Below are 52,199 nucleotides of genomic sequence, written 5' to 3'. Positions count from 1 at the left end.
GCAGCAGCGCGGCCACCAGCAGGAACGGCAAGATGGGCATGCCCGGGATGAAAGCCATGGCGGCCGCGGCCAGCCCGGCGATCATCATGGCCGTGGGCGACTGCATCAGCTGGGAGGACGCGGTGCGGCCCATGTCCTCCTCGGCGTTGGACCGGGTGACGATCATGCCGGTGGACACGGCCATGAGCAGCGCGGGGATCTGCGTGACCAGGCCATCGCCCATGGTCAGCAGCCCGAAGGTGCCCAGCGCATCCCCCACGTCCATGCCGCGCTGCAGCACCCCGATGGCAATGCCGCCGATGAAGTTGATGATGATAATGATGATGCCCGCGATCGCATCGCCCTTGACGAACTTGGACGCACCATCCATGGCGCCGTAGAAGTCCGCCTCTGCCGAGACCTCCGCGCGCCGGCTGCGGGCCTGCGCGTCCGTGATGAGGCCGGCGTTCAGGTCCGCGTCGATGGCCATCTGCTTGCCGGGCATGGCGTCCAGGGTGAACCTGGCACCCACCTCCGCCACGCGCTCGGCGCCCTTGGTGACCACCACGAACTGGATGACCACCAGGATCAGGAACACCACCGCGCCAATGATCATGGACCCGCCCACCGTGACATGGCCGAACGCCTCGATCACCTGCCCCGCGTACCCCTGTCCCAGCACCAGCCGGGTGGAGGCCACGTTGATGCCCAGCCGGAACAGGGTGGCCACCAGCAGCAGCGAGGGGAACACCGAGAAGTCCAGCGGCTTCTTGACGAACATGCTGGTCAGCAGCACCAGCAGCGCCAGCAGGATGTTGCAGACAATCAGGACGTCCAGCAGCGGCGCCGGAACGGGGACCACGAGCAGCAGCACGATGCCCACGATCCCCACCGGAACGGCCAACGGGCCAAGCGGCTTCTTCATGCGGAGGTCCTTTCACGGTGGTCAGGTTCAAGCAGCGCGGCGGTCATGGAACTTCCGCCATCCGGTGCATCCCGCGGGCGGCGCCGCGGGCTTTGAGGGACATCACGAACGCCAGCACCCCGGCCACCGCCCGGTACAGCTCCACCGGGATCTCCTGGCCGAGTCCGCACGCCGAATGCAGCGCCCGGGCCAGCGGGATGTCCTGCACCATGGGCACCTCCTTGGCCTCCGCCTCGGCCCTGATCCGGGCGGCGATGACCCCCGCCCCCTTGGCCACCACCCGCGGAGCCGACGTGCCGGCGTCGTACTTCAACGCCACGGCCACGTGCGTGGGGTTGACCAGCACCACGTCGGCGTCGGCGATGGCGGCGATCATGCGGTTCCGGCTCATGGCCAGCTGCCGGGAACGCCGGTGCGAGCGGATCAGGGGGTCGCCCTCGGTGTTCTTGTTCTCGTCCGTGACTTCCTTCTTGGACATCCGCGTCTTCTTGCGGTTGCGGCGCATCACCACCAGCACGTCAGCGGCCGCCAGCACCAGGCCCGCCGCCACGGCGAACTGCACCAGGGAGCCGATGCCGTCCGTGGCCGCGGCGATCACCCCGGACACCGGCAGCCCGCCGGCGGTGAGCAGCACCGGGATGAGGCGCTGGACCACGAAATAGAGGACGATGCCGACGACGGCCGCCTTCAGGAGCGCCTTCAGCCCACCCCACACGGCCTGCATCCCGAAGAGCCGCTTGAGCCCGCTGAGCAGGTTGAAATGGCCGAACTCGGGGCGGAACTTCTTGAAATGCACCCCGCCCTGCACGGCGGATCCGGCCAGCACCACCAGGAACACCACCAGCAGCAGGGGCCCCAGGATGCCGGCCAGCGAGCCCAGCCCCAGTTCCAGGGCGTGCAGGGCCTTGCCGGGGTCCGGGCTTTCCATCACGGAACGGATGCTGAACACGTGGTCCACGGCGGCGTTGGCGGCCCGGTCGATGGTGGCCGGCAGCATCACGGCGCCGGCACCGACACCCAGCCAGGCGGTGAGGTCCTGCGAGCGGCTGAGCTGGCCCTTGGACCGGACCTCGCGCATCCGCTTGTCCGTGGCCTGCTCCGTGCGCTCCTGCGAGTCCGCCATTCAGCCCACCCCCATCAGCGAGTTGACGGCCTGCCCCGCCAGGACGGCCACGATCCGCGGCAGCCCCAAGAACAGGAAACCCGCCAGGGCCAGGGTGAGCAGGATCTTCAGCGGGAAACCGAGCGCGAACGCGTTCAGGGCCGGCGCCACGCGGGTCAGCAGGCCCAGGCCGACGTCGGCCAGCAGCAGGACCACCATCAGCGGCCCGGCGATCTGCACCGCGCACAGGAACATCCCGGTGACGGCCTGGACCATTGCCTGGGCGGGCCGGGCGAGGTCGATTCCGCCGGCCAGGGGGAACGCCGTGAAGCTGCCGGTGAGGCCGCCGATCACCAGCTGGTAGCCGTCCGAGGCGAACAGCATGGCCAGCGCCGCCATCTGCAGGAGCCGGGTGAACTGGGCGCCGTTGACCATCATCTGGGGATCGAACGCCTGGGCCATCTGGAACCCGCTGGAGAGGTCGATCAGGCTGCCCGCGGACTGGACGGCGGCGAACACCAGGTATACCAGGAACCCCAGGGCCAGGCCGGTGGCCAGCTCCAGGACGATCGCGGTGAGGAACCCCGCCGTGTCCAGGGGCACGTACCCGGCCGCCAGGCGCCCGGACACGGCAAGGCCCAGCCCGATGCCCAGCATGGCCTTGACCTGCGCCGGGATGGCCTGGTGCGCGAACGGCGGCGCCACCACCAGGAACGCGACCATCCGGACGGAGGCCAGCAGCATCACTTCCAGCCAGCCCTGGTCGATGGGGATGTTCACGCTCCCCCGATCAACCCGGGCAGCCGGGCGAAAAGCTCGTTGGTGAACGAGACCATCTCGGTGATCATCCAGTGCGCGCACACCACCAGGGCGATGGCCACGGCCACGGCCTTGGGCACGAAGGACAAGGTGGCTTCCTGCAGCTGGGTGATGGACTGCAATAGCGAGATGGCCAGGCCCACCACCAGCGCGGTGACCAGCACGGGTGCGGAAAGCTTGGCCGCCACGATCATGGCCTGGAGGCAGATGTCCAGGACGGCGTTGGTATCCATCAGCCGTAGCTCTGGATCAGGGAGGTGATGACCAGTCCCCAGCCGTCCACCAGGATGAACAGCAGGATCTTGAACGGCAGCGAGATCATCACCGGCGGCAGCATCATCATGCCCATGGACATCAGGGCGGCGGAGACCACCAGGTCGATCACCAGGAACGGGATGAAGATGACGAACCCGATGATGAACGCCGCCCGCAGCTCGGAGATCATGAACGCCGGGATGAGGGTCTGCAGCGGCACCGATTCCGAGTTGGCCGGGTTGGCCATCTTGGCTGCCCGCGTCATGAGGGCGATGTCCTCCTGCCGGGTGTGGCCCAGCATGAACCGCTGCAGCGGCGCGGCGCCGGCGGACACGGCCCCGCCGAAGTCGATGCTGCCGTTCAGGTACGGCTGCACCGCGGCGGTGTTGATGTCCTGGATCACCGGCCACATGATGAACAGGGACAGGAACAGGGCCAGCCCGGCAAGCACCTGGTTGGGCGGGATGGACGGCAGCGACAGGGCGTTCCGGGTCATGGCCAGCACCACGAAGATCTTGGTGAAGGACGTCATCATCAGCAGCAGCGCCGGCGCCACGGACAGCAGGGTGATGCCGATCAGGGTGACCACGGCGGTGGAGGGCTGGCCGTCCAGGCCGTTGATGTTGATGCTCACGTTGCCGTTGCCCGGTTCGGCGGGGGCCGCGGGCCGGGTGGGCGTGGGCACCGGGACGGGGGCGGCGTGCGCGGGGGTTCCGGCCAGGGCGGCGCCCAGCCAGAGGACGACGACGGCGAGCAGCACCGCCGCGACGGCGGCCGCCAGTAGCCGGGTTGCCGTGGCGGCCTGGCGGGGCCGCGGGCGGGCGGCCGCGGTTCCGGTCAACTCCGGCGTCCGCGGAGCGCTTCGGCGGCCTGCCGCCAGGTGGAACCGGCCAGGAGGGAGCCGTGCAGCTTCGACGCCGGCACACCGGGACCGGACAGCCTGGATCCGGGCAGGGCCGCCGGGCCCACGCGGCGGTGCAGCTCGGCCCGGCGGGGCATGCCCGCCGCCTCCTGGAACACGGCCGCGAAACTCTCCGACGGCGCCGCCGCCACCCGCCCGGGTGCCGGGAGCGCGGCCCGCTGCTCCGGCGTCGTGATGTCCACTGCTTCCACCGGGATCTCCCCGGCATGCAGGACGTTGATGCTGTGTTCGGTGACGCCGAGCAGGAAGCGCTTGTCCCCGGCGTCGATCACCACCACGGAGGCCTTCTGGCCCACGCCCTGGCGGCTGACCACGCTCAGGGTGCGGTTGGCGCGGCGGCGGCCGTGGCCTTTCGCCTTGCCCAGGCGGCGCTGCAGGTACCACATCAGGCCCAGCACCGCACCAAGGGCCACGAGCACGCGCAGCCCCAGGATGACTGAATCCATCTACCCCAGTCCCTCGGCGGTATCCAGGATGCGGGTGATGCGGACGGCGTAGTCCTGGTCCACCACCACCACTTCCCCGTGGGCGATCAGGCGGCCGTTGAGCAGGACGTCGGCGGGGGCACCGGCGGAGCGATCCAGTTCAATGACCTTGCCCGGTTCCAGTGCCAAGGCGTCCCGGACGGACATCCTGGTGCGGCCGATCTCCACGGTCAGGGACATTTCCACGTTGCTGATCAGGCTGAGCCGGGCCGGAACGCCGGAATCCCGGCGGGAGCCGCGGCCGGCGTCATGGACGGTGCCGTGCTCGCGCACCCGCACCGCGAACCAGCCGGCCGGGCTGGTGCCGTCCGTCAGTTCGAACACCGCGGTTTCCGGGTCCGAGAGCAGCCCGGCGGCGTCCTCTTCCCTTAACTCCCCCAGCACGCCGGCGTCGAACACCGCGGCAGCCGCCTCCATGGCAGGGCGCAGGATGTCGACGGCGGACACCAGGCCCGGTGCCCCGCCGCCGGCAGCCGCTCCGGCACCGCCGGCCGCAGCCAGGAACGAACGGTCCGCCAGGACCAGGGCCAGGTCCGCCGTCACGGCGCCCACGAACGTGGCCGCGATGCCCTGCGGCGCGTACGCGGCGGCCGCCAGCGGCGGGACGATGCCGGAAACGGACAGCACCGCCGGATGCGGCAGGTGCAGGGCCAGTTGCTGCGCCGAGGATTCGTGCAGGTTCAAAGTGATGGTCATCGCTGGTTCTCCTCGGTGGTGACAATGACGGCGGCGGCACGGGAACCGTTCCGGGCCGGGGCCGCGGTGCCCAGCCGGGTGCCGTTGATGGTGACGTCGAACGGGCTGTTCTCGCGGTGCGGCAGGGGCAGGATGTCGCCCACGGCCAGGCCAAGGATCTGCCCGGGCGTCACCGGCGCGGACGCCAGCTGCACGGCCACGTCCACCGGCACCTGCGCCACCTGGGCACGGACCAGGGCGCCGGCGTCGGCCGTGGGAACCATCGGGTTGACCGCACCCAGGCCCGGGAGCAGCACGTCCGCCGGGATGGCCAGCGTGGCGGCGCTGTGGTTCTCGCCCACCTTGACGCTGAACGCGGCCACGATCATCAGCTCGCCGGGCGCCGCCGCCTGGGCGAACTGGGAGTTGTACTGGACCACGTCCATGGCCAGCGGCGCGGCCAGCAGGGAGCCCAGTGAATAGCGCAGGTCCTCCAGCCCGTCCTCCACCATGCGCCGCACCAGGGCATGCTCGATCTGGGTGAACTTGCGTTCCGGGACCACCGGGTCCGTGGCGCCGCCCAGCATCCGGCTGATCCAGGACAGGGCGGCGGTGGCCGGGAACTGCAGGACCAGCCGGGATTCGCTGCCTTCGATCCGGCACAGGACCATGGCGGTGACGGCCGGCAGGGAGGCGGCGTATTCGTCGTAGCTCTGCATGCTCAGCTGGTCCAGGGTGGCGGAAGACTTCACCCGGACCTTCGCTGTGAGCTGGGTGCCCCACTGCCTGGCGAATGTTTCAAACGCCACTTCCAGGACGCGGCTGTGCTGCCGGGGCAAGGTGGTGGGCCTGCGGAAATCGTAGACGTCCACGGTCCGTTGCCGTGGCGCCTGCCGGTCCTCCAGTTCACTCACGGGTGGGACTATCGGCAGCGGTTCCCGGCGCGTAAGCAGGTTGGACCGGTGTTCTTGTCCCTTACGGGGCCGGTTTCGCGGCCTCCACTTTGATGGCTTCCGGAATGAGCGCCCGGATGGCCTCCGCCTTGTCCGAGAGGACCACCACGTCCACCCGGCGGTTCAGTTCCATGAGTTCCTCGGTGGAATCGTCGTTGACCTGGCGGGCGGACCCGAACGCCACCGCCCCGATCCTGCCCGGCGGCACTCCCCCGCGGTCCACCAGGTAGCGCAACACGTTGACGGACCGTGCGGAGGACAGCTCCCAGGTGGACGGGAACGAGGTGATGCCGTTGGCGGCGTGGCCTTCCACCATGATCTCCAGGCCGGCCGGGGCCAGGGTGGGGCTGATGGTGTCCAGGACCTGGCTGGCGCGCGGAGTGAGCTCGGGCCGGTCCGGCAGGAAAAAGGCCTGCGAGCCCACCAGTTTCACGGTCAGGCCACGCTCGGTGACCTGGAACTGGACATTGGCGTCCAACTGGCCGGCCTTGAGGTCCGACTGCATTTTCTGCTGCAGGGCGGTGAGCCGGTCCACCTCTTTGATGGCCAGTTCCAGGGAGGAGAAGGCTTCGGCATCCTTGTTGATCTGCTCGGGCGGCACCACGGTTCCGCTGGCGGTGTCCACCGTCTGCGTGGCCACCGCCCCGAATCCGGTGGCCAGGGAGTTGCGGAGCTTGTCGAACTTGGCCTGGTCCACGGTGGACATGGCGAACAGGACGATGAACATGCACATGAGCACGGTGACCATGTCCATGTAGGACGCCATCCACCGTTCGTCCACGTGTTCTTCCTCCGGCTCGTGGCTCCGGCGGCGGCGCCTGCTCAAGCGGCCCGGCCCAGGTCCGAGAGCTCGCCGGCGGCCGGGGCGCCCTTGGTTTTGCCCTTGCCTTTGGCCTGCCCGGCCGGAACCATGGCGTTGAGCCGTTCGGCGAGCAGCAGCGGCTGGGTGCCGTTCTGCACCGCGAGCATGCCTTCCATCAGCAGGGTCATCCGCTCGATTTCCAGGTCAGAGAGGCGCTTGAGCCGGGAACTGAACGGCAGCCACAGGAAGTTCGCGGACACCAGGCCCCACAGGGTGGCCACGAACGCGGTGGCGATCATGGGGCCCAGGTGGTCCGGGGTGGAGAGGTTTTCCAGGACGTGGGTCAGCGACACCACCGTGCCGATGATGCCGATGGTGGGTGCGTACCCGCCCAGGCTGGCGAAAAACTTGCTGGAGATCCGGTCGCGGCGCTGCTTGGTGTCGATCTCGTCTTCCATGAGCATCCGCAGCTCTTCGGCGTCCGTGCCGTCGGCGATGTTTTGCAGGGCACGGGCCAGGAACGGGTCCTTGGCCTTGCCGGCCTCATCCTCCAGGGCCAGGAGGCCGTCGCCGCGGGCAGTCTCCGCGAACCCCACCAGCTGGTCGATGCTGTCCTGCGGTTTGGCCGGCTTGGCCACGAATGCCCGGGGCAGGTCCTTGAACGCCTGGAGGGTGTCCCGGAGGGTGTTGCCAGCCAGGCCCACCGCCAGGGTGGCACCGAACACCAGGACCATCGGCGCCGGCAGCAGGAGAGCCTCCACGCTGGCGCCTTCCAGGGTGACCATGGCAAAGACGGAGCCGAAGGCCAGCAGCAGCCCGATGATTGTTGCGGGATCCATGGGTTACTCCTCGGGCGTCCGGACAAGGCTGAGCGAATGCCCGGGGGCTGCGGGCAGGTCACGTGCCCGGCGGAGAACATAGGCCCGGTAGTTCGCAATCAGCTCCACAACCTCAGCCAGGCTTTCGCGCACAACGTACGTGGCGCCGTCGAGCGTGACCAGGTGCGTGTCCGGGCTCTCGTGGATCCGCTCGATCACATCCGGATTCACGGCAAAGCGGGTGCCGTTGAGGCGGGTGACAACGATCATGGGCCGTTTCTGCTCTGTTGGGTGGGCGTTCCCTCCCTACTGTCGGCCGCCCGGACCGGGCCGTTAGGTCAAGGGTGATCCCGGCGCCGATACGCGCGGACACGCACGGAAGCCCGGCGCAGCTGGCGGCGGACACGCACGGAAGCCCGGCGCAGCTGGCGGCGGACACCCCAGGTGAGCGCGAGGCCGAGGATGACGAGCGGGAGCAGCTCGGGCGCCAGGGCAAACGTGCCGAAGAGGATCTCGAATGCTTCGAATCCGATCAGCGAGCCGGCGGCGAACCACACCCACCCGCCGAACAGCGTGGCTCGCAGGGCCGCACGGCGGCAGGCCCGGCGGCCCAGCAGCCACAGCAGCCCGAGGCGGCGGGGGGTTGCTGCCCGGTATCTCGGGGGCTGGTTGCGGAGGGCAGAGAACAACGTATTGCGGGACATGGCGATGGGCTCCTTGTGGCGGCTGTCAGGGAAGTGTCCTGATGTCGCCCGGAGGAACGGCGCACGCCGCACGCGGCCGCGGTCCTGCCATAGGCGGACTGAACCCGGCGGTGGGTCCTAGAGTGCTGCGGGGAGGCTCCCGGGGCGACGGCGGCGCGCGCCCGGAGCGCGGGGACCCGCCCCGCCGACGGGCACGGAGCAAGCCAAGGACACTTGGACCGAACCGCGCCTGACGTCCAGTCCCTGTGCCGCGGCGTGGCCGCGTCCGGCCAGGAGGGTGCGGAGCAGCGCATGCGAGGCGCAGGCCATGAGGACTGTCAGGGCAACGACCAGGGCCACGAGGAGGAGGGCGGTCACCGGGGGCATTCCCGCGCTGAGCGTTGTGCGGATTGCGACGTCGGCGCAGACAAAGTGCTCCAACATGACCCACCCGAGCAACAACACCATGCATCCCCCAATCGGGCCCCACGGTAACACCGCCCGGCCGCCCGATCAACGCTTGGCCAGGCGTTTGACCTGGCACAACGCGGGGCGACGGTTTATTTGAGGATCCGGTCCACCAGTTCGTCCACGACGGCGTCGAGGGAGAGTCCCGTGGTCAGCGGGACGGTGAGGTGGTCCAGCATGAGCCCGTCGATGGCGTAGTGGAACAGGGCCAGCTCTGTTCGGCCTCCGGGCAGTCCGGCCCGGTCATTGAATTTCACGTCGTCTTCGAAGGCGCGTTGCCGCCACTTGCCCAGCGAGTCGGCAACAGCCGGACGCCGGGCAGCTTCCAGCCGCAGCTCGAAAAGCGCGAGGGACACGTGGGGGTCGGCACCGAGCCGCCGCACAACGTCACGCAGGTACGCGGCGAACAGTGCCCTGTCCGGTTCCCGGCCCTGCCCCGGGTTGGCGGCCGGATCAGGAGTCAGCCGCTCTCCGATCCGGTCAACCAACGCGGCGATGAGGTCGTCCCGGGTGGGGAAGTAGTTGGAGGCAGTCCCCCGGGGCGCACCGGCCGCGGCGTCGACGGCCCGATGCGTGAGGCCGCGGGCGCCTTCCTCGGCGAGGACGCGGATGCCGGCGTCGGCAAGGGTGGAACGTCGTTCATCGTTTCGGGCCATACGGATCATGCTAGCCAAACCACGACGCCTGTTGTACTTTAACTACGACAGGTGTCGTGATTGGAGAAACCATGCGAGAACTCGTTTACTACGTTGCCGTGAGCATCGACGGATACATTGCCGACCCAACCGGCGGATTCGATGCCTTCCTTGCCGACGGCGACCACATGTCATTCGTGTTCGGCGATTACGCCGACGCCCTGCCCGCACACGTACACAGTGCACTCGGCACGGAGCCACCCGGAACACGGTTCGATACGGTGATCATGGGGTGGAACACCCTGGCCCCGGCACTCGACGCCGGAATCAGCAGCCCGTATCCGCATCTTCGGCAAATTGTGGCCAGCCGGAGCCCGCGCACGCTGGACCCCGCCATTACCGTGACCGCCGACCCATTGGCCGCCGTCGGAGCACTGAAACGGGAAGAGGGCCTGGACATCTGGCTGTGCGGGGGCGGCGCGCTGGCCGGCTCGCTCCTGCCGGAGATTGACCGGCTCGTGCTGAAGCGAAACCCCGTGGTGTTCGGGTCGGGCATTCCGCTGTTCGGCAACAAGCCCTTCGCTGCACAGTCGTTCGCCCTGACGGGGACCCGTTCGTTCAAGTCGGGCGTGGTGATCGAAGAGTACGGCGCGCACGGGAATTAAACCGCGGCAACAGGTGCCGCCTGGGGACGCGCCGGCCTGCCCGGCTAGAACAGGCTGCCGAGCGCAAGCCCGGCGGCAGCAGCGGCCACCGCGGCCACCGCGGTGCCGATGCCGTTGAGGAGGGCCAGCCCGGTACGGCGGGACTGGATGAGCCGGACGGTTTCGAAGCTTGCTGTGCTGAACGTGGTGTACCCGCCCAGGAAGCCGGTGCCGGCAATAGCCTGCAGCTCGACAGGGGCGGCATGGACGATCACGGCGCCGGCGAGCAAGCCAAGCAGGAACGAGCCCGTGACGTTGATGACGATGGTTCCCACCGGCAGGGCGGTGCGGGCCCTGGACCGTACCAAGCCGTCCACCACGAACCGGGTGGCTGCCCCGAGCCCGCCGGCGACGCCGACCAGGATAATGGTGGCGACGTTCACCGGTTCTCCTTCTTCAGAGCCTTCCGGCTGCCGGTTGCCCGTGCGTGGGGGCCCGCCGCCAGCCAAATTCCCGCCACGGTGGCAGCCGCGCCCGCCACCACGCTGACCGCCACGTAGAGCAGCGCGTCCGCGACGCGGCCGGCTCCGAACAGGGTGTTCGTTTCCAGCGCCAGGGTACTGTACGTGGTGAACGCGCCCAGGAACCCGGTGCCGACGAACAGCCGGATCAGCCGAAGCCGACCCGAGTCAGGGCCCCGCCGCACCAGGGCCTCCAGCAGGAGGCCGAGCAGGAAGGCGCCGGAAAGGTTGATGGCCAGGGTGGGAACCGGCCAGCCACCCGGTGCAGGCAGGATGCCCGCCAGTCCAAAACGGGCCAGCGCCCCCAGGATGCCGCCCGCAATGACGACCAGCAGGAACCCGGGATGCAGGTGCACCGGCCGGTGCGGGCGCGCCGTACCAAGCGTCCCCTGGTCCGCCGCAGCCTCCCGGCCGCCGGCCTCCGGACGCCCGGTCCCGTCGTCGTGCCCCCGCTTGTCCGCGTTGCCCGCCTGCGCCTGGGCGCCGGGGACAGGCGGTTCCATCATCGGCCCGCCTTGGGCTGGTGCTTGTGCGGCGACAGCGGGACCACCAGCACGGGCCGGTGCTGGCGGTGGGTGAGGTGCACCGCCACGGATCCCACCAGCATTTCCTCAAGCCGGGCCCCGAGTCCGCGCTCGCGGGTGCCCACCACGATGACGGACGCATCGGCGGATTCCGCCAGGCGTCCCAGCGCCCGGGCCGGGTCACCGGCAAGGGTCACGAAGGACCAGTCGATCCCGGAGCCGTCCAAGGCTGCGCGGAGGTCCGCGGCAATGGTGGCACCGATTCCTTCGATATCGTCATCCACCCCGTCGGGGTCGATCGGCCGGGCCTCCGCCCTGCCGTCCGGCTCCCCGGCAAGGTAGGTGGTGACGTCCACGTAGGCACAGACCAGCTTCACTCCGAGGCTGAACGCCAGCTCCGCGGCACGGTGCGCGACGGCAAGCGGCTGGCCGGGCACGACGCCCATCAGCACCGGCCCGCTGATCTGCCGCGGGACGTACGGCGCAGGGCTGGATGGTTTCGCTGCGTCAGTCATCTGTTCTCCTGTCAGATCCGGATTCTACTGCGCAGCCGGACCTCGGGAAGAAACGCGCGTCAATTGCCCCGCGGCGGGGGACGCCTGGCCCCAGCCCGGTTCGGCGTCGTCAAACCCCTGCGGTCAGGAACCGCCGGCGGGGCGGGCAGCCCGCCCCATCCGCTGCTTGGCGGTGTTGGTGCCTGCTCCGACCGGGACATGGTTCGTGGCCTTGGCGAGCCCGAAGAGCGGCATCCCGCTGTAGATGACCTCGATGCCGGCAGCGGGCACCTGATAGGTCTCATGCCAGACGCCGACGTCCCCGGTTCCGGCGAGCTCCTTCATGAAACGGCGCCAGGGTTCCAGATGGGGCGCATCCCTGTCCGCCGCAAACTTCCGCAGGTGCTCCGGACTTTCCCAGTAGCTGAGCATCATGGTGGTGCGCCCCACCCATTGCTGGTAACCGAGCATCCCCGCCGCCGGGTCATCTCCCAAATGCTGAAGCATCCGCCCCATGGCGGCACCGACCCTCCCCACGGTCCCCACCTTCCACCACCGGTTGGCCCGCATCCCGATCAGGAAAACCGTGACGGACTCCCGGCCCGGATCGGCTGTATAGCGGCCCGGAAATACCTTCTGCGACATGGGAACCCCTTCGGCACGGTGTTGTGTAACGCTGTTACAAAACAAGGTTATGAAACAATGGGGTCCATGGCAAGACCTGTTGTTCATAACGATTCCCTGAGGCAGGACCTGTTGGCCGTCACGGCTGAACTGGTGGACCGCACTGGTCCGGCGCGGGTGACGGTGCGGGACGTGGCCGCGGCCGCGGGGACCTCCACCACCGCCGTTTACTCTCTGTTTGGCGGGAAATCAGAGCTGCTCACCGCAGTCGTGGAGGACGGTTTCCGCTCGTTCGGCGAGTCGCAGGCGGCCGCAGCCGCCGGCGGCCTGCAGGGGCTTGGCACGGCGTACCGGGCCTGGGCCCTGGAGCACCAGGCACTCTACCGGCTGATGTTTGGCGGCGTGCTGGCCGCCTACGTCGAGTGCCGGCCAGACCCGGACGTTGCCCTCAATGCCATGCAGCCGCTGATGGACGCCGTCGCTTCTGCACAGTCCGCGGGGACCCTTCTGGAAGCGCCCGTGGAACTGGTCGCCGCCGCCATCTGGGGCCAGGTCCATGGCCTGGTCAGCCTGGAACTGGCACAAGTCGGCCCACCGGATGCCGACTGGGCCGCCGTCTACGCCGCCGCCCTGGACGCCGTTGCCCGCGGCTGGGCCGCCTGAAGCACAACTAAGCACCGCGCCGAAGCGTCGCCGCTGGGCCCAAGCATGGCTGCGCCGCGGGCGCCGCGGCCCGGCGTCGGATCCGGAGCGTCATCGCTTCAGGTTGGACAGTTCCTGGAGGACCTCATCCGAGGTGGTGATGATGCGAGCGTTGGCCTGGAACCCGCGCTGCGCCACGATCAGGTTGGTGAACTCCTGGGACAGGTCCACGTTGGACATTTCCAGGGACCCGGTGGCCAGGGTGCCCATCCCGGCGGCGCCCGGCGTCCCCACCTGCACAGCACCTGAATTTCCGGTCGCCACGAAGGATGACCCGCCGGCCTTCTCCAGGCCGCCCGGGTTGGCGAACTTGGCCAGCGCAACTCGTGCCAGGACGGAGCGGCTGCCGTTGCTGAAGGACCCCACCACGGACCCGTCCGGGGCCAGGGTGTAGGACTGCAGGGTTCCGGCCTCGGCCCCGTTCTGCCCGGCGACGGTGAGCGTGCTCATCCCCGCGTACCCGGTGACGGTGCCCAGGTTCACGGTGATGCCGCCAACGGCCAGGGTGCCGCCGGAGGCCAGCGCACCGTTCTGGAACGTCATGGCAGAGGCGCCGGTGGCGCCGTTGGCGTCCTTGCCGGCCACGTCCCAGCCGGCCGCCGTCTTGCTGAAGGTCAGATCCAGTGTCCGGGCGGCGCCGTCGGCGTTGAACACCTTAACCTGGCGTTCCAGCACGGTGCCCACCGCGGCGTCCGCCGGCAGGTTCCCGTCCAGGGCCGCCGTGGTGGTGGCGACGGCGGGCGAGGTGGTGTTGGGCGAAACCACGATGGCGCCCAGCGCTCCGCCGGTGTTGACCACCCCGTTGACCGCGGTCCAGCCCTGCAAGATGCCGCCGTCCGGGCTGACCAGCCGGCCCGCGTTGTCCGGTTCGAAGGCGCCCGCGCGGGTGTAGAACGTCTGCACACCCTTGCCGGTGACGAAGAAGCCGTCGCCCGAAATCATCAGGTCCGACGCCTTGCCGGTGGTCTGCGCCGAGCCCTGCCCGAAGTTGGTGCTGATGCCCGCCACCCGCACGCCCAGGCCGATCTGGGCCGGGTTGGTACCGGCGCCGCCGTCCTGTCCCGCGGCGGCCGGCTGCGTCATCTGCGAGAGCGTGTCCTGGAACTGGGTGGCGGAGGCTTTGAAGCCGGTGGTGTTCACGTTGGCGATGTTGTTGCCGGTGACGTCCAGCATGGTCTGGTGGGCGCGGAGTCCGGAGATGCCGGAGTACAGGGAACGCAGCATGGGTGGGCCTTTCGTCGGGTGGGGCGGGTGGGTAGGGCGGTGTCGTGGAGTTATTTCTTCGGGGCGGAGGCGCTGATCCCGGTGAGGGAATCGAGCGGGACTTTGGCGGCCCCCACGGTCACCAGCGGCACCCCGGTGGCGAAGGACACGGCGCTGGCCACGCCGCTGCCGGTGGTCCCGTCAGCCAAGGTGTAGCCCACCTCCGACCCCACGATCTGGGCCGCAGCGGTGCGCATCTGCAGGGAGAAGCTTTCCTTTGCGCCGCCGGAGAGCTCGGTCATTTTCTCCATCATGGACAGCTGCACGGACTGGGCCATCATCTGGTTGGTGTCCATGGGTGCGCCCGGGTCCTGGTACTTGAGCTGCGTGACCAGGAGTTTCATGAAGACGTCCGAATCCATGCTCTGGACGGGCTTGCGCGCGGTGGCGCCTGCCTGGATTCCGGTGGTGGCGCCGACGGCTTCGACGGTCATGGGTGGCTCTCTTTCATGGGTTGCGGGCTAGGCCAGGATGTCCAGGACACCGGGGCGGTTTCCGGAAAGGACGACGCCGGCGCGGAGCCGGGAAGGGCGGGCAGCATCGGACGGTGCCGCGGCGGGCTGTCCCGGCCGGGGCTGGCCGGCCCGTTCACGGTGCTGCCCGGGCGCCTGGCCGCCGGGTCCCCCCGGGTTCGGATCCGGCGGGGCGCCGTGCTGCGAGAGGTTGAGGTTGGCGGCGAGGCCGGATTCGGCCAGGCCGCGGCGCAGCTCGGGCAGGATGGTCCGCAAGGCGTCGCGTCCGGCGTCCGCCGGGGCGAACAGCTCAATGCGCACCCCGGTGGCGCCGATGTGGGCCCGCACGGTCAGCGGACCCAATCCCTCCGGGGACACCTTCAGGGTCATCACATGTTCCCCGGGCGCGGCGCTGGCCAAGGAGAACAACGGGCCGGCCAGCTGCGGTGTCAGCCTTGCCGGGTGGCTGAAGGGTGCAGGACCGGCTGCCGCGGCAGGAAGGGCGGTGGGAGCGGGCTGGGGTGCTGCGGGAACCTGCGCGGGCACAGCCACCGGGGGCAGTCCGCCGTTGCCCGGCGCAGGGTTGCCTTGAACGGTTCCGGACTCGGCGTGCGGCTCCCCTGCCCCGGGCCGACCCAGGGGTTTACCGGTGCCGGCGGCATCAGCCAGGGCCGGCGCGGCGGGGCCGGAAGCCCCTGCCCCCATGGCGGCAGCCGGCTCAGGAGCCGTGGTCGCAGCCGCCTCCGGCACCGATCCTGCAATACCGGGGGCCGGGGCGTGAAGGCTTGTAGCGCGCGCGGCCGCCGGGCCTGCAGTCACGGGAGGAAACACGCCGGCGTCAGGCGCAGCGCCGGCCACCACTTCGCCTGCCACCACCGCACCGGCAGCCACAGCACTGGCTGCCACAGCGCCGGGGGCCGCCGGCGGAGCGGGCTGCTGCCTGCCGTCCCAGGCCGCTGGCGCGACAGGGGCCGCTGCCGTGGACCCGGACGCTGCAGCGCCAGCGACCGGATCTGGTGCCGGGACTCCTACCGTCCCTGGCGCCGCCGTGCCTGGTGCCGTGGCTGCCGCCATGCCTGGTGCCGCGGGGGTTGCGTGGGCCTGAGCCGGAACCATCCCGGCAGCAGCCAGCAACGCCGCAACGGAACCCTGCACGGGGGCGGGCTGCCCGGCCACCGCGGTACCGGCGTCGTCCGTGGTGTCTTTGGCATCCCCGCCGTTGCCTTGCACAGGAACGTTCGGTTGAGGGGAAGGGCCGGCCAGCACGCCGCCGAGCACCGCGCCGAACCCGGCCCCGCCGTCCCGGTCAGGCGCCGCCCCTGCAGAGGCCCCGGCCCGCGCCGCCGCGGGCGGCGCGGTGGGAAGAAGGACCGCCGCCGGCATCAGGCGCCCTGCCCAGCAGGGACGATGCGGCGGATGGCCGTCAGGTTCGACTGCTGTTCCCATGCATCCCGGACCTGGATGGTCTGGCCGGGGACGGGCGCGTCGATCGCCTTGCCGTTGCCCAGGTAGATGGAGATGTGGTTCCCGCCGAAGCTGACCAGCAGGTCTCCCGGTTTGGCCTCGGCGAGGGACGCCACCGGCGTGCCCACCTTCATCTGGTCGCTGACCACGCGCGGGAGTTCCACGCCCAGGTCCTTGAAGACCCGCTGCACGAACCCGGAGCAGTCCATGCCGGTGGCCGGGTTGGTGCCGCCCCACACGTAAGGGACGCCGATGTACTTCCTGGCGGTGGCCACCACGTCGGTGCCGGTGGCCTTTCCGGGCGCTGCCGGAGCGGACGCCGCAGCCGTCCCGGAGGGCCCGGAGATTCCGGTGAGCCCAGTGTTTCCGGCAAGCCCAGCGGTTCCGGCAATGCCGGACAGGCCCGTGCTGCCGCCAAGTCCCGTGACGCCGCCCGGCCCCGCCAGCCCCGCCAGCCCCGATGAAGCAAGCAATCCCGCCCCGGCACCCGCATCCGTACCGGCAGCGGCCAACGCTGATTCGAACGCCGCCGCATTCGCCGCTGACGTGCCGGAGGCGGCCGCCGCCGGAGCCGCCGTAGAAAGGGGCCGCGAGAGTTCGCTGATCATGGACTCGATGGTTCCGATCCGCCCAATGATTTCGGCCATGCTCATGACGTCGCCTCCCCGGCCTTGCGGTGCCACGAGGTGGCGGCGATCTCGTCAAGGACGCCCTGTTCTGCGTGCAGTTCTGCGGCGGCCAGCTCGGCATCGTGGCGGAGCTCGAGCTTCTCCAGCCCCACCGCCATCCGCCGGGCCTGCGTGTAGTCTGCGCGGGCCTCGGCCAGGTCCGCCTCCGCCGCGGCGGACAGCGCGTCGAGGTCCGCCAGCATGCTCTGGGAGGATGCCCGGGCGGCCGCGAGGGCCAGCAGGGAGGACGAACTGACCGCGGAATCGACGGAATCGCCGAGTTCCTTCCGCGCCGCAGCGCGCCGGCCGTGGGCATCCTCGGAGCGGGAGGCGGCACGCGCCATGCCGGTGGCTGCCTGGTCCTGCTGCAGCTGGCGCAGCCTCAGCAGTCCGGCGAGGGGAAACTGGCGGTTCATGCGGCTCCTTCGAGGGGCGTGCCCAGGCGGTTGGTCAGGGAGGTGAGCGCCTGCCAGGCCATGTCCGGCGGGGTGGAATCGTCCATGCGCTGCTGCAGGAAGGCATTGATGGCCGGCTCGTTGTCCAGCGCCGCATCCACCAGCGGGTTCGTGCCGCGGTGGTAGGCGCCGACGTCGATCAAGTCCTGGGCGGCCCGGCGTGCGGCCAGCACCTTCCGCAGCGAGCCCGCCACCGCCGTCCGCTCCGGCGGGTTGACCTTTGACGCCACGCGCGAGACCGAACCCAGCACGTCAACGGACGGAAAATGCCCGGTCACGGCCAGCTTCCGGTCCAGGACCACGTGGCCGTCCAGGATGGAACGGGCGGCGTCCGCGATGGGTTCGTTGTGGTCATCGCCGTCCACCAGCACGGTGTAGATACCTGTCACTGAGCCAGCCCGGGCCGTACCGGCGCGTTCCAGCAGCCGGGCCAGGATGGAAAACGTCGACGGCGGGTAGCCGCGGGTGGCGGGCGGTTCACCGGCGGACAGGCCGATCTCGCGCTGGGCCATGGCCACCCGCGTCAGCGAGTCCATCATCAGCACCACGTCCTGCCCGGCTTCCCGGAAGGATTCGGCGATCCGGGTTGCGGTCACGGCGCAGCGGAGGCGCATCAGGGCGGGCTCGTCCGAGGTAGCCACCACCACCACGGACCGTGCCAGTCCCTCCGGTCCGAGGTCGTCTTCGAGGAACTCGCGGACTTCGCGGCCGCGCTCCCCCACCAGGGCAATGACGGACACTTCGGCGTCGGTGCCGCGGGCAACCATGGACAGCAGTGAGGATTTGCCCACCCCGGACCCGGCAAAGAGCCCCATGCGCTGCCCCCTGCCCAGGGTGGCCATGGTGTCCAGGACCCGGACCCCGGTGTGCAGGGGCGCGGACACTCGGGCCCGGTGCATGGCGGAGGGCGATTCGTTGTCCGCGGGCACGTACCGGCCGGCGGTCAGCGGCCCCTTGCCGTCGATGGGCCGTCCCAGCCCGTCCAGCACGCGCCCCTTCAGGCCCGGGCCGGCGGGAACCAGCAGCGGGCTGCCCTTGGACCGGGCGGGATCGCCGGCGGCCACCCCTGCCAGCCGTCCCAGCGGCATGCACCGGATGGCGCCGCTGACGGAAGCCACCACCTCGGCGTCCAGCCCGGGGCCGTCACCCACGGTGACCAGGTCCCCCACCGCGCACTCGAGCCCGGTGATTTCCAGGCCGAGGCCCAGGACCGCGGTCACGGTGCCCACCCGTTCCGGGGCGGCTGCGCCCACCGCTGCGGCGAAGCGTGCGCCGTACGGGCGCCAGGAGATGCTCATGCCGCACCTCCGGGCACGTTGTCCGGGCCGAGCAGCGCCGCACGGGCTCGGGCCACTGCGGTGTGGAGCCGGGCGTCCAGCCAGCCGTCCGGGTAGACCGCGATGGCGTCGCCGCGGGCCAGGGAAGAGTCGGGAACAAGGTCGACGGCGGCGTCCGCGGTGGCGCCGGCGCCGTCCAGGAGCGCGATGTCGGCCGGGTGGAGGCGGACGGCGGCCGGTGCGGCGGACGTGCTGCCGCCCAGCGCCCGGTGAAGCGCCGCGCGGGCGGTGCGGTCGCCGTCGTGCATTTCATAGCCGAGCACTGCCTCCGCCAGTTCCAGGGCACCGGCGGCCAGCACCTGTTCGCTGTCCTGCAGCACCAGCGCGAACCGCTGCTGGAAGGCGGCAGCCGCGGCCTGGAGGAGGGCGGTTGCCCTGGCGGCGGACTCGCGGGCGTGGGCCAGCACGGCGTCATGCTCGGCACGCATGGCATCGGCCTGGCGTTCCTGATCCGCGGCGGCTGCGCGCAGGCCGGCCGCGTACCCCGCCGCGTGGCCCTGCACGTAGCCGCGGTCGCGGGACTCGGTCGGGGCGGACTGCTGCACGCGCGGGAAGACCACCGCTGCCGGGGCGGCGTCAGTAGACAAGGTCGTCCTCCTCGCCGCGGCGCACCACAATGGCTCCGCTGGCTTCCAGCTCGCGGATGGACCGGACAATGTCCGCCCGGGCTTCCTCCACCTGCGAGGCCCGCACCGGCCCGGCATTGGCCATCTCGGCCTCGAGGATCTCCTGGTTGCGGCCCGAAACGTTGCTGCGGACGGCATCCAGGACCACGGCCGGGGCACCCTTCATGGCCAGGGCCAGCACCTCGGGCGCCACCCCGCGCAGGATCTGCTGGATGTCCCGGCGCTCGAGTTTCACGATGTCCACGAACGTGAGCATCCGGGCCCGGACCTCGGTGGCAAGGGCCGGGTCCAGGGTTTCCAGGCCGTCCAGCACAGACCGTTCGGTGGCCACGTCCGAACGGTTGATGATGTCCACCAACGGCTGGATTCCGCCCACCGTCTCGGTGGATTTGCCCTGCGACACCACCGCTCCCGAGCGCTGCTTGAGCGTCTCCGCCACGATGCCCACCGCCTCCGGCGTGGGCGAACCCATCACCGCGATGCACCGGGCGACGTCGCTGCGCTGCGCCTCGCCCAGGCCCGCCATCACGGCCGAGGCCTTCGCCGGGCGCAGGTGCGCCAGGACCAGGGCGATGGTTTGCGCCAGCTCGCCGTCGATCAGCGCCAGGATCTGCCCGGCGTCCATCATTTCCAGGAACTCGAAGGATTTCCCAGCCATCGTGGACGCGAGCCGGTCCATGAAGCCGGCAGCCTTGTCCGCGCCGAAGGACGCTTCCAGGAGCCCGACGGCCAGTTCCTGCCCGCCGCGGGCCGTGCGGCGGCCGCTGACCGCGATGTCATGGAATTCGCCCATCACCTGGTCCGCGACGGCCGGCGGGACCCGGCGCAGCCGGACGATCTCGGCGGCGATGTCCTCGGCCTCCGCCTCGGAGAACTGGGCCATGACGGCTGCCGCGTTTTCCGGGCTCATCTGCATCAGGACCACGGCCACCTTCTGTGGACCGGACAGCGGCGCGCCGGCCTTCACCGGGGCGGCCAGGCCCGTACCGGGCTGGGCGGTCATACGGATTGCCTGTCGTCCATCAGGCCGCGCAGGTAGTCGGCGGTGCGGGCCGGGCTCTCAGCCACCATGGCCTCGATCTGCGCGCGCCGGCGTTCGACGTCGAGGGCTTCGGCGTCCGGGAGCGGCAGCGGTACCGGAGCGGGCAGCGGGATGGCGGAGGTGGCCGGCGCGGTTTCGAGGGCCTGGACGGCGCCGCCGGGGAGGGCGGGGTATTCGATGCCCACGCCCAGGTCCACCGGCTCGCGCAGCTGGCGGCGGCGCCAGGCGATGAGCATCACGACGATCAGGGCGAGGGCGGCCAACAGGATGCTGCCGGCAATGACCAGCGTCTTCATCAGCTCGGCCTGGCGGGCGGCCTCGGCGTCGGCCTTGGCAGCGTTGAGGGAAGCGGCGGCATTGTCGGCGGCAGCCGTGCTGAACGGCAGCATCTCCACGGTGACCACGTCGCCCCTGGCGGGATCAGCCCCGGCCGCGGCGGTCACCAGGGACCGCACGGACGTGAGGTTGACCCCGGCGGCCGCGGCCTGGTTGATGGCCACGGAAATGGTTTGGCGCTTCACGGCACCCTGCGGGATGGTCCGGTCCTCGGTGACCTTGTTGACGGCGTTGTTCTTGGTGGTGTCCGAGGAGTCGAACGTGCCGTTGCCGTTGGTGCTGCCCGGCACGGCGATGTTGTCCGGTCCCAGCACGCCGGCCGCTCCCCCGCCGCCGGTGCCGGTGAATTTCTCGGTCTTGGTGGTCTCGCTGAGGGCGGGGACGCCGTCGGCGGCAGTGAACGTCTCGCTGCGCTGTTGTGCCGATTCCCCGGTCACGTCCGCTGCCACGGCCACGGTGGCGTTCCCCGGGCCCACGACGCTGTCCAGCACGGCCTTGACGGAGTCGGTGGTGCGTTGCTGGTATTCGGCGGCCTGCTTGGAGGAGGACCCGGTGGCAGCTCCGCCGATGGCAGAGAGCACGTTGCCCTGCGAGTCCACCACCGACACGTTGGCTGGTTTGAGGTTCTCGATGGCCGCCGAGGTCAGGTGGACCACGGCCTGCACCTTGTCCGGGGACAACGTGGTGCCCGGCTGGGTCTCCACGAACACGGATGCGGTGGGGTCCGGGGTTTTGTCCACGAAGACCGACTTTTCCGGGATCGCGAGCCGCACGGCGGCCGTCTTGACCCCGTCCATGGCCTGGATGGTGGAGGCCAGTTCGCCTTCCAGGGCGCGCTTGTACGTGACGGACTGCTGGAACTCGGAGGACGTGACGCCCAGCTTGTCCAGCAGCGAGTACCCGGTGGCCGCGGCGGACGGCAGCCCGGCGGCGGCAGCCTTGAGCCGCTCGTCGTAGACCTTCTCCTCGGGCACCAGGATGGTGGAGCCGCCGTTGGCGATCTCGTAGGGCACGTTGTCCTTGCGCAGCTGCTCCACGATGCCGTTCGCGTCGGTATCCTTCAGCCCGGAGAAAAGGGGCGAGTAGGCTGGCTTGCCCAGCCATGCACCCAGCGCCACGGTACCCAGGACCAGGACAGCGACGCCCAGGATCGCCAGGGTCCGCTGCGCCGGCGTGAACCCTTTGACCCCGGAGCCCAGTCTGCGGAAGAACGCGGCAATCTGCGGGGGCATCAGGCCTGCATCCTCATGATCTCGTTGAAGGCGTCAACGCCCTTGTTGCGCACGGAGGCCACCAATTCCAGCGTCACCTGCGCGCGGGTGGCGGCGATGGTGGCGGCGTGGATGTCGTCGAGGTTGCCGGTGACGGCTGAGACGGCCAGGGACTTGGACGTGGACTGCAGCTGCTGAAGATTGTCGACGGCGCCGGTCAGGGCCGAGGCGAAGGCACCGCCGGAGGGGGTGCTTCCGGCGGCGGCCGGGCCATCAACGTAGCCGGTCCCCTGCACTGCCTGCACGCCCCGGCCGGTGGTGGCTCCGGCTCCGGCGATATTGCTGATTGCGCTCAGCGCATCGAATGCCATCAGGACTTTCCAATCTCAAGTGCAGCCAAATAGGTTTCGCGGGCGCGGTCCACCACCTGGGCGTTGGCCTGGTATCCGCGCTGGGCGATGATCAGGGCGCCCATTTGCTCGGACAGGTCGATGTCCGGGTAGCGGACGTACCCCTGGGCGTCGGCCAGGGGGTGATCCGGCTGGTACACCAGGCGGCCGGTGGCGTCCCCGGCAGGGGTGCTCTTGACGTAGACGCCGGTGCCGTTTTGGCCTTCGGCGGCCTCGATGTAGCGCGCGCGGAACGCCGGGCCGTTGGTGCTGGTTGCCGTGTTCATGTTGGCCAGGTTGTCCGAGACGGCGTCCAGCCACTTGCGATGGACGGTCAGGGCGGTTCCGGCAATGCCGATGGCGTCGAAGGTCATTTCAATTGGTCCTCATCGCCGCGCGGAGGGCCGTGAACTCGCCGTTAACTGCCCGGGAGGCGAACTGGTAGCGCAGCACGGTGTCGATGTTGGAGAGGGTTTCGGTATCCAGGTTGACGTTGTTTCCGTTGAGCTGCGTTGGCTCCAGTGACGCCTCGACAGAAGGCGCCGCCTGCCCGTTGCCGTTGCGCACCGAGGCGGCGAGCGCCTCCTCGAAGGAGACGCGCTTGGCCTGGTAGTTGGGCGTGTTGATGTTCGCGATGTTGTTGGCGATGGTGCGCTGGCGCAGCGCCAGGCCGTCCAAGGCGCTGGAGAGCGCCGCGGAGGTCACGGATTCGAGCACGACAAACCTGCCTGGTGGTGTTTCAGAGGCCGATCCGTGGCCGTGGCATCGAGCGATCCGTGCTCTGTCAGGAGTTATCGGCACAGGTCAGCGGGGCGTTAGGAGGAAAACCCGCCCAGTTTTCCAGCCCGTCCTGCCTGCCCGGTCATGCGGGTACGTCAGCCCGTGACGTCCAGGTAGACGGCGGCCGCCGGCGCCCCGATACCAGGGATGGAGGACACCGCCTGCAACTGCCGCGCCACATCCGCCCGAGCCTCCTCAAGCTGGCGGATCAGGGCTTCCTGCCGGGCGGCAAGCGCCACCGCCCGCGCGCGGACCGCAGCCGCCGCAGGGTCCGGGAGCGCGGCGAGCGGCGGCAGCTTGGCCTGCTGGTTCGGCTGGGTCCGCTGGAGCTGCTGGGCCCTCACCGGCCTTGGGGATGTGCCGGGGATACCCCGGGTGTGCTGGTGGATCAGGGCACCGGCCGCATCCGCGGTCCGCTCCAGGGAGTCCAGCACTGCCGTCCAGCGTGCCAAGGCGGCGTCCGCTTCCGCGGCGGGGTCCGTCGTCGGGCTTTCAGCCAACGCCGAGCATCCCGTTGCCAGTAGGGAACAAAGACTCCCTGGTCCCCCGGATAGCGGCGGGGGCCGCCACAGTCGCGGCCGCATTGGCTGCCGGGACGGGGGTGGCCGCCGGCACCATCGCGGCAGCTTCGTGCCAGGTCTGACGGAGGGGTTCCAGCAGGCTGATCGCTTCCTTGGTCAGTGCGGGGTCGCGCTGGATGTTGGCGTTGATGAGGGCGGTGGAGGCGTAGTTGTAGATTCCCAGGAGGCTGCCGGCTCCGTCCCACGCCTCGACTTTCAGCGAGGAGGAAAGTTCGGTCAGGATGGCCTGGGCGTGCAGCAGGTGGACCGATGCCATGGCCCAATTGCCTGCTTCCTGGTCCGCTTCGGCGCGGGCCAGGTCCACCAGCAGCCGGTCATACAGCATGGTGAGCAGCCGGGCCGGTGGCGCCGAAAGCACCGACTCGGCCAGGTACTGATTGCGCTGGGCCGCGTTGCCGTAGCCGCCGAAAGGGGTGGAGGTCATGATGAGGAGCTTCCTGAGGAGGTGGAGAGGCCGGCAAGTTGGGAGGACAGCCAGGATGACTGCGCCTTCATGCCGCTGAGGGCCACTTCAAGGGCGGAGTAGGTGCGCTGGAGGGTCTGCTTGCGGTCCTCAAGCCGGGTGTCCCAGTCGCTGATTTGGTCCGCCAGGTCCCGGACCGTGGACTGCTGTCCCGAAATCCTGGTGGTCAGGGTGCCGTCATATTTGTCCGACGCCGTGGTGGCCGCTGCCGCGAGGCGTCCGGCCAGTTCCTGGACCTTGGCCTGCACTCCGGCGGGGTCTGCGGCCAGGGCTGCTGCGAACTTGTCCTGGTCGAACTCCATGGTGCCGGCTTTGGTGATGCTGATGCCGATTTCAGAGGGCGAGCGCGGCGGGATGCCCACGGGCATGGAGGCTGCGGACAGGAGGTTCTGGCTCACGTCCCGGACCGTGCTGTCGCCGGTGAAGATGCCTGCGCTGGTGGTGGTGCCCGAGGTACTGACGGCGCTCCTGGCGGAAACGAAGGCCAGGACGCCATTCAGTCCTGACACCAGGTCGGAGGCCAGTTTGCCGATTTGGGCGTCGTCGCGTGCCACGGTGACGGTAACCGGGGTTGCCGATGCTTCCTTGACCGTCACCGACACTCCGGGCAGCAGGTCGGTGAAGGTATTGGTGGCGGAGGTGATGGACTGCGGGGTTGCCAGCCCGGACCAGAGCTGGATCTCGGCGTCCTGGGCGGCTTTGGCATCGGAAACAGCGGCACCGGAGTTGGTCACGGTGAACGCACCGGTCTGGCCGGGGGTGGTGGAAGTGAACTGCAGGCGGTACTGGCCGCCGCCTACGGCGACTTTGGCGGCGCTGACTCCGGCGCCGGCAGCATTGACGGCGGTCACCACATCATCCAAGGACGTGGAAGCCGCGGTGATATCCACGGCCTTGCCGCCTTGGGTGATGGTCAGGGTGGTTTGCGGCCAGGCCGTCAGGGCATCCGAGACGCTGACTTGGGTCTGGGCCAGCCTGGTCACGGTGAAGTCGATGGACCCGGCTGCCGCTGCAGCGGTGCCGGTGGCCGTGACTTTGTCGCTGCTGCTGGTGGCTGTGTTCAGGTTCAACGCGCCGGGTTTGGCGGCGGCGGAGGCCTGCGTGGCCAGGGCGGCCACCTTGGAGTTGAGCCCTTGGAGCGCGGAAACCATCGACTGGATGTCAGCCGATTTGTTCTTCAACTGGGTTTGCGGGATCGCTTCGACCTGCATGAGGGAGCTGATCAGGGCGGTGGTATCCAGGCCGCTGGCCAGTCCGTCGAGGGATATGCCCATCGCTGCTGCTCCTGGGTGCTGTGGGTGGGTGGCTGGGACAAGGGAGGCGCTGCAGGTGAGGGCCGGGCGGAGGATCACTCCGCCCGGCCCTCACCGGTACAACATTGCTACCGGACGGTGGCCCGGAGCGGACTAGCGCAGGAGCTGCAGGACACCCTGGCTGGACTGGTTCGCCTGGGCCAGCATGGCGGTGCCTGCCTGGGAGAGGATGTTGTTCTTGGTGTACTTCACCATTTCCTCCGCCATGTCGGTGTCGCGGATGCGGGACTCGGACGCCGACAGGTTTTCCTTCGAGACATTGATGTTCTTGATCGTGTGCTCAAAGCGGTTCTGAACAGCACCGAGCTCGGATCGGGCCGATGACACAGACTTGATGGCCGTATCAATGGACCCAATGGCCGACGCTGCACCCGTGGCGGTTGAGAAGTCCAAAGTGCCCATCGCAGTGACGACGTTCGATACGTTCGCCGACGCCAAATCGACCACGATCTGGTCGCCAGTGTTGGCGCCAACTTGGAAGCTCATCTTTCCGTCCGATGCCGAGCCCGCCGTACCATTCAACAGCTTTGCGCCGTTGAAGTCGGTCGAGCCGGCAATGCGCGTGAGCTCAGAGGTAAGAGCCGTAGCTTCGGTGGTGATAGCAGCGCGTGAATCAGTGTTGTTCGAGTCGTTGCCAGCCTGAACGGCGAGATCACGCATGCGCTGCAGGATCGAGTGAACTTCGTTGAGCCCGCCTTCAGCGGTTTGGACGACTCCGATTCCATCCTGCGCATTTCGCGCCGCCACGGTCAGGCCGCCGACCTGCGAGCGCAGTCCTTCTGAGAGAGCCAGGCCAGCCGCATCGTCCGAAGCGCGGTTGATGCGCAGGCCGCTGGACAGCTTCTCCAGCGACTTGGACAGGTCGTTCTGGGTGTTGTTGAGGTTGCGGTACGCGTTGTTCGCAGCCAGGTTGGTGTTGATCTGCATTCCCATGGTGTTTCCTCCGTGATGTGGGACGTTGTGTCGAAGGCCCATCCGTGGGCCCTCACAACCAGCTATCGGAGCAGCGGCAACCCCGGTTAGGAAAAACGGCCGGGAAGTTTTTGGCAATCCCTTCCGGGCACTCCTCCCCCGGCTGCTCCTAACGCACCCACTCCGCCGGCCGATAGCTTTCCCATGACACGACGCCAACCCAACGAACCTGGAGCTGACCAGCCATGGCCATCCACGAACTTTCGGCACTGCTGTGGCGCGAACGCGAGCTCCTGGACCTCCTGACGTTCAAGCTGGAGGAGGAGCAGCTGCTGCTTACCGCCGGCAAGTCACGGTGGCTCCCGCACGGCACGCGGGAGGTGGAGCAGGTCCTTGAGCGCCTGTCCAAGGCAGGACTGGCACGCGCCCTGGAGGCATCTGCCGTCGCCGCTGACTGGGGTCTTTCCGAGGATTCCTCGTTGGCGGAACTGGCGTCCGCCGCCCCGGACGAAGCGTGGGCGGGAATCCTCACCGCGCACCTGACGGCCATGCAGCGGCAGACCGCCGCCATCCAGGAACTTCGCGACTCCAACGAACAATTCCTGCGCGCAGCGGTGCGCTCCACCCAGGAAACAGCAGCCAACCTCCAGCCGGCCGCCGGAACGTACGACTCCCAGGGCCGTGCCGGGCAAACCGAGGCGTCGCACTTGTTCGACCAAAAAATCTGACCGGCACACCCGCACCAGCAAAGGACAGCAGTGAGCACATTCGGCGGACTGAACACGGCCTACCTGGGCCTCACCGCGGCCCGGCAGGGCATCAACGTGGCGGGCCAGAACATCGCCAACGCCACCACGGAAGGCTACACGCGGCAGCGGCTTGAACAGTCGGCCATCGGCGCCCCGGCACCCACCGGCCTGGCAACGGGCTTGCTCCAGCCCGGACAAGGCGTCTCCGTGGACGCCATCGCCCGCCTGGGCAACAGCTTCCTGGACGCCGGCGTCCGGTCCAGCGCAGCCCAGGCCGGATACGCCAGTGTCCGCTCCGGGGAGCTGCAGCGCATCGAGGACAGCCTCCAGGAACCCGGCGAACACGGAATTACCGCGGCGTTGCAGGGCTTTTGGGCGGCCTGGCAGGGAGTCTCCAACCACCCGGGCGGGGCCGCCCCCACCGCCGTGCTGCTGCAGGCGGCCTCCTCCCTCGCCGGCACCGTCTCCGCCGGCTACCGGTCGCTGGATGCGCAATGGACGCGGGTCCGGGCCGAGGCGGACGGCAACGTGAAAACCGTCAACGACGCCGCGGCGCAGGTAGCCGGCTACAACGCCCGCATCCGCCAGGTCCTGGCCGGCGGCGGCTCCGCGAACGAGCTTGTCGACGCCCGCAACAAGGCCATCGAGACCATCGCCTCCCTGGCTGGCGGCACCGTCCGGGACAACGCCGACGGCACCGCCGATGTCCTGGTGGGCGGCAACGCCTTGGTGTCGGGTACGTCCACCCGCCTCCTGGCACTGTCCGGCCAGGCAAGCATGGCCGGCCCGGGCGCCGCGGTAAAGCTTGAGTGGGCTGACCGTCCGGGCCACCCCGTAGGGCCCGACGGCGGGAAGCTCGCAGGTGCCATCACCCTCCTTGCCCCGGCGGCCGGCGGGTCCGGCGGACCCATCGCGGAGGCGGGCGCCTCCTACGACGCCTTCGCCACCAAACTGATGACCGACGTCAACACTGTCCACCGCGCCGGCCAGTCCACCACCGGTGCCGGCCAGCTGGACTTCTTCACCGCGGCCCCCACGGGCTCGGCGGCGCTCACGCTGCGGGTGGTCCCCGCGGACGCCTCTGGAATCGCCACCGGGGCGGCCGGTGCCGGCGCGCTGGACGGCGGCACGGCCGATGCCCTGGCCCAGCTCGGTGCGGGGGCGGACTCCCCGGACAAGGCCTGGACCGCCGTCGTCACCGGTATTGGCGCGCTGTCCCGCTCAGCCCAGCAACACGAACAACTGGCCACGGCGGCGAGTGTTTCCGCTGCGGGGCAGCGCGATTCCGGGGCGGCCGTCAGCCTGGATGAGGAAAACATCAGCCTGCTCAGCAACCAGCACGCCTACCAGGCGGCCGCCAGGGTGATGACCGCCGTCGACGAAGCCCTCGATGTCCTGATCAACCACACCGGACTGGTGGGAAGGTAGCCCATGTTGAACCGTGTCACCAACCAGTCGATGGCTGCGGCCGCGCAGCGGAACCTCCAGGCCGGTCAGTCCCGGCTCGCCACGCTGCAGCAGAAGGCCGGCACCCTGCAGAACATCACCAGGCCGTCGGACGATCCCGCTGCGCTGGCAAATGCCATGGCAACGCGCGCCCAGCTCCGCGCCGCCGACCAGTACGCCGGCAACATCAACGACGGCAACGGCTGGCTGGACACGGCGGACGCAGCCCTGGGCCAGGCCACCAACATCCTGAACAAGGTCCGCGACCTCACCCTGCAGGCCGCCAACGGATCCCTCAACCAGCCGGCCAAGGATGCGATCGCCGCGGAGCTCGACGGGCTGGGCAAGGACCTGCTGGCCGCCGCCAACACCAAGTACCTGGGCCGGAACGTCTTCGCCGGCAGCTCCGATTCCGCGGCCGCCTTCAGCGGGAATCCGCCCGTGTTCAACGGGGTGCCCGCCAGTTCAGTGGAGCGGCGCGTCGACGCCGGGCAGAAAGTCCGGGTGGATGCCGACGGCGGCGCGATCTTCGGGAACGGCGCAGGCTCCGTTTTCGCCCTGGTCAGCGGCGTCGCCGCAGCCATCCGATCCGGCGCAGACCCGTCCCCGCAGCTCGGCGCCGTGGACGCGCGCCTGAACAGTGTGATCAACGGCCGCGCCGAGGTGGGTACCCGGCAGGCACAGCTGGTGACCGCGCAGGACAGGCTCTCGGGGCTGAAGGCTACGCTGGAAACACAGCGGTCCGCCATCGAAGACGCGGACATCGGACAGGTGGTGCTTGGTTTGAAACTGCAGGAATCCAACTACCAAGTAGCTTTGGCCGTCACGGCCAAGGTGTTGCAGCCGACGCTGATGGACTTCCTGCGGTGACCGCCGTATCCTCCATGCCGGTGGCCTTCACTGCCCCCATGCCTGGCCTCGAGGGGCTGGATGGTTTCACGCTGCGCGGTGTGGACGGCGCCCATGGCCTCTTCGCCCTGGAGGCCGAGGCCGCCGCGGTGCGGTTGTTCCTGGCCGACGCCGCCGTGTACGTGCCGGACTATGCCCCCGCCCTTCCGGCCGGCGCCCGGGCAGCGGGCCAGAGCACCACGTTGCTGGTGGTGAACCCGGGCCAAGGAAAGCCCACCGTCAACCTGGCGGCTCCGCTGGTCCTCAATCCGGAAACGGGCGTGTGCACCCAAGTGATCCTGGACAGCAACACTTACCCCTTGCAGGCTGAGCTCGGCGGCAAATAGCGGGCAGCGCCACCGGAAAGTCAGCTGGTTTCCGTGACCGATGCCTGGGCCGGTTCCTCCTGCGTGGCGGCCCAGCTGGCCAAGACCTTGAGGGCGTCCTCGGACGGCGAGCCCGGTTCGGCCGTGTAGACGTTGATCCGCAGCCCGGGGTCGGCGGGAAGCTCCAGCGCCTCGTAGGTCAGGTCCAGGTCCCCAACGATGGAGTGGTGGAGCCGTTTGCGGCCGGTGCGGTGGTACTTCACGTCGTGCCGGGCCCACCGGGTGCGGAACTCCTCGCTGCGGGTGGCGAGCTCCCCGATCAGGTCGGACAGGTCTTTGTCGTACGGGTTCTTCCCGGCCGTGGACCGCAGGACGGCAACAATGTCGTCCGCGGCGCGTTCCCAGTCGGCGAAGAACTCCCGCGCCTTCGGGCTCAGGAACGTGAACCGTGCACTGTTGGGCGGGGTGCCGCCGTCGGTCATCATTTCCAGGTACAGGGCCCGGCCCAGCTCGTTGGACGCCAGGACGTCGCCGCGGTCGTTGCGGACCCAGGCAGGCGCGGTGGTAATCGCGTCAATGACCCTCTGCACGCTGGGCCGCACCGTCAGCGGGCTCCGCTTGCGCCGCACCCGCGGAGCAGCCGTGGACGCCCGGGCCAGGTCGAACAGGTGGGCCGTCTCGGCGTCGTCCAACTGCAAAGCCCGGGCCAGCGCCTCCAGCACGCTGTCCGAGGCACTGGACAGGTTTCCCCGCTCCAGCCGGATGTAGTAATCGATGCTCATCCCGGCGAGCATGGCCACCTCTTCCCGGCGCAGGCCCTTCACACGCCGGTTGCCGCCATACGCAGGCAGCCCGGCTTCGTCCGGCGTGAGCCTGGCCCGGCGGGAAGTCAGGAACTTGCGCACGTCGTCGCTGTTGGTCATGGCACCCACGCTACGCCCGGCCGCCGCCGCGAGGGAGGGACTGTCAAGCCCTCCCACAAACCTCCGCATCCCAATACCGTGAAGGAATGGTTATGGAACTCAAGCTCAACAACGGCGTCACCATGCCCGCTCTCGGCCTCGGCGTCTTCCAAAGTCCCCCGGAAGAGACGACGGCGGCCGTCCAGACAGCGCTCGAGGTGGGCTACCGGCACATCGACACAGCCGCCGCCTACGGCAACGAGCGGGAAGTGGGCGAAGGCATCCGCCGCTCCGGCCTGGACCGTGGCGACGTGTTCATCGAAACCAAGGTCTGGGTCAGCGACTACGGCTACGACGAGTCACTGCACGCGTGGGACAAAGCGGTGGGAAAGCTGGGCGTGGAGCAACTGGACCTGCTCATCCTGCACCAGCCCGCACCGGACCGGTTCGAGAAGACGGTGGCCGCGTACAAGGCGCTGGAAACCCTGCTGGCGGACGGGCGCGTGCGGGCCATCGGCGTCAGCAACTTCATGCCGCACCACCTGAAGCAACTGCATGAGGCAACGGACGTGGTCCCGGCCGTCAACCAGATCGAACTGCACCCCTACTTTGCCCAGCGCAACGTCCAGGCCGCAGACGCAGAGCACGGCATCCTCACCCAGGCGTGGTCGCCGATCGGCGGCATCACCTTCTACCCCGGCTGGGGCGAGAACCGGAAGAACGTCATGCGTGACCCGGCGGTCGCCGCCGTCGCGAAGGCCCACGGCAAGACTCCCGCCCAGGTGATGCTGCGCTGGCACCTGCAGCAGGGCCGCTCCGCCATCCCCAAGTCCACCAACCCGGCCCGCATCGCCGAGAACTTCGACGTGTTCGGCTTCGAGCTGTCCGCGGCGGACCTGGCTGCCATTGATGCCCTGGATACCGGCGTCCGCAGCGGCCCGGACCCGGACGTGGCCCGCCCCGAGCGGTTCGCCATGGTGATCCCCGAGGCCTAAGCAACCCCCAAGCCTGAGAGAGAAGGAACCAGATGGAATACCGCCCGCTTGGCCGCACCGGCGTGCAGGTCAGCCCCCTGTGCCTCGGCGCGATGATGTTCGGCCCCTGGGGCAACAACGACACCGACGACGCCACCCGCATCATCCACCGCGCCCTGGACGCCGGCATCAATTTTGTCGACACCGCAGACGTCTATTCGGGCGGCGTGTCAGAGGAAATCGTGGGCAAGGCCCTGGCAGGCCGCCGCGACGACGTCTTCCTGGCCACCAAGTTCTTCATGCCAATGGACGAAAAAGACCCCAACCGGCGCGGCGGCTCCCGCCGCTGGATCATGCGCGCCGTGGAAGACTCGCTGCGCCGGTTGAACACCGACTACATCGACCTCTACCAGGTGCACCGGCCCAGCCCGGACACCGATGTGGAGGAAACCCTGGGCGCCCTCACCGACCTGGTCCGCCAGGGCAAGGTGCGCTACCTCGGCTCGTCCTCCTACTCCGGTTCGCAGATAGTGGAGGCGCAGTGGGCTTCCCGGGAACGGAACCTTGAACGGTTCGTCACCGAGCAGCCGCCGTACTCCATCCTGACCCGCGGGATCGAGGAGGACGTCCTGCCCACCGTGCAGCGGCACGGGATGGGCACCCTCACCTACAGCCCGCTCGCCGGCGGCTGGCTCTCCGGGCGGTGGCGGAAGGACTCCGCGTCCTCACCCACCTCCGCTGCCCGCCCCAGCGCCCGGTTCGACATGTCCCAGCCGGCCAACCAGCGCAAGCTGGACATCGTCGAAGAGCTGGCGCAGGTGGCCGAATGGGCGGGCGTCACGCTCATTGAGCTGGCCATCGCGTTCGTCATCAACCACCCCGGCGTCACCTCCGCGATCGTGGGCCCGCGCACCATGGAACAGCTGGAGTCCTACCTCCCGGCCGCCGACGCGAAGCTGGCGCCGGAAGTGCTGGACCGCATCGACCAACTGGTGGCCCCGGGCGTGACCGTCAACCCGGACGACAACAGCTACGGCGCCCACGAACTGACAACACACGCACGACGACGGCACGCGGCTTAGCTGCCGGGCCCCGCCTTACTCTCCACACCCTATGAAAGGACAACCCATGGCAACGTGGCTCATCACAGGCTGCTCCACCGGACTTGGCCGGGCACTGGCGGAAGCCGTGCTCGCGTCCGGGCACAACGCCGTCGTCACCGCACGCAAGGTGGAGACGCTGCAGGACATCACCGCAGGCTTCCCGGACACCGCGCTGGCACTCCCCCTGGACGTCACGGACAAGGCGCAGATCAATGCCGCGGTCAGGCAGGCGGAGGAAAAGTTCGGCAACATCGACGTCCTGGTCAACAACGCCGGCTACGGCTACCGCGCCGCCGTGGAAGAAGCCGACGACGCCGACATCCGCCAACTGTTCGACACCAACTTCTTCGGTGCGGTGGACATGATCAAGGCGGTGCTGCCGGGCATGCGCGCCACCAAGGGAGGGTCCATCCTCAACGTCTCCTCCATCGGCGCCCGGATCACCCCGGCCGGCTCCGGCTATTACGCGGCCACCAAGGCGGCGCTGGAGGGCATGTCCGGATCGCTCCGCAACGAGCTCAAACCCCTGGGCATCAACGTCACCGCCATAGAGCCCGGCGGCTTCCGCACCGACTTCGCGGGCCGCTCGCTGACCCAGTCGGCGACGCCCATCGGCGACTACGCCGAGACCGCCGGCAAGCGCCGCAAGGAAAGCGACACGAGCCACGGCAACCAGCCCGGCGATCCGGACAAGGCCGCCCGGGCGATCATCGCCGTCGTCGAATCCGCCACCCCGCCGGGCCTGCTGGTCCTGGGCACGGACGCCGTCGGTGCGTTCGGCATGGTGGCGGACGCCCAGCGGGCCGAACTGGACCAGTGGCGGGAGTTGAGCACCAGCACAGACATCACCGACTGAGCCCATAGGGCCGCTATACGCGCGCGGATTCGCCGCTGCGGCCGTGCTCGACCCCGGTGGCGAATCCGATCGTCACCGGCACCGGGCTGCCACAGCACGCGTCCCCGGCGGCGTCGGCCGGGAGGCTGGTGGAGCAAACCCCGGTTTCCGGGAGCTCAAGTTCCACGGCGTCCGCTGCTTGGGTGTCCCCGGCCAGCGCTGCCGCAACGGACCGGACCTGCTCATAGCCGGTGGCCATGAGGAACGTGGGCGCCCGCCCGTACGATTTCATGCCGGCAAGGTAGAAGTCCTTTTCCGGCTGGGCGAGGATCCTGGCCCCGTGGGCGGGGACGGTGCCGCAGCTGTGGAAGTCCGGATCGATCAGTGGGCCCAAAGCCTTGGGTGCCTCCACCGCCGGGTCCAGGTCCAGCCGGAGTTCCGACAGGATGGACAGGTCCGGGCGGAACCCGGTGGCGGGAATCACCCGGTCCACCGTCACGCTGCGGCCGTCCGCGGCGTGCACGGTGAGCGTGTTGCCGCGGGTTTCGAGGGATGCCGTGTGGAAGCCCGTAAGGAGCTGGACGGCTCCGGTGTCGACGGCGGTGCGGAGCCGGGTGCCCAGCTGGCCGCGGGCAGGCAGTTCGTCGGCGTTCCCGCCGCCGTAGGCGCGCTCCGGAGAGGCACCGCGGATGGCCCACAGGACCTCGGTTCCGGGGTTGGCGCGGGCCACGCGGGCGAGGTCAAGCACCATGTTCGCGGCGGAATGTCCGGCGCCGACCACCAGGGTGCGGCGCCCGGCGAAACCGCCGGCGGTGACGTCGGGCAGCGGCCCGGTGACCGGCCCGGCGGCACGGGCCTCCGGCTCGCCCAGGGCCGGCAACCCGGAGGATCCCAGCGGCGCGGGCGTGGTCCATGTCCCGGACGCGTCGATGACGGCGCGTGCAAGGAGCTCGGTGACCTCTCCGCCGTCGTGCTCTATCCGCAGCAGGAACGGCGCCTCATCCCGGCCCAGGCTGCGGCCCTTGTCCATGCCCAGCCGGGTCACGGCCAGAACGCGGGCGCCGGTCCTGATCCGGCCCTTCAGTTCCGGTGTGGCGGCCAGGGGTTCGAGGTAGTCGGAGACGATCTGCGAACCATAGGGCAGCGCGGTGGGCCGGGGCGCTTCCCAGCCGCTGCGTTCGAGGAGCCGCACCGAGGCCGGGTCCAGGTTGTATTTCCACGTGGAGAACAACCGGATGTGCCCCCATTTCCGGATGGCCGAACCCACGGTGGGGCCGGCTTCCAGGACAAGGGGTTCCAGCCCGCGTTCGAGCAGGTGGGCGGCCGCGGCGAGGCCCACGGGCCCGGCGCCGATCACGGCCACGGGCAGCGATTCAACGGATGCCACGCTGCCCACCGGTCAGCCCTGCGCCGGGGTCAGGGAAGCGATCAGGGCCTCCACACGGGTCTTGATCTCGTCGCGGATGGGCCGGACCGAGTCCACGCCCTTGCCCGCCGGATCCTCCAGGACCCAGTCCTCGTAGCGCTTGCCCGGGAAGTAGGGGCATTCGTCGCCGCAGCCCATGGTGATCACCACGTCCGAGTCCTGCACCGCTTCCGTGGTGAGGACCTTGGGGATCTCGGCTGACATGTCGATGCCCACCTCGGCCATGGCCTGGACGGCGGCCGGATTGACCTTCTCCGCAGGCTGGGACCCGGCGGAGCGGACCTCGATGGCGCCCTGGGAGAGGGTGGTCAGGTACGCGGCGGCCATCTGGGAGCGGCCGGCGTTGTGGACGCAGACGAACAGGACGGAGGGTTTGTGGCTCATGAGAGCACCTTTCGGTCGGCCGCCGGAGCGGTGGAAGCGGCGGGGAGGGAGGGGTAGAGGAAGCGGACCAGGACGAATCCGGCGGCGCCGCCGAGGAGCTGCGCCAGGATGAAGGCAGGGGCCGACGACGGTGCGATGCCGGCAAAGGTGTCCGTGACGGTGCGGGCGATGGTCACCGCTGGGTTGGCAAAACTGGTGGAGCTGGTGAACCAGTACGCGGCGGTGATGTACCCGCCCACGGCGAACGCCACCCGGTCTGACCGGCCTGAGCGGACCGTTCCGAAGATGACCAACAGCAGGCCCACGGTGGCGATGACCTCGCCCAGCCAGAGCGGGGCGCCGGTGCGCTGGTGCGTGGACCAGGTGACGGCGTCCAGCCCGAACATGAGGTTTGCGGCCACCGTGCCGGCCAGCCCGCCCAGGACCTGCCCCGCAACCAGGCCTGCCGCGGTGGGGGTGTCGATCATTCCCAGCGCCCGTTCCACCAGGGTCACCACGGGATTGAACGACGCCGACACGGGCTGCAGTGCCACGATCAGCGCCACCAGCGCGGCACCCGTGGCGAGGCTGTTCTGCAAAAGCTGCAGGCCGACGTCGTCCGGGGACAGCCTGGAGGCCATCACTCCGGAGCCGACCACGGCCATGACCAGGAATGCCGTACCGATGAATTCCGCCGCAGCCCGGCGGAGCATGACGGTCACGCGGCCTGCCCGCCGATCAAGGCTGCCAGGTTCTGCAGGGCCTCGGTGCGGGCCCGGTAGTAGACCCAGACACCGCGCTTTTCCCGGTCCAGCAGGCCTGCCTCGTGCAGGATCTTCAGGTGGTGGCTGATGGTGGGCTGGGAGAGGTCGAAGGCATCGTTGAGGTCGCAGACGCAGGCCTCGCCGCCTTGGTGCGAGGCCACCATGGACATCAGCCGGAGCCGGACCGGATCCGCCAGGGCCTTCAGCAGCGGCGCGATCCCTTCGGCCTCGGACTCGGACAGCGGCTGGCGCGCCAGCGGGGCGCAGCAGGCTGCGGCCTGGACCGCGGTCAGCTCCAAAGACATAGACATACGTAAATATTTACACTCATCTATGTCTTTGGCAATCGCCGCAATAATCCCGCAGGTCCGGGCCGTCCCCTTGCAGCCCGCGGCGGCTGGGCAAATAGGATGGCCCCTAGAGCTAGCCGGCCGCAGATGAAGGGCGCCCCATGATCGAGATCCTCAACCCCGCCGAAGTGGCCCGCGCACGCGTCACCGGCGCCCTGGTGGCTGACATCCTGCAGGCCATGAAAAGCCGCGCCACGGTGGGCACGAACCTGCTGGACATCGACCGGTGGACCAAGGAGATGATCGCCGCGGCCGGGGCCGAATCCTGCTACGTGGACTATGCGCCGTCCTTCGGGCGCGGCCCGTTCGGCCACTACATCTGCACCGGGGTCAACGACGCCGTGCTGCACGGGCTGCCCCACGACTACGCCCTGGCCGACGGCGACCTGCTGACCCTTGACCTCGCCGTCGTCAAGGACGGGGTGGCAGCGGACGCCGCCATCAGCTTCATCGTGGGCGAATCACGGCCGGCGGAGAGCGTGGCGATGATCGAGGCGACCGAGAGGGCGCTTGCCGCCGGCATCGCCGCCGCCGGGCCGAACGCCAAGATCGGCGACATCTCCTACGCGATCGGCCGCGTCCTCACCGACGCCGGGTACCCCATCAACACCCAGTTCGGCGGCCACGGCATCGGCTCCACCATGCACCAGGACCCGCACGTGCCCAACATGGGCCGGCCCGGCCGCGGCTTCAAGCTGCGGCCGGGACTGTTGCTGGCGCTGGAGCCATGGATCATGGCGGACACGGCGGAACTGGTCACGGACGACGACGGGTGGACCCTCCGCAGCGCCACCGGCTGCCGGACGGCCCACACGGAGCACACCATTGCCATTACCGACGACGGCGCCGAGATCCTGACCCTGCCCTCGCGGTAGGAGCTATCCGGTCCCGGCCACGGTGCTGCGGCGTTCCAATGTGTCCCCGCCCAGGGTACGGGTCAGCCCTTCACGAGCTGGGCAGGCTTGATCGCGCTGACCATGGCCGGGTAGTAGCCCTTTGAATATCCGTCGGCGGTGGGGTGGAAGTTGAACTGCGTGTACTGGCCCAGGTTGAACCAGGAGCCGGAGGAGCCGATTTCGTGGCCGTTGAATTTGGTGGCGACGTCCACGAACTGCGCGCCGGCGCTCCGTGCCTTGGCCGCGAGGACGGCGTTGAGCTGGTCCGTGCCCTTGTCGAACACCGCGGCGGCCGCTGCGGACATGACACCGCCGCCGGCGATGACTGTGGTGGATTCTCCGGCCGTCGCAAAGAGCCGGGGGTACCCGAGCCAGGCGATCTTGGCATTGGCCGCGTACCCGCGGATTGTTCCGACCGTTCCGGCGACGTCGACCCCGTTTGCGAGCTGGACTCCATAGGCTGCGGCTGCCTGGCACCCGGTAGCCTGTGGCGACGTGTCTGCAGCACACGCTGCGATGATCTGGCCGAAGTTGACGTCGTTGCCGCCGGCGGTAAGGGTAACGAGTCCTGTGGTGCTGTTGAGCGCACCATCAAGGGACGCCTTTGCCGCCTGCTGGGCAATAGTGGGGATACCTGAAGTGGTTGCTCCGACAGTCGCGCCTGCACACGCATAGTCGCCGGTGAGGGCCACCGATTGCAGCTGGTCCAGCAGCGCCACGTCGTCAGGGCCGCCGTGCAAGCAGGCCGGGCTGCCGAACGCCGGATTCACGGCGGCAGTTGGCGCCAGCGAGCCCCAGCCGGCCGAGAAGGAGTCCCCGAGATTGACGTACTTGACGGGGTCCTGGGCGGCGAAAGCCGGCGTGGATGCCCCTGAGAGGATAACGGCGGTGACGGCGGCGAAAGCGGCCGCACTGCGGCGGCAGGCTGAGGGAAACTGCATGATGGGCTCCGTACTGTCCTCGGGTAAACGTGTCCCCTGACGCTAGGGTGCGCGCCGGACACCCAAACAGGGCCCTTGGACCCTAGGCAAAGCCGGAGCTATTCGGTCCCGGCCACGGTGCTGCGGCGTTCCAGGAGCAGCGTGTCCTGCCAGTGCCCGGCCTTGGGCCCGTTGCTGATCCGGGCTATCCGCTCCCGGGTCCCCACCACGCGGAACCCGAGCCGCTGGTGCAGGACCAGGCTGGCCGCGTTCTCCGGGAAGATGCTGGACTGGATGGTCCAGATGCCCGCGGCCTCGGTGGAATCGATCAGGGCTCCGAGCAGGAGCCGGCCCACGCCCCGGCCGTGCGTCTGCGGCGCCACGTAGATGGAGTGCTCCACGAGGCCCCGGTACACCTCCCGTGACGAAACCCGGGACACGGCGGCCCAGCCCAAGACCCGGCCCGCGTCCTCGGCGATGAGCCGGTGCTCAGGCAACCGGCCGGCGTCGAACGCTTCCCAGGTGGGCGGTTCGCTCTCGAAGGTCGCCTCCCCCGTGGCGATGCCGGCGGCATAGATCGCGTGCACGGCGTCCCAGTCGTCGGGGCGCATGGGGCGGATCGTCACGGGGCTGTCCATGGGTCCCATTATGGTTGACCGGCCCGGCCCCGCTGGCCGGGCGTCGGCCGCGCCGGGGTGTAAAGAATCCGTCAATAAACGGCCCCGTCCACCCCGCCGGAGCCCGTGCAGCCCTTTGATGGAGGCATAGGCAGCAGGTGGGAGGCAGGGAGCGCAGATGCGGTGGGACGAGGCGCCGGAGGACCGTGGCAGGGTCAAGTTCGCCGCCGCAGCCGAGGCCGTGGAGGGCTACGGTGGCCGGCCCCTGAACGGGCGTGCACTGCAGCCGGCCAGCGGCTACCTCTTCCCCGACCAGGACGGCGAGCAATGGTGGGTCATCTTCCAGCCGTGGCCGCCGTCGGGCCTGCACGCCCGCAAAGTTCCCGGCGACATCCTGGCCTGCAACGACTCCTACGGCGACATGGTGCACGTGGTGGTGCTGGCAGCGGGCGTCTGGGAGGACGACGCCGAGGCCGCCTTCCGCGCGCACGTCCCGCTGACCCTGGCGGACGCCGCCAGGGTTGCGGCCACGGTGGCGCACGTGGCGGCACCGGGGCACACCGCACCGGAGCGCCCCGGTCCCGCGCCGAAGCGCACGGACGGGACACCGGCGGACCCGCCGGTCAGCCCACGTGGACCCATGGGCGCTGGGTGACATCCGGAACGGCCTCGCGCAGGACCTCACGGGTCACCGGCGCGATCTCGCCCTCGCCCAGGAACAGGAACCGCACCAGGTTGGTGATGGGGTTGCCCTCAGTCCAGCGGAAGTAGATGTGCGGCATCAGCCCGGTCACGTCCCTGATGTGCAGGAGCACGGAGGCGATGGTGTTGGGCACCACCGGCCCGTGGACTTCCAGGACGTGGTAGCCGTGGCGGTTCACGCCGCGGACATGGAGCTCCGTTTCGAAGTCGGAGGAGTCGTCCACAATGACTTCGAGGAACAGGGCGTCCCCCGCCAGCGGCAGGTGGCTGACCTCGATCGCAGATTCCAGCTTGTCCCGGTACGCCTCCGCTGACAGCCGGAGCGGCTCATGGGCAATGATGGCGATGGGCCCGTCCAGGGTGCTGGACATGAACTCCAGGGCCTGCTGGTCCAGGTGCACCCGGGTGGCGTGCAGCTCAAAGGAACGCCGCACCCTGGACAGCAGGGAGATCACGATGATGCCGAGAATGAAGATGGCGGCGATCCGGATGCCTTCGGGACGTTCGAAGATGTTGGCCACCGTGGTGTACGCGAACACCACCGAAATCGCGCCGAAGCCGAAGGTTAGGTTCCGCTGCCCGCGGCGGCGCGCCGACAACGTCACGGCCACGGCTGCGGAGGTCATCAGCACCAGGACGCCGGTGGCGTAGGCGCCGCCCTGGGCGTCGACATCGGCGTTGAAGATAAAGGTGATCACGAAGCCGATCACGGTAAAGACGAGCACCAGGGGGCGCACCGCCTTGGCCCATCCGGGGGCCATGCCGTAGCGCGGCAGGTACCGGGGAACCAGGTTCAGCAGGCCGGCCATGGCCGAGGCGCCGGCGAACCAGAGGATGCCGATGGTGCTGATGTCGTAGACGCTGCCGAATCCGACGCCAAGGTATTCATGTGCGAGGAACGCCAGCGCGCGCCCGTTAGCCTGGCCGCCGGGCTGGAATTCCTGCTCCGGGATCAGGACCACGGTAATGAAGCTGGTGGTCAGCAGGAACACGCTCATGATCACGGCGGCGGTGGTGAGCATGCGCCGGGCGCCGCGGATACGGCCCGCCGGGTTCTCTTCGGTATCGTCCGCCGCGCCCCGGACCTGCGGCATCACCGCAACGCCCGTCTCGAAGCCGGACAGGCCCAGCGCCAGCTTAGGGAACACCAGCAGCGCGATGGCCACCGCCATCACGGGGTTCCCGTGGGAGACCCACAGGTTGGTCCACCAATCCCCCATGGCCGCAGGATGGGAAATCACCTGTCCCAGGGTGACAACCACCACCACGGCGTTCAGGCCCAGGTAGAGGACCACCAGGACCACCGCGACGCCGATTGCTTCCTTGAATCCGCGCAGGAACACCGCCGCCAGCAGCGCGAGCAGGAAGAGCGTGACGGGGACGTTCTGGTTTTGCAGCCACCCCGGAGCTACCGGGTTGCCGACCAGGTGCGCGGTGGCGTCGGCTGCCGAGAGGGTCATGGTGATCATGAAGTCGGTGGCGGCGAACCCGAGCAGGACCAGCACCAGGAGCTTGCCGCCCCAGCGCGGCAGCAGCCGCTCAAGCATGGCGATGGAGCCTTCACCGCGCGGGCTTTCACCGGCAACCCTGCGGTAGACCGGCAGCGCGCCCAGCAGGGTCACCGCCACCAGCACCAGGGTGGCCAGCGGGGAGATGACCCCGGCAGCCAGCGCGGCGATGGCCGGCTGGTACCCCAGGGTGGAGAAGTAGTCCACGCCGGTCAGGCACATGACCTGCCACCACGTGTGCTTCCGTTCGTGCTGCGTCGGAACGCCGCCGGGGCCCTGGTGGGTGCCCTTGCTGTCCTGCAGGCCAAACAGCAGCCAGTCCTTGAGCGCCTTCCTGCCATGCGGGTGGAGCGCGGAAGGATCCGCCGGGGGCCTGCTTAACGTGGTCATGACTGCCTTTCCGCGCTGCCCTGTGCACCGCGATCACTGCGAAGCTAGCACCGGCAAAATTGGCTGGCGTCGGAAAGGGGGTTTTCTTAATGATTCCTTTACGCGTGATGTACGACGCCGTCGGGGGCCTTCGCGGGGCGGGTCACGGTTCGAAGCGGTAGCCCATGCCGGCCTCGGTGAGCAGGTGCCGGGGCCGGGCGGGGTCGGCCTCAAGCTTGCGGCGCAGCTGGCCCATGTAGACGCGCAGGTAGTGGGTTTCGTTCTCGTAGCCGGGGCCCCAGACTTTCCGGAGCATCTGCTGCTGCGTGATCAGCCGGCCGGGGTTCCGGGCCAGCAGTTCCAGGATGGCCCATTCGCGGGGCGTGAGCCGGACCGGGTCTCCCGCACGGGTGACTTTCCGGTTGGCCAGGTCCACTTCGAAATCGCCCACGTCAATCGCCGGGCCGCTGTCCACCGTTTCCGGGTTCCCGCTCCGGCGCCCCGCCACGCGCAGCCGCGCCAGGAGTTCGTCCAGGCCAAACGGCTTGGTCACATAGTCGTCGGCGCCGGCGTCCAGGGCCCGGACCTTGTCCACGGAGCCGTGCCGGGCGGACAACACGATGATGGGCATGCTGCTGGTCCGGCGGACCCTGGTGATGACGTCCACGCCGTTGATGTCCGGCAACCCGAGATCCAGCACCATCACATCCGGATGGCCGCCCTCCGCGTGGTGCAGGGCGGACGTACCGTCCAGCGCCGTCAGCACGCGGTAGCCTTCCGCTTCCAGGTTCACCTGGAGGGCGCGCAGGAGCTGGGGTTCGTCATCGACGATCAGGATGGTCCTCATGGCGTGCTCCCGGCGGGGCGGCGGTCCGGGGTGGCAGCTCCCGCGGAGAGCGGCAGCCTGATGATCATGGTCAGTCCGCCGCCGGGGGTCGGTTCGGCCACCAGCCTTCCGCCCATGGCCTCCGTGAAGCCCTTGGCGACGGCCAGGCCAAGCCCGATGCCGAGCCCTTCCGGGGCATCATCGAGCCGCTGGAACGGCTGGAACATCGCGGCAGCCGCGGCAGCGGGCACACCCTGCCCGTGATCGACGATGCGCAACTCGCCGACCCCGCCGCCGTCGTCGTCGGTCCTCAGCGTCCCGGCCGACACACCCACGATCACCACGTCCGACTCCGGCGCGTATTTGAGCGCGTTCTCCACGATGTTGGCGATGACCCGTTCCAGCATGCCCAGGTCGGCGTCCACGGCCGGCATGGAAGGCGCAAGGTCAACCCGGATCCGGCCTGCCGGGAGTCCGCGCAGCGCGTCCTCGATCGCGTCCCGCCAGGAGACCGGCGCTGTCAGCGGGGCCGCCGAGCCGCTGGAGATGCGGGACATGTCCAGGAGGTTCGAGATCAGGGCGTCCAGGCGCTCGGTGTAAGACTCGATCGTGGCGAGCATCTCGGCCTGCACCTCCTCCGGCAGCCTGCGGCTTTGGCGGCGCAGGGCGGTGACGGCGAGCTTGATCCCGGCCAGCGGGGTGCGCAGGTCGTGGCTGACGGCCCGCAGGATGGACGTGCGGACGCTGTTGCCCTCCGCCAGTTTGGTGGTGCTTTGCAGCCTTCGCTGCAGGGCCTGGCGCTGGCGCAGCAGCAGGAGGTGGGCGCCGTGGGCTGCGAGGAGGAGCCGGTCGCCGGCGGTCAGGGTCCGCCCGGAGAGGACCAGCGCCGTCCGGTCGTCGGCCAGTTCCACGCTGTCCGTCAAGGCCGCGGCGTCCGGGGCGGGCGGCGGCGCGGCACCCGAGAAGGCCTGGAGTTCCCACGCACCGCTGCCGTCACCGGCAACGGTGAACAACCCTGCGGAGCGGACCTGGAAGGTTTCCCGGACCTTGGCCATGAACGCGGCTACGGTGTCATCGGCAAGCAACGCGTCGCGGGCCAGGTCCGCCAGGGTGGCTGCCTCGGCGCGTGCCCGGGCAGCTTCCCGGGCCCGCCGGGCGGACAGGCCAACCACCAGCGAGACCGCCACCGCCGCCGCCAGGAACACCGCCAGTGCGAACACGTTTTGCGGGTCCTTGATGGTGAACGTTCCCACCGGTTCGGTCTCGAAGAAGTTCAGCAGCAGCGAATCCAGGACCGCCGCGAGCACCGCCGGCCACAACCCGCCAATGAAGGCCACGGCCATGACGCCGGTCAGGTGCACCAGCGCGTGGGTGGCGAGGTTGAGGTCCGGGCTGGCGGCCAGGGCAGCGGTCAGGATGACCGGAAGGACGACGGCGAGGACAAACCCGACTGTGGTGCGCGTCCGGCCCAGTGCTGCGGTGGCGGGCCTGGGCAGGCCGGCGCCGCCCTGCGGCCGGGACACGATGTGGACGTCGATGTCGCCGGAGTCCCGCACCACTTTGGCGCCGGCTCCGGAACCGAGCAGCCGGCTCCACAGCCCTCCGGTCGAGGCGCCGATGACGATCTGCGTGGCGTTGACGCTGCGGGCGAACTCCAGGAGCGATTGGGCGGCGTCCTCCCCCGAGACCGTGTGCCAGGTTCCGCCGAGGTCCGTGACCAGGCGCTGCTGGGCGTCCAGTGCGTGGCCGGACTCGGCGGTGCCGCCGTCTCCCCGCCGCACGTGCACGGCCAGCAGGTCGCCGCCGTGGACCCTGGACAGGATCCGGGACGCCCGCCGGATGAGCAGTTCCCCGTCCGGGCCGCCGTCCAGGCCAACCACCACCCGTTCGCGTGCGGGCCAGGTGGCGGTGATGCCCTGGCTTTTCCGGTAGGTCGCCAATCCTTCGTCCACGCGGTCGGCCAGCCAGATCAGGGCGATTTCGCGCAAGGCGATCAGGTTGCCCAGGCGGAATTCGTTGGCCAGGGCCGCATCTATGGCGTCCTTGGGGAATACCTTTCCGTCGGCGACGCGCTGGCGCAGCAGCTCGGGCGGGATATCCACCAGCTCGATGTGCTCTGCCCGCCGCACCACGGCGTCCGGCACGGTTTCACCGCTCGGCTGGTCCGTGATGGCCGCGACGGCGTCCCGCAGCGACGCCACGTGCTGGACGGTAAGGGTGGTCAGCACGTCCGTCCCGGCCGCCAGGAGTTCTTCGATGTCCTGCCAGCGGCGCCCGTTCCGGCTTCCCGGGGCGTTGACGTGCGCATAGTCGTCGACGACGGCCACCTCCGGGTGCCGGGCCAGTACTGCCGGCACGTCCAGCTCGGCGGCCGCTGCTCCCGCGGCGCCGGGCACCGGGCGCGGGGCAACGGCGTCGAGCCCGTCAAGGAGCAGCGCGGTATCGGTCCTGCCGTGGTCCGCGGCGATGCCGACGGCCACGTCCCGGCCGCACGCCGCAAGGCGGTGCGCCTCGCGCAGCATGGAGTATGTTGTGCCGGCTCCCGTTGCCGCGCCCAGGAAGATGCGAAGCGTTCCCCGTGCCATGTTCACAGTCTTATCCCCTCCGGCCACCCGGACCAACTCCCCGGGCTGCCGGCCGCCCGCAGGTACAGGCTATTCCACCCGGCGGAGCAGCCACACGGTCGTGTTGCGGGCAGCTGCCGGGCTTCCAGCAGAAGGTTCGCAGGTCAGTAAGCTGGGCAGATGCCCGACCTTGCCGCACTGGCCCCCACCCTCGCGGCCATCGCCATCCTGGCGGCACTCACGGTGGGCATCCTCTGGGGCTCGCGCACGCCGTCGTACCTCTCCCCCGCCCTGGCCATCGTCCGCGGCGTGCTGCAGCTTGCAATCATCAGCCTTGTCCTGGGAGGGGTGATCACCAGCCCGGTCTGGGTCGGCCTGGCCCTGCTGGTCATGTTCTCCGTGGCGTCAGTGACGGCTACGCGGCGGCTCACCTGGTCCTGGCGGCGGTTCGCCGTGGTGGCCGCAACCATGGCGGCCGGCATCCTGGTGACGGTCGCAATCGTCTTCGGCACCGGGGCCATCGAATTTTCGCCGCGCTACGCCCTGGCCGTGGGCGGGATCGTGATCGGCAACTCCATGACCATTGCCACGCTGGCCGGCCGCCGCTTCGTCGAGGCCGTCCTGGAGCAGTGGGACCAGGTGGAGGGCTGGCTGGCGCTGGGCGCGACGCCCCGGCAGGCCACCCTCAGCCAGGCCCGGCAGGCGGTGCATTCGGCGCTGATCCCCGCCACGGACCAGACCAAGACCACCGGACTGGTCACGCTTCCCGGCGCATTCGTGGGCGCCATCTTTGGCGGCGCCTCGCCCCTGGAAGCCGGCCGGTTCCAGGTGGTGGTGCTGGCGTCCATCATGGCGGCAGGGTCCATTACCGCCGTCGCGTTGATCCGTTCGCTGGGCAACGTCACGGTCCGGCCCGACCCGTTGTAGGGCTGCGCGCCGTCACGGCCCCGGCAGCACGGGGCGCCGATTACGCGCCGGGGTGCTGCTTTCCCTAAAGTGGTACCGGGTAATCAGTGGAAGAAGGGGTGGCGATTGGCATGAGCGCGCCGTTCCGCTTCCCCCGCGCCTTCGCGTTCACGGCGGCAATGTTCGCCCTCGCTGCCGGAGCCCACGTGGTGGCCCGTGGCGTGATGCCGCACCCGGCCATCGTCGCCGGGCTCTTTGCCCTGGTGCTGCTGCCCGTCATGGTGCTCGCCAGGATCCGGGTCAACTCCCCAGTGATGGCCGGCCTGCTCATCGGCGGCCAACTGCTCCTCCACGAGGCCTTCAGCACCCTGTCGGCTTCGTCCGGCTTCACACCGGCTCCGGGAGGCCACGTCCACCCGGGCGAACCGCTCGCCGCGGCAGCAGTGGCAGCGGCCCCGGAACACCTCCACGCTTCGGACCCGCTGATGCTGGTCCTCCACGCCGCGGCCACCGTGTCCACCGCCCTGGTGCTGGCCCGCGGCGAAGCGGCCCTCTGGGCCCTCGCGGCCTGGCTGCGGCCGCTGATCCGTATCCTGACGGCGGCGTTCCTTCCCGACTGGCCGCAGCTTCCGGCTCCGCGCCGCGTTGTTGTGGTGCTGCGCGCCGAGGTCCTCCGGCTTCCCGCACTGCGCGGTCCGCCGCGCGCTGCCGCCTCCTGAGCGGCACCTGCCCCCACCATGCTGCCCGGGCCCAAGGCGATGCCCTTGGACCGCTGCCATTGCGCGCGCCCCGGTCAGCCATGTCCTCGCGCCCGGCCGCAGCCACAGGCCGCCCCCGGCGCACCCATACCTTGTGAAAGCGACATCATGAATACCTCAATCCGCCGCACCGCCAGAGCCTTCGCCGCCATCACCGCAGCAGCCGGAATGCTCGCCGCCGGCGCCGCCGCCGCGTCAGCCCATGTCTCCGTGGATCCGGGCGACACCGGCGCCAACGGCTACTCGCGCCTGACCTTCAACGTCCCCAACGAGTCCCCCACCGCCAAGACGAACAAGCTTGAGGTCAAGCTGCCCACCGACACACCCTTCACCTCCGTCTCGGTCAAACCGGTGGAGGGCTGGACCGCGCAGGTCATCACCGGTGACCTGCCCACGCCGGTGACGGTGGCCGGCGCCACGGTCACCAAGGCACCTAGTTCCGTGGTCTGGACCGCGGACGAAGCCCACCAGTTGGGACAGAACCAGTACCAGGCGTTTTCGCTCTCGGTAGGCCGCCTCCCGGCCGAGGGGACCACGGTGGTGCTGGAGGCCGCCCAGGGTTACAGCGACGGGACGGTGGTGAACTGGAACGAGCGCAGTGCTGACGGGCAGCCCGAGCCCAAGCACCCGGCCCCCTCCTTCACCACCACAGCCGAGGACGGCGCCGCGGCGCACACCACCCCGGCCTCGGCTGCCGCCTCTACTGCTCCCGAAGCCTCGGAGGCCATCGAGCGCACCTCCGATGCGACCTCAATCTGGGGCGTTGTCCTCGGCGCTGCAGGGTTTGTCCTGGGCGCCGCCGCCCTGGCACTGGTGCTGGCCGGCCGCCGGTCCCGCGCGGCAGCCAAGTAGCAGGGGCCCGGATGTTTGCGAATCTGCTCCGCTGGTTCCGGCGCTGCCTGCTGGTCCTGGCCGTGGCGGCATGTTCGGTTGTCCTGGCCGCGCCCGCGCAGGCGCACGATGTGCTCGAATCCAGTGATCCTGCGAATGGATCGTCTGTTCCGGCAGTCCCCGGCCAGATCGGACTGACCTTCGACCGCACGCCGATGGGCATCGGCTCGGTGATCCAGGTGCAGGATGAGACCGGCACGGACCAGGCCGACGGCGCCGTCACGATTGTCGACAACCATGTCACCCAGGCCGTGAAGGCCGGTGCACCGGCGGGCAAATACACGGTGATCTGGCGGGTGGCTTCCTCCGATGGCCACCCCATCGAAGGAACCTTCACGTTCACGGCCGGCGCCGGAAACTCCAGTGCGGCGCCGGCCCCAGCTGCTGCTGCCGGTTCCGGCGGGCCCCAGGCAGGAGTGCTGATTGCCGGCGGGGCTGCCGCCGTCCTGGTCATCGGCTTGGCCGGCGGGGCGGTGCTGGTGCGGCGGCGGCTCCGGAGCGCGGAGTCCGACGCCTGACATAGCCAGCGCCTGACGACGCCACAAACGGCCGGGGCGGGCTCTGCGCCACATGCGCAGAGCCCGCCCCCGGGTCGTCGGGTAGATCCCTGTATCAGCCCTGCTTCACGAGCGCGGCTTCAAGGTTGATCTTCACCTTGTCGCTGACCAGCAGGCCGCCGGCTTCCAAGGCGGCGTTCCACGTCAGGCCAAAGTCCTTGCGGCTGATCTCGGCTTCGGCGGAGAAGCCTGCCCTCGTGGCGCCGAAAGGATCCACGGCAACACCGGTGAACTCCACCTCGAGCTCGACCGGTTTGGTGACACCCTTGATGGTCAGGTCGCCCGTCAGGGTGTATTCCTCGCCGTCACCCTCAATGGCGGTGCCGCGGAATGTCATCTCGGGAAACTTCTCGACGTCGAAAAAGTCCTCACCCCGGACGTGCGCGTCACGGTTGGCATCCCCGGAGTCGAAGCTTGCCGTGGCCACGGTGGCATGCACGGTGGATTCGGCCAGGGACTCCCCCACCCGGGCTTCGGCCTGGGCATCGGTGAAGCGGCCCCTGACCTTGCTGATCCCGGCATGCCGGACGCTGAAGCCGATCTCGCTGTGCGACATGTCCAGGGTCCAGGTTCCAGGGGTGAGTTGCTGGGGAAGGGTCATGGTCATTCTCCTTGCTCGTAGGGCCGCAGGCTTTGCTGCCCGCTATGGGCGCAAGGTTGCGGATGGTCCTAAATATTCCGCATCGGACCCGCATTTATAAGGGGGCCGGGTGAACCGGAAGGGAACTTCGGGCGTATACATAAGCGTGGCACTAAGACTATTGACCGCCCTTGCGTTGTTCATTGACGCCGGCGTACACCTGTTCCTGTCCCCGGGCTACCAGAACGCCCAGCCGGGCACCGTCAGCCAGGGCACCCTGTTCCTGCTGGAGGCCGCGGTGGCGCTCGTGGCCGGAATCTTTGTCCTGCTCCGCGGCAGCCGGGCGGCCTTTGCCGTGGCCCTGCTGGTGGCACTGAGCGCCTTCGCGGCCGTGATGCTGTACAGGTACGTTGATATCCCGGCTATCGGACCGATCCCCGCCATGTACGATCCCGTCTGGTTCTTCTCGAAGACGCTCAGCGCCGTCGCCGAGGGAGCGGGCGCCCTCCTGGCCGCCGTGGGACTGGCGCGGGTGTCCGGGAAGCGGCGCTCCGCCGTCGTGAAGCGCCGCGCGACGCGTCCCGGCACGTGATTCCCCGTCCGGGTTCCGCGGCACGCCGGTGGCCCGGGCCCGCCGCCGTCGTCAGCGTGCGGGCGGAAGCGGCAGGGCCCCGCGGTGCCGCCGGGCGTGCCGTCCCTGACGCACTGGCCGCCCTGGTCGCGTACGGCTTGTTGGCGCTGTGGCTGTCATCGTTGTCTGCTCCGGGGTTTCCCCTGCAACTGGCAGGCCTGGGCGCGGGAGCGCTGGTCACTGGCGCGGCGGCCGCTTCCGTGCTGCGCCGGGCACCCAGGTTTTCCACCCCGGCCGACCGCGTGACGCTGCTGCGCGCCGTCCTCGCCGCCCTCTGTGCCGCCATGGCGGTCCCCCAACTGTTCACGGGGCCGCGGGAGGACCTGCTGATTCCGGTCTTGGGCGGGCTGGCCTTCGCGCTGGACGGGGTGGACGGGGCGGTGGCCCGGCGGACCGGGCTGTCCTCCACGGCGGGGGCCCGCTTTGATGCGGCCACGGACGCCGGGCTGGTCCTTGCGTTGTCCGTCGCGGCCGCTGCCCGGGTGGGGCCGTGGGTGCTCGCGATTGGGGGCATGTACTACGTTTTCGTGGCTGCCGGACGCTTCCGGCCCAACCTTCGCGGGACTTTGCCGCCACGGCAATCCCGGAAGGCAATCGGGGCGTTCCAGCCGTTCGCGCTGCTCCTGCCACTGCTTCCCGGCGTCCCGTCTGCGGCCGCGGTCTCCATTCCGGTTGCGGCCCTGGCGCTGCTGGCGTTTTCCTTCGGGCGGGACGTGGTCCAACTGGAGCGCCGCCACCGTGCAGTGCTCTTGGAATCCGGCGCAGCCACACCCGGCTCCGGACCGATCACCCCCTGAGCTGCGCGGCTATCCTCCTGCCTCACCGCAGGCTGGCGAGGGCCTTCCGGAGCCGCGTCCCGGCGTCGTCCGCCACGTCCTTGACGGCGGGCGCCTCGCTGAGCTGGACCATGGCCTGCGGGTCTATCGCCTCAACTGTGGTCTCTTGGTCACCGGCTTGGCGGCGCACCACCACGTTGCACGGCAGCAACGCGCCCATTTGCGGTTCGGCGGCGAGGGCGCGGCTGGCCAGGGAGGGGTTGCAGGCGCCGAGGATGACATAGTCCCCGACGGCGTCTGCGGCGTCGGCGCCGAGCTTGGCTTCGAAGGTGGAGCGGATGTTGATTTCCGTCAGGATTCCAAAGCCCTCCGCGGCAAGGGCCGCACGGGTGCGTTCCAGCGCTTCAGCCCAGGGAAGGGCGACGGTGGTGGCCAGCGTGTAAGTCATGGTGCTCCTCGAAGTTGCCGGGCGGTCAGTTGCGGTTCGGGTCTGGTCAGGCGAGGGACAGGAAGAGCTTTTCCAGCTCTTTCCGGTCCATGGTTTCGTCTTTTTGGGTGATGCACTGCTCCAGGCCGGTGGCGATGATGGCGAAACCGGCGCGGTCAAGGGCCTTGGAGACGGCGGCCAGCTGGGTGACCACGTCCTTGCAGTCCCGGCCTTCCTCGAGCATCCGGGTGACGGCGGCGAGCTGGCCTTGGGCGCGCTTGAGGCGGTTGATCACGGGCGTGAGTTCGGTTGGGTTCAGTTCCATAAGGGGTTCTCCATCGGTGGGGTGCTCCTCCAAGCCTATACCCCCACGGGTGTTTTGACTACCCCCGGGGGTATCTGTAATACTCGGTGGGGTATCCACCAGCCCCCGTTTTGAGAGGCCCCCATGACTTCCCCCTCCACACCAACCGCTGTTACCGCACTCGCCCCCGAGACCTTGCGGACGTGGTTCAACACGCACCAGGACCTGATGGTGATCGACGTTCGTTCCGCCGCTGAATTCGAGTCCATGCACATCCGCGGCTCCTACAACGTGCCGCTCCCCCTCCTCTCCGAGCACACCGGGGAACTCGCCGCCCGGCTGGGCTCACGCGTGGTCCTGGTCTGCCAGTCCGGCGTCCGCGCCGAGCAGGCCCGCCAGCGGATGGCGGCGGTTGGCCTCGACACCGCCTATGTCCTCACCGGCGGCGTGCCGGGCTTCGCCGCCGCCGGCGGCGACGTGGTCAAAGGCAAGGACCGCTGGGACATGGAACGCCAGGTCCGCCTGGCCGCGGGTTCCCTGGTGATGCTGGGACTGGTGGGCGGCAAGTTCGTCTCGCCCAAGGTCCGCATGCTGGCAGGCGCCATTGGCACGGGGCTGACCTTCTCGGCCGCCACCAACACCTGCGCCATGGGCAAGGCCCTCTCGGCCATGCCGTGGAACAAGGCAACCACGGAGCCCACCCGCGAAAGCGCCATCCTGCAGCTTCCCGTCCATGGCGCTGAAGAGGACGCCGCGGCATGATCCCTGCCCTGGGTCTGGGGCTCGTCGTCGGAATCGTCCTGGGCGTGGTGGGCGGCGGCGGCTCCATCATCGCCGTTCCCGCACTGGTGTACGGGGTGGGCATGAGCCCCGCCCAGGCCATCCCGACGTCGCTGCTGGTGGTGGGCGTGTCGTCACTGGCAGCCCTGCTCCCCCGGATCCGGGAGGGCCTGAACTGGCCCGTCATCGCACTTGTCGGGGGCGCAGGCATTCCGGCTGCCTGGGCCGGCGCCGCCGTCGGCAAACTCCTGGATCCGACCATCCTGATGCTGGCGTTTGCGGTCATCATGGTGGCTGCGGGCATCCGGATGCTCAGCAAACCCCGAGAAACCGACGGCTCCTGCAGCACGGGACCCAACCGGGCCTTCCGGTCCTGCGCACCCAAGGCCGTGGGTGTTGGCTTGCTCGTCGGGTTCCTCACCGGACTGCTTGGCGTGGGCGGCGGCTTCCTCATCACCCCCGCACTGACCATCCTCCTGGGCCTGCGCATGAAGCAGGCGGTGGGAACCTCGCTGGCGATCATCGTGGTCAACTCCGCAGCCGGATTCAGCGCCCACGCCGCCGGCTACACCATCGACTGGGCCACCACCCTGGCGTTCGCCGTCCCGGCCATCCTGGGATCACTGGTTGCCGCTCGGTTCGCGCGCCACCTGAAGGACAAGCACATCCGCATCTCGTTCGCGGTCCTCATCTTCGCCGTCGCGGCGTGGGTCACCGCCGGCACCGTCACCGCCTGACA

66 protein-coding genes (1 of these 66 only partly in view) are annotated in these 52,199 nt (G+C 69.5%); 19 read left to right on the top strand and 47 right to left on the bottom strand.

From position 1 onward, the window contains the following. The 14 genes from DC347_RS10315 to DC347_RS10250 all read right to left on the bottom strand — a co-directional run. Positions 1-904: the 5' end (the start) of a flagellar biosynthesis protein FlhA gene (locus DC347_RS10315; protein WP_109045319.1), read on the bottom strand. Its footprint begins 1,142 nt before the window's first position; only the first 904 of its 2,046 coding nucleotides appear in the window; its start codon is at positions 902-904; the stop codon falls past the left edge of the window. A gap of 43 nt (positions 905-947) precedes the next feature. Next, on the bottom strand, positions 948-2,027 hold the full coding sequence (locus tag DC347_RS10310) for a flagellar biosynthesis protein FlhB (RefSeq protein WP_109045318.1): 1,080 nt from the start codon (positions 2,025-2,027) through the stop codon (positions 948-950). Next, positions 2,028-2,786, bottom strand: a complete 759-nt coding sequence (locus DC347_RS10305; RefSeq protein WP_109045317.1) for a flagellar biosynthetic protein FliR — start codon at positions 2,784-2,786, stop codon at positions 2,028-2,030. Beyond that, positions 2,783-3,058: a flagellar biosynthesis protein FliQ gene (gene fliQ, locus DC347_RS10300; protein WP_109045316.1), complete on the bottom strand. Its 276-nt coding sequence runs from the start codon at positions 3,056-3,058 to the stop codon at positions 2,783-2,785. The genes DC347_RS10305 and fliQ overlap by 4 nt, the downstream gene beginning before the upstream one ends. Then, positions 3,058-3,840: a flagellar type III secretion system pore protein FliP gene (gene fliP / locus DC347_RS10295; protein WP_240617756.1), complete on the bottom strand. Its 783-nt coding sequence runs from the start codon at positions 3,838-3,840 to the stop codon at positions 3,058-3,060. Before fliP ends, fliQ begins: the two co-directional genes overlap by 1 nt. Positions 3,841-3,917: 77 nt before the next feature. Then, positions 3,918-4,448: a flagellar biosynthetic protein FliO gene (gene fliO / locus DC347_RS10290; RefSeq protein ID WP_109045315.1), complete on the bottom strand. Its 531-nt coding sequence runs from the start codon at positions 4,446-4,448 to the stop codon at positions 3,918-3,920. Next, positions 4,449-5,183, bottom strand: a complete 735-nt coding sequence (gene fliN, locus DC347_RS10285) for a flagellar motor switch protein FliN (protein WP_109045314.1) — start codon at positions 5,181-5,183, stop codon at positions 4,449-4,451. Then, positions 5,180-6,076, bottom strand: coding sequence for a flagellar motor switch protein FliM (locus DC347_RS10280; protein ID WP_109045313.1), 897 nt, complete (start codon positions 6,074-6,076; stop codon positions 5,180-5,182). Before DC347_RS10280 ends, fliN begins: the two co-directional genes overlap by 4 nt. Positions 6,077-6,137: 61 nt before the next feature. Further along, positions 6,138-6,941, bottom strand: a complete 804-nt coding sequence (locus DC347_RS10275; RefSeq protein WP_109045312.1) for a flagellar motor protein MotB — start codon at positions 6,939-6,941, stop codon at positions 6,138-6,140. Then, on the bottom strand, positions 6,938-7,756 hold the full coding sequence (locus DC347_RS10270; protein WP_109045311.1) for a motility protein A: 819 nt from the start codon (positions 7,754-7,756) through the stop codon (positions 6,938-6,940). Before DC347_RS10270 ends, DC347_RS10275 begins: the two co-directional genes overlap by 4 nt. A 3-nt stretch (positions 7,757-7,759) precedes the next feature. Then, positions 7,760-8,005 carry a flagellar FlbD family protein gene (locus DC347_RS10265; RefSeq protein ID WP_109045310.1) on the bottom strand — a complete coding sequence of 82 codons (246 nt, stop codon included), beginning with the start codon at positions 8,003-8,005 and terminating at the stop codon, positions 7,760-7,762. Positions 8,006-8,073: 68 nt separating this feature from the next. Next, the gene (locus DC347_RS10260) at positions 8,074-8,439 is read right to left on the bottom strand and encodes a hypothetical protein (RefSeq protein WP_109045309.1); all 366 of its coding nucleotides are present in this window, start codon (positions 8,437-8,439) and stop codon (positions 8,074-8,076) included. 117 nt (positions 8,440-8,556) lie between these two features. Continuing rightward, positions 8,557-8,886 (bottom strand): hypothetical protein, encoded by a 330-nt coding sequence (locus tag DC347_RS10255; RefSeq protein ID WP_109045308.1) that lies wholly within the window; start codon positions 8,884-8,886, stop codon positions 8,557-8,559. A gap of 92 nt (positions 8,887-8,978) precedes the next feature. Continuing rightward, entirely contained in the window at positions 8,979-9,542 is a 564-nt protein-coding gene (locus DC347_RS10250) for a TetR/AcrR family transcriptional regulator (RefSeq protein ID WP_109045307.1), read from the bottom strand. 71 nt (positions 9,543-9,613) lie between these two features. On the opposite strand from DC347_RS10250, the gene DC347_RS10245 reads away from it, so the two are divergent. Next, on the top strand, positions 9,614-10,186 hold the full coding sequence (locus DC347_RS10245) for a dihydrofolate reductase family protein (RefSeq protein WP_109045306.1): 573 nt from the start codon (positions 9,614-9,616) through the stop codon (positions 10,184-10,186). Between the two features lie 44 nt (positions 10,187-10,230). Here DC347_RS10245 and crcB read toward each other — a convergent pair whose 3' ends face one another. The 4 genes from crcB to DC347_RS10225 form a co-directional block, all read right to left on the bottom strand. Beyond that, the gene (crcB, locus tag DC347_RS10240; RefSeq protein WP_109045305.1) at positions 10,231-10,608 is read right to left on the bottom strand and encodes a fluoride efflux transporter CrcB; all 378 of its coding nucleotides are present in this window, start codon (positions 10,606-10,608) and stop codon (positions 10,231-10,233) included. Beyond that, complete coding sequence (locus DC347_RS10235; RefSeq protein ID WP_350224065.1) at positions 10,605-11,192, bottom strand: CrcB family protein; 588 nt, start codon at positions 11,190-11,192, stop codon at positions 10,605-10,607. The genes crcB and DC347_RS10235 overlap by 4 nt, the downstream gene beginning before the upstream one ends. Further along, the gene (locus tag DC347_RS10230; RefSeq protein WP_109045304.1) at positions 11,189-11,725 is read right to left on the bottom strand and encodes a universal stress protein; all 537 of its coding nucleotides are present in this window, start codon (positions 11,723-11,725) and stop codon (positions 11,189-11,191) included. Before DC347_RS10230 ends, DC347_RS10235 begins: the two co-directional genes overlap by 4 nt. 123 nt (positions 11,726-11,848) lie before the next feature. Beyond that, positions 11,849-12,349: a DUF4188 domain-containing protein gene (locus DC347_RS10225; RefSeq protein WP_109045303.1), complete on the bottom strand. Its 501-nt coding sequence runs from the start codon at positions 12,347-12,349 to the stop codon at positions 11,849-11,851. A 66-nt stretch (positions 12,350-12,415) separates the two neighbouring features. Here DC347_RS10225 and DC347_RS10220 point away from each other — a divergent pair, with 66 nt between their 5' ends. Beyond that, positions 12,416-12,991 carry a TetR/AcrR family transcriptional regulator gene (locus DC347_RS10220; RefSeq protein WP_240617747.1) on the top strand — a complete coding sequence of 192 codons (576 nt, stop codon included), beginning with the start codon at positions 12,416-12,418 and terminating at the stop codon, positions 12,989-12,991. Positions 12,992-13,081: 90 nt separating this feature from the next. Here DC347_RS10220 and DC347_RS10215 read toward each other — a convergent pair whose 3' ends face one another. The 16 genes from DC347_RS10215 to DC347_RS10140 form a co-directional block, all read right to left on the bottom strand. Beyond that, the gene (locus tag DC347_RS10215; protein WP_109045301.1) at positions 13,082-14,254 is read right to left on the bottom strand and encodes a flagellar hook protein FlgE; all 1,173 of its coding nucleotides are present in this window, start codon (positions 14,252-14,254) and stop codon (positions 13,082-13,084) included. Between the two features lie 50 nt (positions 14,255-14,304). Then, positions 14,305-14,727, bottom strand: coding sequence for a flagellar hook assembly protein FlgD (locus DC347_RS10210; RefSeq protein WP_109045300.1), 423 nt, complete (start codon positions 14,725-14,727; stop codon positions 14,305-14,307). Between the two features lie 27 nt (positions 14,728-14,754). After that, positions 14,755-16,128 (bottom strand): flagellar hook-length control protein FliK, encoded by a 1,374-nt coding sequence (locus DC347_RS10205; protein WP_109045299.1) that lies wholly within the window; start codon positions 16,126-16,128, stop codon positions 14,755-14,757. Further along, entirely contained in the window at positions 16,128-16,862 is a 735-nt protein-coding gene (locus DC347_RS10200; RefSeq protein ID WP_109045298.1) for a C40 family peptidase, read from the bottom strand. Before DC347_RS10200 ends, DC347_RS10205 begins: the two co-directional genes overlap by 1 nt. Next, positions 16,859-17,293, bottom strand: coding sequence for a flagellar FliJ family protein (locus DC347_RS10195; protein ID WP_109045297.1), 435 nt, complete (start codon positions 17,291-17,293; stop codon positions 16,859-16,861). The genes DC347_RS10200 and DC347_RS10195 overlap by 4 nt, the downstream gene beginning before the upstream one ends. Further along, positions 17,290-18,630 (bottom strand): FliI/YscN family ATPase, encoded by a 1,341-nt coding sequence (locus DC347_RS10190; protein ID WP_109045296.1) that lies wholly within the window; start codon positions 18,628-18,630, stop codon positions 17,290-17,292. The genes DC347_RS10195 and DC347_RS10190 overlap by 4 nt, the downstream gene beginning before the upstream one ends. Further along, positions 18,627-19,256, bottom strand: coding sequence for a FliH/SctL family protein (locus tag DC347_RS10185; RefSeq protein WP_133247078.1), 630 nt, complete (start codon positions 19,254-19,256; stop codon positions 18,627-18,629). The genes DC347_RS10190 and DC347_RS10185 overlap by 4 nt, the downstream gene beginning before the upstream one ends. Continuing rightward, a complete protein-coding gene (gene fliG / locus DC347_RS10180; RefSeq protein ID WP_109045294.1) occupies positions 19,246-20,298 on the bottom strand; it encodes a flagellar motor switch protein FliG in 1,053 nt (350 codons plus the stop codon). The genes DC347_RS10185 and fliG overlap by 11 nt, the downstream gene beginning before the upstream one ends. Then, complete coding sequence (gene fliF / locus DC347_RS10175) at positions 20,295-21,905, bottom strand: flagellar basal-body MS-ring/collar protein FliF (protein ID WP_109045293.1); 1,611 nt, start codon at positions 21,903-21,905, stop codon at positions 20,295-20,297. The genes fliG and fliF overlap by 4 nt, the downstream gene beginning before the upstream one ends. Continuing rightward, positions 21,905-22,255 carry a flagellar hook-basal body complex protein FliE gene (gene fliE, locus DC347_RS10170; RefSeq protein ID WP_109045292.1) on the bottom strand — a complete coding sequence of 117 codons (351 nt, stop codon included), beginning with the start codon at positions 22,253-22,255 and terminating at the stop codon, positions 21,905-21,907. The genes fliF and fliE overlap by 1 nt, the downstream gene beginning before the upstream one ends. Continuing rightward, complete coding sequence (locus tag DC347_RS10165; RefSeq protein ID WP_109045291.1) at positions 22,255-22,647, bottom strand: flagellar basal body rod protein FlgC; 393 nt, start codon at positions 22,645-22,647, stop codon at positions 22,255-22,257. The genes fliE and DC347_RS10165 overlap by 1 nt, the downstream gene beginning before the upstream one ends. Before the next feature lies 1 nt (position 22,648). Further along, entirely contained in the window at positions 22,649-22,990 is a 342-nt protein-coding gene (locus DC347_RS10160) for a flagellar basal body protein (RefSeq protein ID WP_109045290.1), read from the bottom strand. A gap of 158 nt (positions 22,991-23,148) precedes the next feature. Continuing rightward, positions 23,149-23,553 carry a hypothetical protein gene (locus DC347_RS21645; RefSeq protein WP_165838009.1) on the bottom strand — a complete coding sequence of 135 codons (405 nt, stop codon included), beginning with the start codon at positions 23,551-23,553 and terminating at the stop codon, positions 23,149-23,151. Next, positions 23,546-24,058 (bottom strand): flagellar export chaperone FliS, encoded by a 513-nt coding sequence (fliS, locus tag DC347_RS10150; protein WP_109045289.1) that lies wholly within the window; start codon positions 24,056-24,058, stop codon positions 23,546-23,548. The genes DC347_RS21645 and fliS overlap by 8 nt, the downstream gene beginning before the upstream one ends. After that, positions 24,055-25,371, bottom strand: a complete 1,317-nt coding sequence (gene fliD, locus DC347_RS10145) for a flagellar filament capping protein FliD (RefSeq protein WP_109045288.1) — start codon at positions 25,369-25,371, stop codon at positions 24,055-24,057. The genes fliS and fliD overlap by 4 nt, the downstream gene beginning before the upstream one ends. A gap of 132 nt (positions 25,372-25,503) precedes the next feature. After that, on the bottom strand, positions 25,504-26,343 hold the full coding sequence (locus DC347_RS10140; protein ID WP_206073911.1) for a flagellin: 840 nt from the start codon (positions 26,341-26,343) through the stop codon (positions 25,504-25,506). A gap of 224 nt (positions 26,344-26,567) precedes the next feature. On the opposite strand from DC347_RS10140, the gene DC347_RS10135 reads away from it, so the two are divergent. The 4 genes from DC347_RS10135 to DC347_RS10120 are packed head-to-tail and all read left to right on the top strand — an operon-like array spanning position 26,568 to position 29,752. Then, positions 26,568-27,050, top strand: a complete 483-nt coding sequence (locus DC347_RS10135; RefSeq protein ID WP_109045287.1) for a flagellar protein FlgN — start codon at positions 26,568-26,570, stop codon at positions 27,048-27,050. 30 nt (positions 27,051-27,080) lie between these two features. After that, on the top strand, positions 27,081-28,499 hold the full coding sequence (flgK, locus tag DC347_RS10130) for a flagellar hook-associated protein FlgK (RefSeq protein ID WP_109045286.1): 1,419 nt from the start codon (positions 27,081-27,083) through the stop codon (positions 28,497-28,499). Between the two features lie 3 nt (positions 28,500-28,502). Further along, positions 28,503-29,387, top strand: a complete 885-nt coding sequence (flgL, locus tag DC347_RS10125) for a flagellar hook-associated protein FlgL (protein WP_109045285.1) — start codon at positions 28,503-28,505, stop codon at positions 29,385-29,387. After that, complete coding sequence (locus DC347_RS10120) at positions 29,384-29,752, top strand: flagellar assembly protein FliW (protein ID WP_109045284.1); 369 nt, start codon at positions 29,384-29,386, stop codon at positions 29,750-29,752. Before flgL ends, DC347_RS10120 begins: the two co-directional genes overlap by 4 nt. A gap of 20 nt (positions 29,753-29,772) precedes the next feature. Here DC347_RS10120 and DC347_RS10115 read toward each other — a convergent pair whose 3' ends face one another. Continuing rightward, positions 29,773-30,654 carry a helix-turn-helix transcriptional regulator gene (locus tag DC347_RS10115; RefSeq protein WP_109045385.1) on the bottom strand — a complete coding sequence of 294 codons (882 nt, stop codon included), beginning with the start codon at positions 30,652-30,654 and terminating at the stop codon, positions 29,773-29,775. Between the two features lie 92 nt (positions 30,655-30,746). On the opposite strand from DC347_RS10115, the gene DC347_RS10110 reads away from it, so the two are divergent. From DC347_RS10110 to DC347_RS10100, 3 genes are read left to right on the top strand one after another with little or no spacing between them, the layout of a single operon-like run. Then, on the top strand, positions 30,747-31,628 hold the full coding sequence (locus DC347_RS10110; RefSeq protein ID WP_109045283.1) for an aldo/keto reductase: 882 nt from the start codon (positions 30,747-30,749) through the stop codon (positions 31,626-31,628). A gap of 32 nt (positions 31,629-31,660) precedes the next feature. Then, complete coding sequence (locus tag DC347_RS10105) at positions 31,661-32,689, top strand: aldo/keto reductase (RefSeq protein ID WP_109045282.1); 1,029 nt, start codon at positions 31,661-31,663, stop codon at positions 32,687-32,689. 46 nt (positions 32,690-32,735) lie between these two features. After that, the gene (locus DC347_RS10100; RefSeq protein ID WP_018761655.1) at positions 32,736-33,566 is read left to right on the top strand and encodes an oxidoreductase; all 831 of its coding nucleotides are present in this window, start codon (positions 32,736-32,738) and stop codon (positions 33,564-33,566) included. A gap of 13 nt (positions 33,567-33,579) precedes the next feature. Here DC347_RS10100 and DC347_RS10095 read toward each other — a convergent pair whose 3' ends face one another. The 4 genes from DC347_RS10095 to DC347_RS10080 are packed head-to-tail and all read right to left on the bottom strand — an operon-like array spanning position 33,580 to position 36,403. After that, the gene (locus tag DC347_RS10095; RefSeq protein ID WP_165838008.1) at positions 33,580-34,932 is read right to left on the bottom strand and encodes an FAD-dependent oxidoreductase; all 1,353 of its coding nucleotides are present in this window, start codon (positions 34,930-34,932) and stop codon (positions 33,580-33,582) included. A gap of 12 nt (positions 34,933-34,944) precedes the next feature. After that, positions 34,945-35,355, bottom strand: coding sequence for an arsenate reductase ArsC (locus DC347_RS10090; RefSeq protein ID WP_018761657.1), 411 nt, complete (start codon positions 35,353-35,355; stop codon positions 34,945-34,947). After that, complete coding sequence (locus tag DC347_RS10085) at positions 35,352-36,056, bottom strand: aquaporin (RefSeq protein ID WP_109045280.1); 705 nt, start codon at positions 36,054-36,056, stop codon at positions 35,352-35,354. The genes DC347_RS10090 and DC347_RS10085 overlap by 4 nt, the downstream gene beginning before the upstream one ends. Beyond that, positions 36,053-36,403, bottom strand: a complete 351-nt coding sequence (locus tag DC347_RS10080; RefSeq protein ID WP_109045279.1) for a metalloregulator ArsR/SmtB family transcription factor — start codon at positions 36,401-36,403, stop codon at positions 36,053-36,055. Before DC347_RS10080 ends, DC347_RS10085 begins: the two co-directional genes overlap by 4 nt. Before the next feature lie 146 nt (positions 36,404-36,549). Here DC347_RS10080 and map point away from each other — a divergent pair, with 146 nt between their 5' ends. Next, complete coding sequence (gene map, locus DC347_RS10075; protein WP_109045278.1) at positions 36,550-37,323, top strand: type I methionyl aminopeptidase; 774 nt, start codon at positions 36,550-36,552, stop codon at positions 37,321-37,323. A gap of 62 nt (positions 37,324-37,385) precedes the next feature. On the opposite strand, the gene DC347_RS10070 is transcribed toward map, so the two are convergent. Both DC347_RS10070 and DC347_RS10065 read right to left on the bottom strand, forming a co-directional pair. Further along, positions 37,386-38,285, bottom strand: coding sequence for an SGNH/GDSL hydrolase family protein (locus DC347_RS10070; RefSeq protein ID WP_109045277.1), 900 nt, complete (start codon positions 38,283-38,285; stop codon positions 37,386-37,388). A gap of 98 nt (positions 38,286-38,383) precedes the next feature. Next, a complete protein-coding gene (locus DC347_RS10065; protein WP_109045276.1) occupies positions 38,384-38,902 on the bottom strand; it encodes a GNAT family N-acetyltransferase in 519 nt (172 codons plus the stop codon). Positions 38,903-39,059: 157 nt separating this feature from the next. On the opposite strand from DC347_RS10065, the gene DC347_RS10060 reads away from it, so the two are divergent. Beyond that, positions 39,060-39,536: a hypothetical protein gene (locus tag DC347_RS10060; protein ID WP_109045275.1), complete on the top strand. Its 477-nt coding sequence runs from the start codon at positions 39,060-39,062 to the stop codon at positions 39,534-39,536. On the opposite strand, the gene DC347_RS10055 is transcribed toward DC347_RS10060, so the two are convergent. The 3 genes from DC347_RS10055 to DC347_RS10045 all read right to left on the bottom strand — a co-directional run bounded on the left by DC347_RS10055 (position 39,505) and on the right by DC347_RS10045 (position 44,871). After that, on the bottom strand, positions 39,505-41,481 hold the full coding sequence (locus tag DC347_RS10055; protein ID WP_109045274.1) for an amino acid transporter: 1,977 nt from the start codon (positions 41,479-41,481) through the stop codon (positions 39,505-39,507). The two genes, DC347_RS10060 and DC347_RS10055, sit on opposite strands and share 32 nt — an antisense overlap. Before the next feature lie 142 nt (positions 41,482-41,623). Beyond that, complete coding sequence (locus DC347_RS10050; RefSeq protein WP_109045273.1) at positions 41,624-42,307, bottom strand: response regulator; 684 nt, start codon at positions 42,305-42,307, stop codon at positions 41,624-41,626. Then, positions 42,304-44,871 carry a DUF4118 domain-containing protein gene (locus DC347_RS10045; protein ID WP_109045384.1) on the bottom strand — a complete coding sequence of 856 codons (2,568 nt, stop codon included), beginning with the start codon at positions 44,869-44,871 and terminating at the stop codon, positions 42,304-42,306. Before DC347_RS10045 ends, DC347_RS10050 begins: the two co-directional genes overlap by 4 nt. A 159-nt stretch (positions 44,872-45,030) precedes the next feature. On the opposite strand from DC347_RS10045, the gene DC347_RS10040 reads away from it, so the two are divergent. The 4 genes from DC347_RS10040 to DC347_RS10025 all read left to right on the top strand — a co-directional run bounded on the left by DC347_RS10040 (position 45,031) and on the right by DC347_RS10025 (position 47,923). After that, positions 45,031-45,777 carry an ABC transporter permease gene (locus tag DC347_RS10040; protein ID WP_109045272.1) on the top strand — a complete coding sequence of 249 codons (747 nt, stop codon included), beginning with the start codon at positions 45,031-45,033 and terminating at the stop codon, positions 45,775-45,777. 110 nt (positions 45,778-45,887) lie between these two features. Then, positions 45,888-46,475: a hypothetical protein gene (locus DC347_RS10035; RefSeq protein ID WP_109045271.1), complete on the top strand. Its 588-nt coding sequence runs from the start codon at positions 45,888-45,890 to the stop codon at positions 46,473-46,475. 147 nt (positions 46,476-46,622) lie between these two features. Continuing rightward, positions 46,623-47,366: a YcnI family protein gene (locus tag DC347_RS10030; RefSeq protein ID WP_109045270.1), complete on the top strand. Its 744-nt coding sequence runs from the start codon at positions 46,623-46,625 to the stop codon at positions 47,364-47,366. An 11-nt stretch (positions 47,367-47,377) separates the two neighbouring features. Then, positions 47,378-47,923, top strand: coding sequence for a copper resistance CopC family protein (locus DC347_RS10025; RefSeq protein ID WP_109045269.1), 546 nt, complete (start codon positions 47,378-47,380; stop codon positions 47,921-47,923). Positions 47,924-48,017: 94 nt separating this feature from the next. On the opposite strand, the gene DC347_RS10020 is transcribed toward DC347_RS10025, so the two are convergent. Beyond that, positions 48,018-48,563, bottom strand: coding sequence for a YceI family protein (locus tag DC347_RS10020; protein WP_109045268.1), 546 nt, complete (start codon positions 48,561-48,563; stop codon positions 48,018-48,020). A gap of 145 nt (positions 48,564-48,708) precedes the next feature. On the opposite strand from DC347_RS10020, the gene DC347_RS10015 reads away from it, so the two are divergent. Further along, positions 48,709-49,134, top strand: coding sequence for a hypothetical protein (locus DC347_RS10015; RefSeq protein ID WP_240617746.1), 426 nt, complete (start codon positions 48,709-48,711; stop codon positions 49,132-49,134). After that, positions 49,131-49,970 (top strand): CDP-alcohol phosphatidyltransferase family protein, encoded by an 840-nt coding sequence (locus DC347_RS10010; protein WP_109045266.1) that lies wholly within the window; start codon positions 49,131-49,133, stop codon positions 49,968-49,970. The genes DC347_RS10015 and DC347_RS10010 overlap by 4 nt, the downstream gene beginning before the upstream one ends. Before the next feature lie 22 nt (positions 49,971-49,992). Here the strand turns inward: DC347_RS10010 and DC347_RS10005 are convergent, their stop codons facing one another. Beyond that, on the bottom strand, positions 49,993-50,397 hold the full coding sequence (locus DC347_RS10005; RefSeq protein ID WP_109045265.1) for a DUF302 domain-containing protein: 405 nt from the start codon (positions 50,395-50,397) through the stop codon (positions 49,993-49,995). A 46-nt stretch (positions 50,398-50,443) separates the two neighbouring features. Beyond that, positions 50,444-50,701: a metal-sensitive transcriptional regulator gene (locus DC347_RS10000; RefSeq protein ID WP_109045264.1), complete on the bottom strand. Its 258-nt coding sequence runs from the start codon at positions 50,699-50,701 to the stop codon at positions 50,444-50,446. Between the two features lie 123 nt (positions 50,702-50,824). Between DC347_RS10000 and DC347_RS09995 the strand changes: the two genes are divergently transcribed. Beyond that, positions 50,825-51,442, top strand: a complete 618-nt coding sequence (locus DC347_RS09995) for a rhodanese-like domain-containing protein (protein WP_109045263.1) — start codon at positions 50,825-50,827, stop codon at positions 51,440-51,442. Next, the gene (locus tag DC347_RS09990) at positions 51,439-52,197 is read left to right on the top strand and encodes a sulfite exporter TauE/SafE family protein (protein WP_109045262.1); all 759 of its coding nucleotides are present in this window, start codon (positions 51,439-51,441) and stop codon (positions 52,195-52,197) included. Before DC347_RS09995 ends, DC347_RS09990 begins: the two co-directional genes overlap by 4 nt. Positions 52,198-52,199 lie beyond the last annotated feature (2 nt).

This window comes from Pseudarthrobacter sp. AG30, assembly GCF_003116525.1.
Taxonomy (GTDB): domain Bacteria; phylum Actinomycetota; class Actinomycetes; order Actinomycetales; family Micrococcaceae; genus Arthrobacter.
This window is presented reverse-complemented; position numbering and strand designations above follow the sequence as displayed.

Bases quoted from the DNA above. Each gene is read 5' to 3' on its own strand.
- DC347_RS10260 (WP_109045309.1), bottom strand. From the start codon at position 8,439: ATGTCCCGCAATACGTTGTTCTCTGCCCTCCGCAACCAGCCCCCGAGA.
- DC347_RS10140 (WP_206073911.1), bottom strand. From the start codon at position 26,343: ATGGGAATGCAGATCAACACCAACCTGGCTGCGAACAACGCGTACCGC.
- DC347_RS10050 (WP_109045273.1), bottom strand. From the start codon at position 42,307: ATGAGGACCATCCTGATCGTCGATGACGAACCCCAGCTCCTGCGCGCC.
- DC347_RS10235 (WP_350224065.1), bottom strand. From the start codon at position 11,192: ATGATGGAACCGCCTGTCCCCGGCGCCCAGGCGCAGGCGGGCAACGCG.
- map (WP_109045278.1), top strand. From the start codon at position 36,550: ATGATCGAGATCCTCAACCCCGCCGAAGTGGCCCGCGCACGCGTCACC.
- DC347_RS10035 (WP_109045271.1), top strand. From the start codon at position 45,888: ATGAGCGCGCCGTTCCGCTTCCCCCGCGCCTTCGCGTTCACGGCGGCA.
- fliD (WP_109045288.1), bottom strand. From the start codon at position 25,371: ATGGGCATATCCCTCGACGGACTGGCCAGCGGCCTGGATACCACCGCC.
- flgL (WP_109045285.1), top strand. From the start codon at position 28,503: ATGTTGAACCGTGTCACCAACCAGTCGATGGCTGCGGCCGCGCAGCGG.
- fliN (WP_109045314.1), bottom strand. From the start codon at position 5,183: ATGACCATCACTTTGAACCTGCACGAATCCTCGGCGCAGCAACTGGCC.
- fliQ (WP_109045316.1), bottom strand. From the start codon at position 3,058: ATGGATACCAACGCCGTCCTGGACATCTGCCTCCAGGCCATGATCGTG.
- DC347_RS10055 (WP_109045274.1), bottom strand. From the start codon at position 41,481: ATGACCACGTTAAGCAGGCCCCCGGCGGATCCTTCCGCGCTCCACCCG.
- DC347_RS10245 (WP_109045306.1), top strand. From the start codon at position 9,614: ATGCGAGAACTCGTTTACTACGTTGCCGTGAGCATCGACGGATACATT.
- DC347_RS10165 (WP_109045291.1), bottom strand. From the start codon at position 22,647: ATGACCTTCGACGCCATCGGCATTGCCGGAACCGCCCTGACCGTCCAT.
- fliG (WP_109045294.1), bottom strand. From the start codon at position 20,298: ATGACCGCCCAGCCCGGTACGGGCCTGGCCGCCCCGGTGAAGGCCGGC.
- DC347_RS10215 (WP_109045301.1), bottom strand. From the start codon at position 14,254: ATGCTGCGTTCCCTGTACTCCGGCATCTCCGGACTCCGCGCCCACCAG.
- DC347_RS10090 (WP_018761657.1), bottom strand. From the start codon at position 35,355: ATGAGCCACAAACCCTCCGTCCTGTTCGTCTGCGTCCACAACGCCGGC.
- DC347_RS10205 (WP_109045299.1), bottom strand. From the start codon at position 16,128: ATGCCGGCGGCGGTCCTTCTTCCCACCGCGCCGCCCGCGGCGGCGCGG.
- DC347_RS10250 (WP_109045307.1), bottom strand. From the start codon at position 9,542: ATGGCCCGAAACGATGAACGACGTTCCACCCTTGCCGACGCCGGCATC.
- DC347_RS10080 (WP_109045279.1), bottom strand. From the start codon at position 36,403: ATGTCTTTGGAGCTGACCGCGGTCCAGGCCGCAGCCTGCTGCGCCCCG.
- DC347_RS10000 (WP_109045264.1), bottom strand. From the start codon at position 50,701: ATGGAACTGAACCCAACCGAACTCACGCCCGTGATCAACCGCCTCAAG.
- DC347_RS10270 (WP_109045311.1), bottom strand. From the start codon at position 7,756: ATGGATCCCGCAACAATCATCGGGCTGCTGCTGGCCTTCGGCTCCGTC.
- DC347_RS10030 (WP_109045270.1), top strand. From the start codon at position 46,623: ATGAATACCTCAATCCGCCGCACCGCCAGAGCCTTCGCCGCCATCACC.
- fliF (WP_109045293.1), bottom strand. From the start codon at position 21,905: ATGCCCCCGCAGATTGCCGCGTTCTTCCGCAGACTGGGCTCCGGGGTC.
- DC347_RS10115 (WP_109045385.1), bottom strand. From the start codon at position 30,654: ATGACCAACAGCGACGACGTGCGCAAGTTCCTGACTTCCCGCCGGGCC.
- DC347_RS10200 (WP_109045298.1), bottom strand. From the start codon at position 16,862: ATGAGCATGGCCGAAATCATTGGGCGGATCGGAACCATCGAGTCCATG.
- DC347_RS10105 (WP_109045282.1), top strand. From the start codon at position 31,661: ATGGAATACCGCCCGCTTGGCCGCACCGGCGTGCAGGTCAGCCCCCTG.
- DC347_RS10195 (WP_109045297.1), bottom strand. From the start codon at position 17,293: ATGAACCGCCAGTTTCCCCTCGCCGGACTGCTGAGGCTGCGCCAGCTG.
- DC347_RS10210 (WP_109045300.1), bottom strand. From the start codon at position 14,727: ATGACCGTCGAAGCCGTCGGCGCCACCACCGGAATCCAGGCAGGCGCC.
- fliE (WP_109045292.1), bottom strand. From the start codon at position 22,255: ATGGCATTCGATGCGCTGAGCGCAATCAGCAATATCGCCGGAGCCGGA.
- DC347_RS09990 (WP_109045262.1), top strand. From the start codon at position 51,439: ATGATCCCTGCCCTGGGTCTGGGGCTCGTCGTCGGAATCGTCCTGGGC.
- DC347_RS10190 (WP_109045296.1), bottom strand. From the start codon at position 18,630: ATGAGCATCTCCTGGCGCCCGTACGGCGCACGCTTCGCCGCAGCGGTG.
- DC347_RS10070 (WP_109045277.1), bottom strand. From the start codon at position 38,285: ATGCAGTTTCCCTCAGCCTGCCGCCGCAGTGCGGCCGCTTTCGCCGCC.
- DC347_RS10220 (WP_240617747.1), top strand. From the start codon at position 12,416: ATGGCAAGACCTGTTGTTCATAACGATTCCCTGAGGCAGGACCTGTTG.
- DC347_RS10255 (WP_109045308.1), bottom strand. From the start codon at position 8,886: ATGGTGTTGTTGCTCGGGTGGGTCATGTTGGAGCACTTTGTCTGCGCC.
- DC347_RS10265 (WP_109045310.1), bottom strand. From the start codon at position 8,005: ATGATCGTTGTCACCCGCCTCAACGGCACCCGCTTTGCCGTGAATCCG.
- DC347_RS09995 (WP_109045263.1), top strand. From the start codon at position 50,825: ATGACTTCCCCCTCCACACCAACCGCTGTTACCGCACTCGCCCCCGAG.
- DC347_RS10135 (WP_109045287.1), top strand. From the start codon at position 26,568: ATGGCCATCCACGAACTTTCGGCACTGCTGTGGCGCGAACGCGAGCTC.
- DC347_RS10310 (WP_109045318.1), bottom strand. From the start codon at position 2,027: ATGGCGGACTCGCAGGAGCGCACGGAGCAGGCCACGGACAAGCGGATG.
- DC347_RS10100 (WP_018761655.1), top strand. From the start codon at position 32,736: ATGGCAACGTGGCTCATCACAGGCTGCTCCACCGGACTTGGCCGGGCA.
- DC347_RS10045 (WP_109045384.1), bottom strand. From the start codon at position 44,871: ATGGCACGGGGAACGCTTCGCATCTTCCTGGGCGCGGCAACGGGAGCC.
- DC347_RS10060 (WP_109045275.1), top strand. From the start codon at position 39,060: ATGCGGTGGGACGAGGCGCCGGAGGACCGTGGCAGGGTCAAGTTCGCC.
- DC347_RS10225 (WP_109045303.1), bottom strand. From the start codon at position 12,349: ATGTCGCAGAAGGTATTTCCGGGCCGCTATACAGCCGATCCGGGCCGG.
- DC347_RS10020 (WP_109045268.1), bottom strand. From the start codon at position 48,563: ATGACCCTTCCCCAGCAACTCACCCCTGGAACCTGGACCCTGGACATG.
- DC347_RS10230 (WP_109045304.1), bottom strand. From the start codon at position 11,725: ATGACTGACGCAGCGAAACCATCCAGCCCTGCGCCGTACGTCCCGCGG.
- fliS (WP_109045289.1), bottom strand. From the start codon at position 24,058: ATGACCTCCACCCCTTTCGGCGGCTACGGCAACGCGGCCCAGCGCAAT.
- DC347_RS10110 (WP_109045283.1), top strand. From the start codon at position 30,747: ATGGAACTCAAGCTCAACAACGGCGTCACCATGCCCGCTCTCGGCCTC.
- DC347_RS10005 (WP_109045265.1), bottom strand. From the start codon at position 50,397: ATGACTTACACGCTGGCCACCACCGTCGCCCTTCCCTGGGCTGAAGCG.
- fliO (WP_109045315.1), bottom strand. From the start codon at position 4,448: ATGGATTCAGTCATCCTGGGGCTGCGCGTGCTCGTGGCCCTTGGTGCG.
- DC347_RS10040 (WP_109045272.1), top strand. From the start codon at position 45,031: ATGCCCGACCTTGCCGCACTGGCCCCCACCCTCGCGGCCATCGCCATC.
- DC347_RS10065 (WP_109045276.1), bottom strand. From the start codon at position 38,902: ATGGACAGCCCCGTGACGATCCGCCCCATGCGCCCCGACGACTGGGAC.
- DC347_RS10025 (WP_109045269.1), top strand. From the start codon at position 47,378: ATGTTTGCGAATCTGCTCCGCTGGTTCCGGCGCTGCCTGCTGGTCCTG.